This window comes from Pseudomonas sp. RIT623 (assembly GCF_004519305.1).
Taxonomy (GTDB): Bacteria; Pseudomonadota; Gammaproteobacteria; order Pseudomonadales; family Pseudomonadaceae; genus Aquipseudomonas.
This window is the reverse complement of record NZ_SOZA01000031.1, coordinates 1-56,559: the sequence shown is the minus strand read 5'-3', so window position 1 is coordinate 56,559 and position 56,559 is coordinate 1. Positions and strand designations below refer to the sequence as shown.

The window sequence follows — 56,559 nt, the reverse complement described above, 5'->3', positions numbered from 1 at the left end:
GTACTCGGGGTCATCGAGCGCAGTGGCAACACCTTGTATTGCACTGTGCTGTTCTTCGAGCCGGAGGCAGGTCTGGTGGCCAAGCACCGCAAGCTGATGCCCACCGGTACCGAGCGGTTGATCTGGGGCAAGGGCGACGGCTCGACGCTGGCGGTGGTGGACAGCCGCGCCGGGCGTCTCGGCGCCGCGGTGTGCTGGGAGAACTACATGCCGCTGCTGCGTACCGCGATGTACGCCAAGGGCGTGCAGCTGTGGTGTGCGCCGACCGTCGACGAGCGGGACCTGTGGCAGGTGAGCATGCGCCACATCGCCGCTGAAGGGCGCTGTTTCGTCATCAGCGCCTGCCAGGTGCAGGACTCGCCGGTGGCCCTGGGCCTGGACGTGCCCAATTGGCCCGCCGAGCGGCCGCTGATCAATGGCGGCAGCGTGATCGTCGGCCCGCTGGGCGAGGTATTGGCAGGGCCCCTGGTGGCCACGCGCGGGCTATTGACCGCCGAGGTCGATACCGCGCAACTGGTGCAGGCCCGCTACGATTTCGACGTGGTCGGCCACTATGCGCGGCCAGATGTGTTCGAGCTGTGCGTGGACGAGCGCGCCCGCCCGGGCGTGCGTTTCGTCGCCGACTGACCGCTACCAACCGGCCTGTGTCGGGCCGGGCAGGTCGAGCTTGCCCTTGTCGGTGAAGCGCACCGTGCCCAGCGGGCCACCGGCAAGCTTGCCGCGCAGCACATAAGGCAGGCCTTGTAGCGACTCGACCCGGCTCAGGCCATAGGCCTGGCGCAGGAAGGCGAAGGCGGTGATGCTCACCGGCACCACGAGCATCGCCTCGTCGTAACGGCCGATGTGCCCGCGCTGGTCGCTCACGCCGGCGGCCAGGGGTTGATCGTTGACCTCCAGGTTCAAGGCGATGCCGTTGAAATCCACGGGCGCCTCGTTGGGGTTCTGCACGCGGATCTTCACCGCCATGCGCAGCTCCAGGTCCTGGCCGGGCAGGGGATCGATGCCGATCACGCTGATCGTCAGCGGATCGCGGTTGTGGAACAGCGCGCAGGCGTTCAAGCCCAGGCACAGCAGCAGGATCAGGCAGCAGCGGACGAACATGGCGATGACGGTCTCGGCTCACGGGCGAGCTGGTAGTGTGGCAAATACCCAGCGGCGTTGAAAGTATGGCCCGATATGAAAGATACTGTTTCTCATTAACGACCGATAACTCTTCCCGATCTCTACCCATGGCGATCTCTCCCGTGTCCGGGCTGCTGGCCAGTTTCCAGGAGCACTACGACGACCTGTTGCAGTTCCTGACCCGGCGCATGAGCGACCGCCAGCGCGCCGCCGATGTCGCCCAGGAAACCTACCTCAAGCTGGTCAAGGTCGACGGCCAGGCGGTGCAGGTGCTGCATGCGCGCAGCTTCATCTTCCGCGTGGCCGGCAACCTGGCCATCGATGCCCTGCGCCGCGAGCAGCGCCTGGCGGCCAGCCACGAGGACAGCGATGGCGCTACCGCGTTGGCCTGCCCGGCGCCACCGCCAGAGGCCGCGTTGCTGGCCCATGAGCGCCTGCAGATCCTCGACGAGGCGTTGTTGCAACTGCCCCGCAATGCCCGCCAGGCGCTGTTGCTCAACCGTGTCGAAGGCCTGACCCAGGCGCAGATCGCGCAACGGCTGGGCGTTTCCGAGAGCATGGTGGCAAAATACATCGGCCAGGCCCTGCGCCATTGCCGTGACTGGCTCAAGCACAACCATGACTGAAGCCCACGCCATGCCCAACTGCCAACCCCTCAGTGCGCTGTCCGACGATGCCCTCGACTGGCAGGTGTTGCTGCACGCGGGCAATGCCACGGCCGCCGATCGCGCGCGCTACCAGCGCTGGTGCCAGTTGAGCCGGGCGCATGCAGAGGCGGCGGCTGAGGCCGAGGCGCTGTGGCGAGACCTGGGCCACACCTCGACCGCCAAGGCTCGCCCGGCACCAGCGCGGCCGTGGCGGCGGCTATCGGCGATTGCCGCGTCGCTGGTGCTGTGCATGGCCGGCTATGTAGCCTGGCAGCAGGTGCCAGCCTGGCGGGCGGATTACCACACGGCTGTCGGCCAGCGTTACAGCCTGACCCTGGCCGACGGTTCGCGGGTCACGCTCAACAGCGCCAGCGCCTTGTCGGTGGTTTACAGCGAACATGAGCGCAAGGTCGTGCTGGAGGCGGGCGAGGCGCTGTTCGAGACGGTCGCCGACCCACGCCCGTTCGTGGTGCAGGCCGCAGGCGCGCCGGTGACCGGCAACGCTGCAGTGTTCAGCGTGCGCCGGCAACCCGGCGGTGACCAGGTACTGTTGGCCGAAGGCCAGGCGCAAGTGGCCGGCCAAGCCCTGCAACCTGCGCCGGATGCCGGTACCCGCACGGCCTGGCAGCGCGGCAAGCTGATCTTCAACGGCAAGCCGCTGGGCCAGGTGCTGGCGGAGCTTGAGCGCTACCAGCATGGCCGTATCGTGATTCCCGACCATCAGCTCGCGGCCCTGGAAGTCAGCGGCGTGTTCGATCTCGACGACCCCCATGCGCTGTTGCGCACCCTCGAACAACGCTACGGGTTGAAAGTCACCTACCTGCCGTTCCTGGCGGTGGTGTACTGAGCCCTGCGAGTCGGCAATCGAAATTTTTTTCATTTACCACTGCAAGTTCATCTCAGCCAGATCGTCGTAGGGGCACTGATCACCCAACCCTCTTTCCTCCGACTGTCTGGAAGCTCTTTCGTGAAGGCTACGCTCCCGCACCGCTTCAAACATGCCTTGCTGTCCTGCACTGCCCTGGCCTCCCTGGCCGGGCCGCCGCTGGTCGAGGCCGCCACCGACGCCCCCGCTGGCAGCGCCCAGGCTCGCCAGGTCAGGCTCGAGCTGCCGGCTCAGCCGCTGGACCAGGCCCTCACCACATTCGCCGACCAGGCCGGGCTGCACCTGCTCTACACCACCTCGGACGTGGCCGACCTGCAGGCGCCGGCGCTCAGCGGCAGCTACAGCCTGGAGCAGGCGTTGCAATCCTTGCTGGCTGGCAGCGGCGTCAGCTACCAGTTCAACGACGCGCGCACGGTCACCCTGCGCCGCGCCGCGCCGCCGCAGAGTGTCAACCTCAAGCCTATCGAGGTCAGCGTGGCATCGCGCACCAGCACCGCGATCAGCGAGATCCCCGGTACGGTCTGGGTGGTCGACCAGCAGCAGTTGCGCGAGCAGATCGACAGCGGCGTCAGCCTCAAGGAGGCTATCGGCAAGCTGGTGCCAGGCCTGGACCTGGCGCCGGAAGGGCGTACCAACTACGGCCAGAACATGCGAGGTCGTGAAGTGCTGGTGATGATCGACGGTGTGAGCCAGAACAGCTCCCGCGGCCTGTCGCGGCAGTTCGACAGCATTTCCCCGTTCAACGTCGAGCGGGTCGAGGTGCTGTCCGGGGCCAGCGCCATCTACGGTGGTGGCGCCACCGGCGGGATCATCAACATCGTCACCAAGAAGGGCGAGGCGGGCCCGCTACGTTTCGAAACCCAGTTGGGCGCCAGCAGTGGTTTCAACAACAGCGATGACCTGTCGACCCGTATCGCCCAGTCGATCAGCGGCGGCAACGAGCGGATCAATGCCCGCCTGGGGATTTCCGGCGAGCAGAACGAGGCGTTCTACGACGGTGCCGGCGAGCAGATTTTCATCGACAACACCCAGACCGACCTGCAGTACAACCGCAGCCTCGACCTGCTCGGTACCCTGGGCCTGACCCTGAGCGATGAACAGAGCCTGGACCTGCTGGCCCAGTACTACGACTCCGGCAACCATGGAAGCACCGGTATCTACTTCCCCAACCTGCGTCACAACGCGCCCTCGGACCTTGAAAACGCCGAGCTGCGCGGCGGTTATTCATCCGACCTGCAGCCGCGTACCCGACGCTTGCTGCTCAACGCCAATTACCACCACCGCGACCTGCTCGGCCAGGACTTCTACCTGCAGGCCTCGTACCGCAAGGAAAACGACAACTTCTACCCGTTCCCCTACTACAACACCGGCAAGCCTACCGGTTCGCGCGGCGTGTACTTCGCCGCGTCGCAGCAGAACTTCGAGGTTTCCAGCCTCAAGGCACTGTTCGCCAAGCAGTGGGATACCCTCAAGCTGACCTACGGTGTCGACTTCGACCGCGAGCGCTTCAACGCCGAGCAGACCACCTTCGATGCACGAGTCTCGTCTGCAAGCGGCGGCCTGGACCTGGACAAGGCCAGCAAGGCGCCGCGCTACCCCAGCTACCGGGTCGATGGCGTGTCGTTCTACAGCCAGCTCGACTGGCACGCCACCGACAACCTGACCCTGTCCGGTGGCGCCCGCCGCCAGCAGATGGATGTCCAGGTCAGCGACTTCAAGAGCGTGCCAGGCGGCAGCAACGACTACCAGGTGAACCTGTACAACCTCGGCGCCATCTACGACTTCAAGAACGGTCACCAGGTATGGAGCAACTACGGCGAAGGCTTCGAATTGCCCGACCCGGCCAAGTACTACGGCAAGCCGGGCCTATCGGTGGGCGACAACCCGCTGGCCGGGATCAAGAGCCGCCAGGTGGAGCTGGGCTGGCGCTATGCCGACCTGGACTGGAACGCCCAGGCGGCGCTGTACTACATCTGGTCGGACAAGGTCATCAATGTCGATTCCGCCACCCTGACCATCGATGTCGAGGAGCAGAAACGTCGTGATTTCGGCTTCGAAGGGGCATTGACTCGCTATTTGCACAACGGTTGGGAGGCCGGAGGCACCATGCACCTGGTGCGCTCGCAAGAGGAGGACGCCGACGGCGACTGGATCAAGCGCGACGCCCGCTATGCCTCGCTGTCCAAGGCCACCGCCTTCGTCGGCTGGAAGGGCGATGGCCGCACGGCGCGGTTGCAGGCCAATCATGCCTTCACCCTGCGCGACGATGCCCATCACCAGATCGACGGCTACACCACCTTTGATCTGCTGGGCAGTCAGGAGACCGGCTTCGGCACCTTCAGCGCCGGTGTGCAAAACCTGTTCGACAAGCAGTACAGCACGGTGTGGGGCCAACGGGCGACGCTGTTCTACGCGCCGACTTACGGGCCGGCTTACCTGTACGACTACCAGGGCCGTGGGCGGACCTACACCTTGACCTGGAACCTCGTCTATTGAGCATGGGCGCGGGTTGATCGGCGGGCTTGCCCCAAGCTAACGCCCACGCTCGGCAAATGCTGCGCCCAGGTCCTCGATGAACGCCAGCATGGCTTCCCCGGGCGCCTGGCCGCGGTGTCGGGCCAGGGTGAAGGGCACGCTGAAATCCAGCGCGGGGTCCAACGCCCGCAACCAGCCCTGGGCCTCCCATGGCGCGGCGCAGTGGCAGGGCAGGTAACCGATGTGCCGGCCAGAGAGGATGAAGGTCAAGGCGCTGTCGATCTGCTCGGCCAAGGCCATGCTGCGCCGGCTCTGGAAGGGTTCACCCTGTTTCAGAAAGCGGTAGGGATGGCGCACTTGGTCGGCATCGAGCAATTGCGCGCGGCTCACCTCGGCGGCCTGGAACAGCGCGTGGCCCTTGCCGCAGTACAGGCGTTGGCGCTCCTCGAACAACGGCCGGTAGTCGAACGCCGCCTGGTTACCGGAAAAATAGCTGATGGCGCAATCCAGGCGCTGCTCCAACAACAGGCGTTCCAACTCGGCGGGCGGGGCGCAGGTCAGCTCCAGCTGTACCGACTCCTCGCGCTGGCGAAACCGTGCTATGGCCTGGGCGATACACAGGGTCACAGGCCCATCCTGGTTCTCCGCCAGGCCGATGCGCAACGTGCCCAGCAGGCGCCCGGCCACGCCGTTGGCCTGCTGGCGGAACTGCTCGATCTGCAGCAACAGGCCACGGGTCGCCTGCAATAATTGCGCGCCCTTTTCCGTCAGGCGAAAGCCACCTTTACCGCGGCTGCACAGGCGATAGCCCAGGCGTGTCTCCAGCTTGGCCATCTGCTGGCTGATGCTCGGCTGGCTGAGCCCCAGCACGCCCTGGGCGGCGCTGAAGCCGCCGGCCTCGACTACAGTGACGAACAGCCGCAGCAGGTGTAGGTCGAGGTCGTGCAGTTGTCCCAGCATCACATTGCTCCCGATGAATGTCAGCTTTGCAAAGTTGCCATTTTTGCAATGTAACCCGGCCGGCATGCTGGCGGCACCCACCCCCAAGCCGAGGTGCCCGCCATGCGTCGAACGTTGTGCCTGCTGCCACTGCTGATCGCCCTGCCGCTGCAGGCCGAGGAGAAAGTCGTCAACCTGTACAGCTGGGCCGACTATGTCGCCCCACAGACCCTCGAGCGCTTCGAGCAGGAAACCGGCTACAAGGTCCGCTACGACACCTTTGACACCACCGAGGTGCTGGAAACCAAGCTGCTGACCGGCGGCAGCGGCTATGACGTGGTGGTACCCTCGGCCACGGTGCTGGCCCGCGCGCTCAAGGCCGGCGCCTTGCAGCCGCTGCAGGCACAGGCGATGGCAGGCTATGCCAACCTCGACCCTGACCTGCTGGCCAAGCTGGCCGAGGCCGACCCGGGCAATCGCCATGCCGTGCCCTACACCTGGGGCACCCTGGGCCTGGGGGTTAACGTCGAGGCGGTTCGCCAGCGCCTGGGCGAAGTGCCACTGGACAGCCTCGACCTGTTGTTCAAGCCTGAATATGCCAGCCGTCTGAAAGATTGCGGCATCGCCATGCCCGACTCGCCCCAGGAGGTGATTGGGGTGGCCCTGAACTACCTGGGCAAGGACCCGTACAGCCAGAGCAAGGCTGACCTGGATGCGGCGCAGCAACTGCTGATGCAACTGCAGCCGTCGATCAGCTACGTGGCCAACGGCCGGCAGATCAACGACCTGGCCAATGGCAGCGTGTGCCTGGCGTTGACCTACAACGGCGACGCCGCCATGGCCGCCGACCAGGCGCGCCGCGCCGGCAAGCCGTTCGCGCTGATCTACCGCATTCCCCGCGAAGGCACCCTGGTCTGGCAGGACAACCTGGTGATCCCCAAGGACGCCCCGCATCCCGAGGCTGCCCGGGCCTTCATCGCCTTCATGCTGCGCCCCGAATCGGTGGCGGCACTGACCAACACGCTGTTCTTCGCCAATGCCAACCAGGCGGCCACGCCGCTGGTGGACGAGGCCATCCGCGACGACCCGGACATCTACCCCCCGGCCACGGTGCGCCAGCGCCTGTTCGCCGACCGCAGCATGGCGCTGGCCGACCTGCGCCAGCGCAATCGCCTGTGGACCACTTTCCGCAGCCGCCAATGACCACCACAGGAGCGCAACCGTGGACCTCGCCCAAAACAACGACCAGGCCATCACCCGTGACAGCCTCTACGGCACCGCCGCCGAGAGCACCTACGCTGGCATCACCAGTTTTTCCCGGCGCCGTTATAGCCGCGATCTGCGCGGTGTCGACGTGGTGGTCAGCGGCGTGCCGTTCGACACCGCCACCAGCAACCGCCCGGGCGCGCGCTTTGGGCCGCGGGCGATTCGCGCCGCCTCGGTGCAACAGGCCTGGGCCCGCCATTGGCCGTGGACATTCGACCCGTTCGACCAACTGGCGGTGATTGATTACGGCGACTGCGCCTTCGACAGCGGTACCCCGGCCTCGGTCCCAGCCAGCATCGAGGCCCATGCCGAGCGCATCCTCGAGGCCGGCTGCGCCATGCTCACCCTCGGTGGCGATCACTTCATCAGCTACCCGCTGCTCAAGGCCCACGCCCGGCGCCACGGCCCGCTGGCGCTGATCCACTTCGACGCCCACAGCGATACCTGGCCGGACGAGGAGGGCCAGCGCATCGACCACGGCACCATGTTCTGGCATGCCGCGCGCGAAGGTTTGGTGGACCCGGCGCGCTCGGTGCAGATCGGCCTGCGCACCACCAACGACGACAGCCAGGGCTTCGCCGTCCTCGATGCGCGCCAGGTGCACCGCCAGGGCACCGAGGCGATCATCGCGGCGATCCGCGCGCGGGTGGGGGACATGCCGGTGTACCTGACCTTCGATATCGACTGTCTCGACCCAGCCTTCGCCCCAGGTACCGGCACGCCGGTGTGCGGCGGGCTGAGCACGGTGCAGGCGCTGGAGATCCTCGGCGGCCTGCGCGGGATCAACCTGGTGGGCATGGACCTGGTGGAGGTGGCGCCGGCCTACGACCATGCCGATATCACCGCGCTGGCCGGGGCGACCTTGGCAATGGAGATGCTGTGCCTGTATGCCGCCCGGCACAAGGTCGACAAGCACCTAGCGCAAGGGTGAGAGGTGACTTGCCCCGCGACAAGGCCCGATTGGGCCTGGGTCATCGCGGGGAACGCCCGCTCCAAGCACTACGAGGAGCCATACTGAAACATCAGGAATCATCTCCACGCGGATTGCCACCTTTGCGTCGAACCCTGCGCGCCTTAGGCTATCCAACCCTGGAGCGCGCCTTTTCGTACCGGAGGTGAAGCATGAACGCCACACTGCCAACCCTGGCCCTCGGCCTGTTGCTGGCCCTGCCGCTCCAGGCTGCGCCGTTGCCACCATTGGCCGCCAACGACAGCAACAACCCCTACAACAGCCCGATCATGCGGGCCAACCCCAACAGCCGTCAGGGCAGCGTGCCGGCTGCGCCGCCCGTGCGCGGCCCGTCCACCCAGCCCAACCCGCGCCCACCTACCCTGGACAACCGCGGCATCGGCAACGGCGAAAACCTGCGCCGCGAGCAACAGACCCCGAACCTGCAACCCACCCGGCCACCGCGCGACTCGCAACGCGTGCCGTGAGCCCCTGCGAAGGATCCGAGCATGACGCCACGCACCTGGTTGATCACCCTGGCTGCCGCCGGCCTGTTGCCACTGCTGACCCAGGCCGCCCCCGAGCAGACCTTGCCCAGCGAGGAGGGCCAGCTGAGCGTCAGCACCCTCGCCAATGGCCTGCGCAACCCTTGGGCCCTGGCGTTCCTGCCGGATGGCAAGTCCATCCTGGTGACCGAGCGCCCAGGCAACCTGCGCATCGTCAGCGCCGAGGGCAAGGTCGGCCCGCCACTGTCTGGCGTGCCCAAAGTATGGGCCGAAGGGCAGGGCGGCTTGCTCGATGTGGTGCTGTCGCCAGAGTTCGCCCAGGACCGCACGGTGTACCTGTCGTTCGCCGAGGCGGGCGAGGATGGCAAGGCCGGAACTGCCGTGGGCCGTGGGCAGCTGTCCCAGGACCAGGCACGGCTGGAGAACTTCACGGTGATCTTCCGCCAGTTGCCCAAGCTTTCCGAGGGTAACCATTTCGGCTCGCGCCTGGTGTTCGACCGTGAGGGTTACCTGTTCATCGCCCTGGGCGAGAACAATCAGCGCGCCACCGCCCAGGACCTGGACAAGCTGCAGGGCAAGATCGTGCGGATCCTGCCCGATGGCGAAGTGCCCAAGGACAATCCCTTCGTCGGCCGCGACCAGGTGCGCCCCGAGATCTGGTCGCTCGGTCATCGCAACCAGCAGGGCGCGGCGCTCAACCCCTGGACCGGCAAGCTGTGGACCCATGAGCACGGCCCGCGTGGCGGCGACGAGATCAACATCCCGGCACCGGGCAAGAACTACGGTTGGCCGATCGCCACCCATGGCATCAACTACTCGTTGCTGCCGATCCCCGAGGCCAAGGGCAAGCATGTCCAGGGCATGGTCGACCCGCACCATGTATGGGAGAAGTCGCCGGGCATCAGTGGCATGGCGTTCTACGACAGCCCGACGTTCAAGGCGTGGGACCATAACCTGTTCATCGGCGCCCTGGCCACCCAGGAGCTGATTCGCCTGCAGCTCGAGGGTGACAAGGTGGTGCATGAAGAGCGCCTGCTGGGTGAGCTGAAAGCGCGCATCCGCGATGTGCGGGTGGGGCCGGACGGGTATCTGTATGTGCTGACCGATGACAAGGATGGGGTGTTGTTGAAGGTGGGATTGAAACAGGGCTGATGGGGTCGTAACTCCAGGCGCTGGTGTTGCCTGGTTCGCCAGCGAGGCTGGCTCCTGCGGTGCGTGGGGGCGCGGCTTGATGCCGGAATGGCGTACCATGCACGGCATGACTCCCGAATCTCTCTACCATCAGGCCCTTGGCGAGCGCGGCTTCGTCACCGACCCCGCCCAGGCGGTGGCCGTCGCTGCGTTGCAAGCCTGTTTCGATGCCCTGTGCCAGGGTAAGCCAACCCAGGGCCTGTACCTTTGGGGCCCGGTGGGGCGTGGCAAGACCTGGCTGATGGACCTGTTCCACCGTTGCCTGACAGTGCCGTCCCGGCGCCAGCACTTCCACCATTTCATGGCCTGGGTTCACCGTCGTCTGTTCCAGCTGGGTGGCACCGCCGACCCGCTCCAGGCCTTGGCCCGAGCGCTGGCCAGCGAGATCCGCGTGCTGTGTTTCGACGAGCTGTTCGTCAGCGATATTGGCGATGCGGTCATCCTCGGGCGCCTGTTCCAGGTGCTGTTCGACCAGGGGGTGGTGGTGGTCGCCACCTCCAACCAGCCCCCCGGTCAGCTGTATCGCGACGGCTTCAACCGCGAGCGCTTTGTGCCGGCCATCGCTGCCATCGAGCGACACATGGGCGTACTGGCAGTGGCGGGCGAGCAGGATCACCGGCTGCACCCGGGGGCCGCGCAGCAGCGCTATTGGGTCGCGCAGCCCGATGCACTGGACGCGGTGTTCCAGCAGCTGAGCCCGACTGAGCCAGGCAGCGAGCAGCCCCTGCAACTCGGGTCCCGGCAGGTTCGTGTGGTGCGCCACAGCACCCAGGCGCTTTGGTGCCAGTACCGCGACCTGTGCGAACAACCGCTGGCGGCCATGGACTTCATGGCCCTGTGCGACCGCTTCCCGGCGATTTTGCTGGGCGGTATCCCGCAATTGGGCGGCGAGCAACGGGCTGGTCGCATCGCGCGTGGCACCGAGGACGGCGCCGCGCGGGTGCTGGCCGGCGATCGTGAGCTACCGACCCTGGCGCCCAAGGACGACAGCGTGCGCCGCTTCATCGCCCTGGTCGATGAATGCTACGACCGGCGCGTGGCCTTGTACCTGGAAGCCGAGGTGCCCCTGGAAGCGCTCTACACTCAAGGGTATCTGGCGTTCCCGTACCAGCGCACCCTCAGCCGGCTACGGGAGATGCAACTGCAACGCTTCGCCTGAAGGAGCCGACCATGGAGCCGCTGTCGCATCACCTGCTGACCCAGGCCTACAACAATGGCTGGGCCAACCACCGCCTGTACAAGGCTTGCCTGCAACTGACCCAGGACGAGTTCGTCGCCCCGCGTTGCAGCTTCTTCCCGTCGATCAAGGCCACCCTCAACCACCTGCTGACGGTGGACTGGTTCTACCTTGACGCCCTGGAATGCGAGCAGCGCGGCGCGGCTCCCGACCCGGACGGCGAGCGCTTCTTCCAGCCCGAGCAACCGTTTTGCACCTGCACCGACCTGCAGGCCCAGCAGGCCCAGGCCGACCAGCGGCTGATCGCCTATTGCCGGGGCTTGCGCGATGAGCAACTGGGGCGCTACGTGAGCATCGTGCGGCCCGATCGGGTGCAGCGCGAACAGCGCCTGCGCTTGTTGTCGCACCTGTTCGAACACCAGATCCACCACCGTGGCCAGGTGCATGCGATGCTCAGTGACACCCAGGTACAGCCGCCACAACTGGATGAGTTCTTCTGCGGGGAGGAAGCGCATTTGCGCGCGGTGGATTTCGCCGAGCTGGGCTGGACCGAGGCGATGATCTGGAAGTGAGTGCAAGCCGCCGGTTCAGCGGTAGCCCGAGTACCGTCAGCGTTGCAACCAGCCAAGCAATGCCTGGTGGAACTTGCCCGGCTCCTCGATTTGTGGCGCATGCCCCAGGCCCTCGAAGGTGACCAGCTCGCCTCGGGGAATCAGCTTCGCCACCTGCGGTCCGAGCATCTTGTACTGGCCTAGCCGGGCCTTGACCTCGGGCGGGGCGATATCGCTGCCGATCGCCGTGCTGTCCTGATCGCCGATCAGCAGCAGGGTTGGCATTTTCAGGTCCTTGAACTCATGGACCACCGGCTGGGTGAAGATCATGTCGTAGATCAGCGCCGAGTTCCATGCCACCAGCTTGTGCCCAGGGCCCTGGTTCAACCCCGCCAGCATCTGCACCCAGCGCTCGTACTCGGGTTTCCAGCGCCCGGCGTAGTAGGTGTTGCGTTCGTAGTTGCGCACGCCTTCGGCATCGAGCTTGAGTTCCCGGGCGTACCACTGGTCGACGGTGCGATACGGCACGCCCAAGGCTTTCCAGTCCTCCAGGCCGATAGGGTTGACCATGGCCAGGCGCTCCACCTGCCGGGGATACATCAGTGCGTAGCGAGTGGCGAGCATGCCGCCGGTGGAATGGCCAAGGATGATGGCCCGGTCCACGCCCAGTTGCGCCAGCAGGGCGTGGGTGTTGTCGGCCAGTTGCTGGAAGCTGTACTGGTAGTGCGCCGGCTTGCTCGAGGTGCAGAAACCGACCTGGTCAGGCGCGATTACCCGGTAGCCGGCTTGGCTCAAGGCATCGAGGGTGGTTTCCCAGGTGCCGGCGCAGAAGTTCTTACCATGCATCAGCACCACGCTGTGGCCGTTGGCCTTGCCCTTCGCGGGTACGTCCATATAGCCCATTTGCAGCGCCTGGCCCTGGGACTGGAAGTCGAAGTGGCGCAGCGGGTACGGGTAGGTGAAGCCTTCGAGCTGCTCGCCATAGGTGGAGGGGGCGGCAGCGATGGCGCCACCCGAGGCGAGGCAGGTGAGGGCGATGGCGGTGGCGCGCAGCATGGGAGCACTCCCTGTAGGACCAGATAAGGAAAGGCGACTGTAGCAGCCACTGACCCTGGCCGAGCAGCAAAGGTGTTACCCGCTGTGAAACCAGCCCAGGGTGATCAGCGCCACCACGATGTAGCGCCCGCCCTTGGCCAGGGTGACCAGCAGCAAGAAGCGCCAGAAGGGTTCGCGCATGATCCCGGCGATCAGCGTGAGTGGATCACCGATCACCGGCATCCAGCTCAGCAGCAGCGACCATTGCCCCCAGCGCTGGTAACGCTGCTGGGCGCGTTGCAACTGGCTGGCGCTGAACGGGAACCAGCGCTTGTCGCGCAGTTGCTCGATGGCCCGGCCCAGCAGCCAGTTGACCAGCGAACCCAGCACATTGCCCAGGGTGGCCACCAGCAATAGCAGCGCCCAGGCCTGGGGCTCGCGCAGCAGCAGGCCGACCAGCACGGCCTCGGACTGCAAGGGTAGCAGTGTGGCGGCGCCAAAGGCGCTGAGGAACAGCGCCGCGAGGCTGAGCATCAGTAGTTGGCGACCACGGTGTCCCGGCCATCCCGGGTCACGCCGATGACCTGGTAGGCGTCCTTGTGGTCACCCATTTCCATGCCCGGCGAGCCCATGGGCATGCCTGGCACGGCAAGGCCCTTGAGGTCGTCGCGCTTGGCCAGCAGGCGCACTTGCTCGGCCGGCACATGGCCTTCGACGAACTTGCCGTCGATCACCGCGGTGTGGCACGAGGCCAGGCCCGGCGCCACGCCCAGGCGCTGCTTGACCGCGCTCATGTTCGGTTCGACATGGTCGTTGACGGTGAAGCCATTGTCGCTCAGGTGCTTGATCCATTCCTTGCAGCAACCGCAGTTGGGGTCGCGGTAGACGTCGATGGTCTCGGCGGCCTGGGCCAGGCCGGTGATGGCCAGCAGGCCGAGGGTGAGCAGGTGTTTGCGCAGCATGGTGAAGCTCCTGTGACGCAGATTTAAAAGCGCAGGCGGACCCCGGCCACCAGCCGGGTCTGGCCGATGTCCTCGCCATCCTCCCGGGCTTGGTTGGCGCGGTTGCCGTGCAGGCGGTTGAAGCTGACCCCGACATAGGGCGCGAAACCACGGCTGATCTCGTAACGCAGGCGCAGCCCCACTTCGCTTTCAGCCAGCCCCGAGGCCTGTTCGCGGTCGGCGTCGTTGCGAGCGAAGAGGTTCACTTCAACGGTGGGTTCGAGGATCCAGCGGTTGGTCAGCAGCATAGCGTAACCGGCTTCCAGGCGCAGCGCGGTCTGTTGGCGCTCGCCAGCATAGGCGGTGGCCTCCAGTTCCAGGCCGTACAGCGGCGCGCCCTGGATGCCAAAGGCGGCCCAAGTCTGGCCGCTGGCTGGCTTGAAGTCCTGGCGCACACCGCCGACCAGTTCCCACCAGGGGCTGATGGCATGGCCCCACAGCGCCTGCAACTCGGCCTTGTGAGTCTTGCCCTGTTCCCGCTCACCCTCGCTGCGCAGCCACAGCCGGTCGACATCGCCGCCGACCCATGCGGTGGCGTTCCAGCTCACCGCGCCGCTGCTTTCGAAGTTCTGGTATTCCAGCTGGTCGACGATCACCGCCCAGTTGATCGCGCGGTCATGCACCTGGTGCCCTGGCAGCGACGGGAACGCGGCGCGCCGGTCGGCATCGGTGATGTTCGCCAGGGGCGTGCGCGGTTGCGCGGTGGTGGGCGTGGCGTGGTTCATCTGGCTGTGATCCATCGTCGGCATGGCGCCATGGTTCATCTGGCTGTGGTCCATGCCCGGCATGCTGGCGGCCAGGGCACGCTCGCTGGCCAGCAAGGCGACAAGGGCGACGCCGGTGACGATGCGGCGGCTGCTGATCTCATTCATCGACCCGTACCTCGCGGAACATGCCGGTCTCCATGTGGTAGAGCAGGTGGCAGTGATAGGCCCAGCGGCCCAGGGCGTCGGCGGTCACACGGTAGCTGCGTCGGCTGCCGGGGGGCATGTCGAGGGTGTGCTTGCGTACCAGAAAGCGGCCTTGTTCATCTTCCAGGTCGCTCCACATGCCATGCAGATGGATGGGGTGGGTCATCATGGTGTCGTTGACCAGGGTGATGCGTACCCGTTCGCCGTACTTCAGGCGCAGAGGCTCGGCGTCGCTGAACTTGATGCCATCGAACGACCAGGCGAAACGCTCCATGTGGCCGGTCAGGTGCAGCTCGATCTCCCGCGACGGTTCGCGCCCGTCCGGGTCGGGGTAGGGGCTGCGCAGGTCGGCGTAGGTCAGCACCCGGCGGCCATTGCCGCGCAGGCCGATACCGGGATCGGCCAGGTTGGCGCGCGGGGCCATGGTCTGCATGTCTACCAGCGGGTTGTCGGTCTCGCTGCTGGGGTGGCTTTGCATCATGGCCATGGCCGAGTGGTCCATGCCCGCCATGCTGCCGTGGTCCATCGCCGGCATGTTCGAATGGTCCATCTCGCCCATGCCGCCATGCCCCATGTCGTCCATGCTCAGCACCGGGCGTGGATCCGGCTCGGGTACTGGAGCTTGCAATCCAGCGGTGCGGGCCAGGGTGCCACGGGCGAAGCCGGTACGGTCCATGCTCTGGGCGAACAGGGTGTAGGCGGGCAGGTCGCCCACGGTGACCAGCACGTCATAGGTTTCGGCCACGGCGATACGCAGTTCGTCCACGGTCACCGGGGTCACCGGCAGGCCATCGGCGGCGATCACCGTGAGTTTCAGGCCGGGAATGCGGAAGTCGAAATAGGTCATCGCCGAGGCGTTGATCAGGCGCAGGCGCACGGTCTCGCCGGGCTGGAACAGGCAGGTGAAGTTACCGTCCGGTGGCTGGCCATTGAGCAGGTAGGTGTAGCCGGCGGCGCTGATGTCGGCGAGGTCGGTGGGGCTCATGCGCATCTTCGCCCAGGCCCAGCGGTTGTCGAGGGTGTTGCGCCAGCCGCTTTCGGCGACATCGTTTATGAAGTCACCCACCGTGCGCTTGTGGTAGTTGAAGGCGTCGGACTGTTTCTTCAGCGTAGCCATCAGCGCTTCCGGCGCCTGGTCCGACCAGTCACTGAACAGCAGCACATGGTCGCGCTGGTAGTTATGCGGTTCAGGTTCACGGGGTTCGATGACGATGGCCCCGTACACGCCGGCCTGTTCCTGCAGCCCGGAATGACTGTGGTACCAGTAGGTGCCGCTCTGGCGCAGGGTGAACTGGTAGAGGTAGTCGCCGCCCGGTTCGATGCCGGCGAAGCTAAGGCCCGGCACGCCGTCCATGTTGGCCGGCAGGATGATGCCGTGCCAGTGGATCGAGGTGGGCTGGTCCAGGCGGTTGCGCACGCGCAGGGTCACCGTGTCGCCCTCGCGCCAGCGCAGCTGCGGGCCGGGCAGGCTGGCGTTGACGGTCTGCGCGGTGCGCGGGCGACCGGTGATGTTGACCGGGGTCTGGCCGATGAACAGCTCGAACTGCTGGCCACTCAGGTCGTGCAGCGGCAAGCGCCCCTCTGCTGCCTGGGCCAGCGGGCGCCACAGACCAAGGCCGGCCAGGGCGGTGGCGGCGCCCAGGCCCTTGACGAAGGTGCGGCGGGTTGGGGTCGGTGGCATGGCGTGCTCTCGCTACGAAATTGCCACCATCCTTGCCGCCAGCGCCTGTCAGCCACCTGAGGCGCGGATTACAGATTTGTCAGGCAGCGGTCTCGGCGCCTTCCAGGTCGCGCATCAGCAGGCCGAACTCCAGGGACACCTGCTCGGGAATCGGCAGGTAGACCACATGGCCATCGCCCGGCGCCACCTCGATGGCCTGCTGCTGACGGTCGCACAGGCGGTGCAGGTCGAAGTGGTAGTTGCCGCGCGGAGTCATCAGTTCCAGATGGTCGCCCACGGCGAAACGGTTCTTCACCTTCACTTCGGCCAGGCCGTCCACGCGCACCCCGGTCAGCTCGCCGACGAACTGCTGGCGCTCGGACACTGAGTTGCCGCGCTGGTAATTCTGATACTCATCATGCACATGGCGGCGCAGGAAACCTTCGGTGTAGCCGCGCTGGGCGAGGGACTCGAGGTTGTCCATCAGGCCGCGGTCGAATGGCCGACCGGCCACGGCGTCGTCGATGGCCTGGCGGTACGACTGCACGGCGCGGGCGCAGTAGAAGTGCGATTTGGTACGGCCTTCGATCTTCAGCGAATGCACACCCATATGTGCCAGGCGCTCGACGTGCTGGATGGCGCGCAGGTCCTTGGCGTTCATGATGTAGGTGCCGTGCTCGTCCTCGAAGGCGGGCATCTCTTCGCCTGGACGGTTGCTTTCCTGGAGCAGGAACACCTGCGCGGTGGGCGCGCCCAGGCCCAGGGTCGGCTCGACCTCGCGGACGATATCACCGGTGAGATTCTCGGTGGCGGGGGTGCTGTCGTACTTCCAGCGGCAGGCGTTGGTGCAGGTGCCCTGGTTGGCATCGCGCTTGTTCAGGTAGCCGGACAACAGGCAGCGTCCGGAGTAGGCCATGCACAGCGCGCCATGGACGAACACCTCCAGCTCCATGTCCGGCACCTGCTGACGAATCTCTTCGATCTCTTCCAGCGACAGCTCGCGGGACAGGATCACTCGCGACAGGCCCAGGCCCTGCCAGAACCTTGCTGCGGCCCAGTTCACCGTGTTGGCCTGCACCGAGAGGTGGATGGGCACCTGCGGGAAGTGCTCGCGCACCAGCATGATCAAGCCCGGGTCGGACATGATCAGTGCGTCGGGGCCCATTGCGATGACGGGAGCCAGATCCTTGAGAAAGGTCTTGAGCTTGGCGTTGTGCGGGGCGATGTTGACCACCACGTAGAAGCGCTTGCCCAGGGCATGGGCCTCCTGGATGCCGAGCGCCAGGTGGGCGTGGTCGAATTCGTTGTTGCGCACCCGCAGGCTGTAGCGCGGCTGGCCGGCGTAGACCGCATCGGCGCCATAGGCGAAGGCGTAGCGCATGGTCTTGAGGGTGCCGGCGGGGGCGAGCAGTTCGGGCGTGGCGAGTGGGGTCATGGTGCGCACCGGGGCAAAAGGCGCGGATGCTAAGGGCGTGGCGCTGCGCCGGTATTGATCTGGATCAACGGCACTTTTGCCCCGGCGCCGGGCACTAAGCTGTTGAGCCCTCGAGGAATGCCCATGAACGAAACTGTGTTGCAGAACAAGGCCCTGACTGCGCTGCTGGCGCTGGTGACCGTTGCCTTCATCTGGATTCTCTTGCCGTACTTCGGTGCGATCTTCTGGGCAGTGGTGCTGGGCATCCTTTTCGCGCCGTTGCAACGTCGTCTGTTGTTGCGCCTGGGCGGGCGGCGCAACCTGGCGACGTCACTGGCGCTGCTGGCCTGCCTGCTGATCGCGGTGCTGCCGGTGATGATCATCAGCATGCTGCTGGTGCAGGAGGGCGCGGCGCTGTACCAGCGCGTGGAGAGCGGCCAACTGGACATTGCCGGCTATATCGAACGCGGCAAGGATATGCTTCCAGGCTACGCCCAGCATGCCCTGGACCGAATGGGCATGGGCAACCTCGACGGCCTGCGCGACAAGATCACCAAGTGGGCCACCCAGGGCAGCCAGTTCCTTGCAGGCCAGGCGTTCAGCTTTGGGCAGGGCACCTTCGAGTTCCTGGTGAGCTTCGGCATCATGCTCTACCTCTTGTACTTCTTCCTGCGCGAAGGGGCGGAGGTAGCGCGCAAGGTGCGCCAGGCCGTGCCGCTGCCCGAGCAGCAGAAGCGCCGCTTGCAGCTGAAGTTCAAGCGCGTGGTACGGGCCACGGTCAAGGGCAACCTGCTGGTGGCGATTATCCAGGGCGCGTTGGGTGGGTTGATCTTCTGGGTGCTGGACATTCCCAGCGCGCTGATCTGGGCGGTGCTGATGGCGTTCCTGTCGCTGCTGCCAGCGGTGGGGGCGGGGATCGTCTGGGCGCCAGTGGCGGCTTATTTCATCCTGACCGGGGCGACCTGGCAGGGCATCGTGCTGAGCGCCTTTGGGGTACTGGTGATCGGCCTGGTGGACAACCTGTTGCGGCCGATCCTGGTGGGCAAGGACACGCGCATGCCGGACTACCTGGTGCTGGTGTCCACGTTGGGCGGGTTGGCGGTGTTCGGGCTCAACGGGTTTGTGATCGGGCCGTTGATCGCGGCGCTGTTCGTGTCCAGCTGGGCGATCTTTGCCTCGACCAAGCCGCAGGTGCAGTTGCCGTAGGTCATCCGCTTTCTGCCAGGCGCAGGCCGCGCGGGCCGGGTAGTACCAGGTTACCGCTCCAGACCAGATGGAAGCGTTCCAGCCCAGGTACGAGGGCGTTGACCAGGCTGATCCCCTGGGCCCCGCGAAACACTTCGCAGATGCCCACCTGATGGCCGTGCCGCTGCAAGTCTTCCAGCAGCACCTGCAGTTGCTGGGTCACAGTCTGTGCGGGTAGCGGTTCTGGCAAGGTGCAGTAGCGGCTGTTACCCAGCAGGGCGGCAATATCGCGCTGCTGGCAGCGTTGCAGCCTTGGCCAGGCGGCCAGTGTGCCCGCCGCCTGCTGCAACTGCTGCCGGGCTTGCGGCAAGCGACTGTTGAGTTGCAGCTGTACCAGCTCGCTCAAGGCGCGCTGCACACCGTGCCAAGGGTCGAGTGAGGCGCCGCAGCCGACCACGTTGGCCTGCAAGGGCGAGGCCGGGCACAGGCACAGGGCCAGGAAACTGCGGCTGGCGAACTCGTTGCTGATGTCCAGCACGGCAATAGGGCTGTCCAGGCAGCGTTCGGCCTCGCCCCACAGGCGTGACAGGGCCGAGGTCGCCGGTGGGCGCAGCACCTGCAGCACGGGTTCGGGGCGCTGGTAGTAGACGTGGCGCAACATGAACAGCGACAGTGCATCGCGCTCGATGATCTGGTTCAGCGCGTGCAGCAAAGCCTCGTCGCGGCTGGCGCCGATTGCCGCGCCATCGTTGCTGCTGTAGCGCCTGAGCCCACGGTGGTCGAAGTTGTCGCCTGGCAGGGGCTGGTCGGCGTAATCAGGGTGGGTGACGCCAATCGGGTAGTCGAACAGCGGCTTGGCGTGGATGTCGGTATAGCGCTGGCAAGCCAGGTATCGGTCGGGCTGGGCCTCTAGCCAGGGCAGCAGGAAGTCGCCCTGCACGTGCGCCTCGCGGGCCAGGCTGGCGGTGCTGCGCAGGTGCAACGGGCGTGGCTGGTGCTCGTCGAGGTAGTGCTCGAGCGCCTCGAAGCGTGCGCCTACGCGGGCTTCCTCGAGCCCGCCCTTGCCGCTGCCGTGCGCCATCCTGCCGGTTGCCTCGTCAGTCAGGTGCATCAATACCGAGCAGAGGCCGTTGCCCAGGACTGTTTCCTCAAGGCGTAAGCCAAGCAATGCCAGTTGTTCCTCGACTCGCGTCTTGGCAACGGCCAGGCTGTATTCGCGTTCGGCAGGTCTGTTCATGAGGGTATCTGTTCCGGAAGGGGCTTGGGGCAGATCAATTGGTAGAACTGGAACAACTGCAAGGAGCCGGGGACCCCGGCCAGGCTGCTGGCGACTTGCAGGCCAAGCCGGCGGGCCTGCTGCCCGACGTCGAGCAACACACTCGATTGGCCGAACACCAGGGCCATGCCGCCGGGGCGGATCAAGCCGGTGAGCTGCTCGAACAACGCGAGGGCGCAAGCGCGGGTCATCATCTCGGCGTTCAGAAAGCGCAGGATCAGCACGTCGCAACTGCCCTTTGGCATGACCGGCACCTGGGCGTCGGCGATCTCGAAACTCAGGTTCGGCAAATGATGGCAGGCTGTCGCATGGTCGATCATCGCCGCCGAACGATCCGCCCCCATGCACTGGCTGTTTGGCAGTGCGCGTGCCAGCGTGGCGATGAAGGTGCCGGTGGAGCACGCCGGATCATGGATGATTGCGCCGGGGCGCAGGCGGCCCGAAAGCAGGGCGATGGTGGTGTCGCGAAAGTGCTGCTCCTGGCGGTCCAGGCGTTTGGCCAGGTCTTGCGGGGCATCCCAGAAGCAGGGTGGCGCGATCTGCTCTCGGCATTGGCTGTCCAGTTCCGGAAAGGGAAAATGGATTCTGTGGCTTGAAGACGTGAGTGCTTGCTGGAACAGCGCCGAGCATTGGCTGTCGGTCAACGGTTGGTATTGGCAGTGCCAGCCCTGTTCGTCCCAGCGCGCCTCCAGCAGCGTGCCCAGCAGCATGTCCGGGGTCAGGCGGCTATCCAGCTCGCCATTGGCGCCCGGTACCCTGCACCCCAGGTGCTCGATACCGTCGACCCGCAGCAGGAACAGGTTGTTGAGCCCGGGGCCGACTGGCTCGGTTATCCGGGCACTCGATGTGATGCCGACTTGCTCCATGGCGGGCAAGGCAAGTACGCAGGCCAGGTGCCTGGCCTGCGCCTCGAACGATTCGTGTTGGAAGGGGCTTTCGGCTAGTGATGGCATGGGCGCTCCTGAGCGCAAGGTGTGCCATCAGGCACACCTTGCGCAAACACGTTACTCGTCGTTCAGTTGCTGCTTCTCGTGCTCAGCCAGGTGCTGCGCATCGATCTGCTGAGGCTGCACCTGGGAGGGTGCCTGGGTGATAGCCTCGGACAGTTCTTCGTCTTGGGTGTTGGCGCGGAAACCCATGTAGATACCCATCTTTGATTCTCCTTGCAGTTAGTGGTGCAACGACACTTTCGTTGCCGTTGGAATTCTTGCGAATCACCACCGCCTGTTTAAATGGGAGTCGTTTCCCTCTGCCTTGGTGCCAGGCAGGAGTACGGATGGAGTAGGGAAATGCATGAAGGCGTAAAACCGCAGGCGCGCGGTGGGATAAGGCCCCGGCCTGCGAGGGCTTTGTAACGGCCGAGGCTGCGATTACAGATGAAATAATTCCTGGAATCAGGGTTTGCTTACGCAGGCGTGTAAGTTTTATTCAGTACCGAAGCGGGAATAGCCGCAAATGGGCTGGCGCCATTTATCCAGGCCTGTAAGTCACACCTGGCTCGAGAGACGTTGCGCCGCGCCTTGCTGAAATATAGCTATCAAGGCGCGTATTCAGTGCATACCGTGGGCCTAACGGAAGCTGTAAGAAACACCCAGATAAGCGCCGAAGCCTTCTCCCGGCGTCGAACGGGCGACATCCTTGCCGCCATCGTCATACCCTGGCGTCACCGTCGCTGCATAGCGCTGGTTGGTCAGGTTGCGCAGGTCCAGCCATGTCTGCCAGTCACGTTTCGGCGAATCCCAGCCCAGCCGCGCGCCGAGCAGGGCGTAGGCGTCAGCGTGGCTGCTGTTGGCGTAGTCCACTTGCACCTTGGAGGCCATCTGCGTATTCACGCCGGCGTAGAACCCCGTCGGCCAGTCGTAACGCAACTCGGCCTGGTAGTAATGCATGGGGATGCCGGGCAGGCGGTTGTCGCCAAACTTGTCGTCATCGCGGTAGTGGAAGTCGCTGAAGGTGTAGGCCTGGCGCAGGCTTAGCTTGCCGGTGCCGGGTTGTTCCCAGAGGAGGCTGTCCAGGCCGGCTTCGATGCCCTGGTGCACGGTGGGGCTGGCGTTGAACTCCTTGAACGGCAAGCCTTGCACGACTTCCACGTTCAGCAGTTCATGACGTACCTGGGCGTAGTACCAGGCAAGGTCCCAACGGCCCAGCGCAGAATCGCCGCGTGCGCCCAGTTCAAGGGTGGTGGCGGTCTGGTTCTGCATCTTCATTGGCTGGTTGTTTACCGGCGCGCTCCAGACCAGTGACCACGGGTGCGGCGGCTCCACCGAGCGGCTGAGGTTGCCGTAGACCTGCAGGTCCGGGCGGATGTCGTAGCGCAGGCCCAACCGTGGCGCAAAATCCCAGTCATGCTGGCTGACCTTGCCGCCACTGCTTGGATAGGTGACGTCGCTTTCACGGCGGGTGTAGATCATCGCCAGGCCCGTGGTCAGCCACAGGTTCGGAATCAGCTCCAGATCGTTGCCTGCATGCAACACAGTGTCCGAGCCCTGGTAGCTGAAGTCGCGGGTGCGAGCCCCGAAGTTGTCGCCGTCGGGGCGGGCGAACTGCGAGGCGCCGCTGTTGGGCAGGTGCTTGGTGGTGCGCCAGCCCAGGGTGGTCTTGCTCTCATGGCCGAACAGGGTGTCACGCCGCAAGTAGTTCAGCGTGCCGCTGACATCGGTGTAGGCGACCTTCAGGCGCATCGGGCCTTCGCGCAGGTCCATTGGGTAGTCGTGATAGACCAGCCCCGCCTCCAGGCGCGATTCGTCATCCAGGAAGAAGGTGGTCTTGTTGCCGACCCAGGTGCTGCCCGGTTGCGGGCGGCTGTCATCGCGGGCCAGGTAGGCCGGGTTTGCCGCACGCGGATCGTGCTTGATCTGGTCCTTGGTCAGGCGTCCGGCCAGGTCGTTCTCGGTCTCGCGATAGCGTAGGTAGAAGCGCGTTTCCAGATTCGGGTTGAAACGATAGCCGACGTTGGCGGCGATGCCCTTGGCGCTGCCGCTGCTGTGCCGCTGGAAGCCGTCGTACTCGGCGTCGGTAAGCGCTACGTAATAGTCGAGGTTGCCCAGCACCTGTCCGGAGCTGATGTGCCGGCGCTGGTAGCCACGGCTGCCGACTTCGTAGCGCACCTGCAAGGGTGCGGCATCGTAGCCGGTGTGGGTCACGTAGTTGATCGCGCCGCCCAGGGCAAGTGAGCCCTGGTCGAAACCGTTGGCACCGCGCAGCACTTCGGCGCGGCTCAGCCACAGCGGTTCGAACAGCTCATAGGGCGTGCCGCCGGGACCTGTCAGCGGCAGGCCGTCGAACATCGTGTAGACGCCCGAGCCGTGGGCACCCGGCGCGCGGTTGATGCCCGAACCACGGATCGACAGCTTGATGCCATCGTTGCCCGCCGACTGGGCGAACACTCCCGGCTGGTAGGCCAGCACATCCTGGTTGCTGGCCACCCGGCCCTGGCCTACCTTGTCCATGTCCACCAGGTTGCTGGCGCCGGGGATTTCACGCAGGTGATCGGCGGCGGCTTCCAGCTCGGACTGTTGATGGTCCTGGATCAGCATCTGGTCGAGTTCGACGCGGTTGGCGGCCTGGGCGGTGCCGGCGACGAACAGGGCCAGCAGGGAGTAGGGCAGGGTGGGGCGCATGGGGACGAGGTTCCAGATCGGGTGCGGGAGTCTGACGCTGCAAAGGGCAGACGAAGCACAGGGGACGATCTGTAGGACCCGAAAAAAAACACCCCGCCGAGGCGGGGTGTCTAGTGACGCTGGCAGCCGATCAGCCGATCAGTTGCAATCCAGCCTGCTGCACCATCTCCAGCAGCGGCTGCGGGTAAACACCGAGAACGAAAGCGAGGATCGCGATGGCCAGCAGCATCACGCCACCAGTGCGCTGTTCCCACTTCAGCGGGGCGTCGTGGCGACGCAGGTTCGGTTCGACCAGGTACAGGGTGACCATGACCCGCAGGTAGTAGTACACGCCGATGGCGCTGCCGATCACCAGGGCGCCGACCAGCCACCACAGGTGCGACTCGACGCCGGTGGCGATGATGTAGAACTTGCCGATGAAGCCTGCGGTCAGCGGGATACCGGCCAGCGACAGCATCATCACGGTCAGTACCGCGGTCAGGTACGGACGGCGCCAGAACAGGCCGCGGTACTCGTACAGGGCATCAGCGTCACGGCCGGCGTATGGCGAGGACATCAGGGTGATCACGCCGAAGGCGCCGAGGCTGGTGATCACGTAGGTGACCAGGTACACGCCCATGGCTTCCAGGGCCAGGCCCTTGCTGGCGACCAGGGCGATGACCAGGTAGCCGAAGTGGGCGATGGACGAGTAACCCAGCAGGCGCTTGAGGTTGCTCTGGGTCAGCGCCAGCAGGTTGCCGATGATGATCGACGCCACGGCGATGACTGCCAGCACGGTGCTCAGCACGCCGCTGCTGGCGGCGGGGGAGAGCATGAACAGGCGCACGACCACGGCGAACACCGCGACCTTGCTGGCGGTGGCCAGGAACGCGGCGACCGGCGCCGGGGCGCCTTCGTACACGTCCGGGGTCCACAGGTGGAACGGTACCAGCGACAGCTTGAAGGCCAGGCCCACCAGCATCATGCCCAGGCCCAGTTGGGCCAGCAGGCTTGGCATGCTGGTAGCGGCCAGGGCTTTGCCCAGTTGGTCGAAGGTCAGGGCGCCGGCGTCGGCATACAGCAGCGCCATGCCGAACAGCAGGAAGGCGGAACCGGCGGCCGACAGCACCATGTACTTGATGCCGGCTTCCAGCGAGCGCTTGTTGAAGAACGCATACGCCACCAGGCCGTAGACCGGCACTGACAGCAGCTCCAGGCCGATGAACAGGCCGGCCAGGTGGTTGGCGCTGACCAGCACCAGGCCACCCAGTGCCGACATCAGCAGCAGCAGGTACAGTTCTTCACGGTTGCCCGGGAAGCCTTTGGAGCCTTCGCCGAGGTAGGCGTGGGCGAGGGTGACGCAGGCCAGGGTGGCCACCAGGATGATCGCCATGTACAGGCAGGCGAACTTGTCGATGGTCACCAGCGAGGTGACCGCCAGCGGCGCGACCTTCAGCGCCGGCAGGATCGACAGCAAGGCCAGGTTCAGGCCCACGGTGGACAGCAGGAAGGTCTGCGAGTGGTTGCGCTTCCAGGCGATCGCCAGCATCACCACCACCGTGGTGATGGTGGTGATCAGCATCGGCGCCAATGCGATGAAGTGTTGAGTGGTGAATTCCATAGCGCTCTTACCGGGCCGAAGCGAGTTGAGTGAAAGCGGAACCGAGCCACTGCTGCACACCGCTCATGGTGGCGGCAGAGGTGTCGAGGAACGGCTGCGGATACACGCCCAGCAGGATCAAGAGGCCAGCCAGGCCCAGCACCATGATCAGCTCGCGACTGTCCATGCCGGCCAGCACGGTGTCGGCCTTGGCCGGGCCGAAGTAGGCGCGGTGGATCATGATCAGCGAGTACACCGAACCGAACACAAGGCCTGTGGTGGCGATCACGGTGATCCATGGCACGTGGGCGAAGCTGCCGATCAGGATCAGGAACTCGCCGACGAAGTTGCCGGTGCCTGGCAGGCCCAGCGAGGCGGCGGCGAAGAACAGGCTGATGGCTGGCAGATACGCGATGCGGTGCCACAGGCCACCCATCTGGCGCATGTCACGGGTGTGCAGGCGCTCGTACAGCTGGCCGGACAGAATGAACAGCGCGGCAGCCGACAGGCCGTGGGCCAGCATCTGGATCACCGCGCCCTGCAGGGCTTGCTGGCTACCGGAGTAGATACCGATCAGCACGAAGCCCATGTGCGAGACGCTGGAGAAGGCGATCAGGCGCTTGATGTCGGTTTGCGCGAAGGCCAGGAAGGCACCGTAGAAGATACCGATCAGGCCCAGGGTCATGGCGATCGGCGCGAACTCGGCCGAGGCGTTCGGGAACAGCGGCAGGGCGAAGCGCAGCAGGCCGTAGGCCGCGGTCTTCAGCAGGATACCGGCCAGGTCCACGGAACCGGCGGTCGGCGCCTGGGCGTGGGCATCAGGCAGCCAGGAGTGGAACGGTACCACCGGCAGCTTCACCGCGAAGGCGATGAAGAAGCCCAGCATCAGGATGTACTCGACGCCGGCCGGCAGCTCGGCCTTGAGCAGGTCGCTGTAGTTGAAGGTGATCACCCCGGTGCTGTTGTAGTTGACCAGCACCAGGCCAAGGATCGCCACCAGCATGATCAGGCCGCTGGCCTGGGTGAAGATGAAGAACTTGGTCGCCGCGTAGATCCGCGTCTTCTTGCCATCGGCCGAGCTGTGACCCCAGAGCGCGATGAGGAAGTACATCGGCACCAGCATCATTTCCCAGAAGAAGAAGAACAGGAACAGGTCCAGGGCCAGGAACACACCGACCACGCCGCCGAGGATCCACATCAGGTTGAGGTGGAAGAAGCCGACGTGGCGCTGGATCTCTTTCCACGAGCACAGCACCGACAGCACGCCGAGCAGGCCGGTGAGCAGGATCATCAGCAGCGACAGGCCGTCGAGGGCCAGGTGGATGCTGATGCCGAAGCGCTTGATCCACTCGACCTTGTATTCGAGGGCCCAGGCCGGTTCGGCGCCCGGCGCCGGGGCCAGGGTGTAGTTGCCGTTCGCCCACAGCCACAGGCCGATGCCGAGCAGCAGGGACATGGTCAGCAGCGCGATCCAGCGCGGCAGGGTGGCGCCGAAGCGCTCACCCAGCCAGCACAGGAAGCCGCCGATGAAGGGGATCAGGATCAGCCAAGGCAAAATCATGACGGGTTGGTTTCCTTTGGCAAAGTCGCAAGATTCATGGTCATACCGCGGCCACTACCACGGCACCGAGTACCAGTACGGCACCGACGGCGATCGAAGCGGTGTACCAGCGCAGCTGGCCGGTCTCGGTCTTGCTCATGGCGACGTGACCGCCGCGAGCCAGGCGAGGGATAAGGCCGATGCTGCGGTCAACCGGATCCTTGCGCAGGATGTGGCTGATCAGCAGGTAAGGTTTGACGAAGAGCTTGTCGTAGATCCAGTCGAAGCCCCAGGCGGCGAACCACCAGGCCGACAGGACGCGACCGATACCACTGTTGGCGACTGCGCTGACCAGGCGACGCTTGCCCAGGAACAGCAGGGCCGACAGCAGGATACCGGCGATGGCGATGGCGCCCGAGGCGATTTCCAGCGAGTGCTTGGCTTCGCCACCGGCGTGGCCGGCGCTTTCAGGCAGCACACCGGCCAGTGGCGGGTGGATCCAGGCGCCAACGAAGGTCGACAGCACGATCAGCACGCCCAGCGGCAGCCAGTGGCTGATGCCGTGGCCCGCATGGGCTTCGGTCTTGGCTTCGCCGTGGAAGGCGATGAAGATCAGGCGGAAGGTGTACAGCGAGGTCATGAACGCGCCGACCAGGCCGGCGTACAGCAGGCCGCTGTTGCCGCTGGCGAAGGCTTCCCAGAGGATCTCGTCCTTGGAGTAGAAGCCCACGGTCAGGATAGGTAGGGCGGCCAGGGCGGCGCCACCGACCACGAAGCTGGCATAGGCCAGCGGCAGCTTCTTCCACAGGCCGCCCATCTTGAAGATGTTCTGCTCATGGTGGCAGGCAACGATCACCGCACCCGAGGCAAGGAACAGCAGGGCCTTGAAGAAGGCATGGGTCATCAGGTGGAAGATCGCCGCGTCCCAGGCACCGACGCCCAGGGCCAGGAACATGTAGCCGATCTGGCTCATGGTCGAGTAGGCGAGGATACGCTTGATGTCGGTCTGCACCAGGGCGGCGAAGCCGGCCAGGACCAGGGTCACGCCACCGACAACACCTACCAGGTGCAGCACGTCCGGCGCCAGCAGGAACAGGCCGTTGGTACGGGCGATCAGGTACACGCCCGCGGTCACCATGGTGGCGGCGTGGATCAGCGCCGAAACCGGGGTCGGGCCGGCCATCGCGTCGGCCAGCCAGGTCTGCAGCGGCAGCTGGGCCGATTTACCGACCGCGCCACCCAGCAGCATCAGGGTCGCCAGGACCATCCAGGTGTCGCCGGCCTGGAACTTCTGCGGTGCCAGCACCAGCAGTTCCTGCACGTTCAGCGTGCCCAGCTGGACGAACAGGATGAACAGGCCGATGGCCATGAACACGTCGCCGATACGGGTGACGATGAACGCCTTGAGTGCCGCGTTACCGTTGTTGCGGTTGCTGTAGTAGAAACCGATCAACAGGTACGAGCACAGGCCCACGCCTTCCCAGCCGAAGTAGATGAACAGCAGGTTGTCGCCCAGCACCAGGAACAGCATGCTGGCGATGAACAGGTTGGTGTACGAGAAAAAGCGCGAGTAACCGGCTTCGCCACGCATGTACCAGGAGGCGAACAGGTGAATCAGGAAGCCGACGCCGGTGACCACGCCCAGCATGGTGACCGACAGGCCATCCACGTACAGGGTGAAGTTCGGCGCGAAGCCGTCCACCGACATCCACTGCCACAGCAGCTGGCTGTACGCGCCGCCTTCAGGCGGGGCGACGTTGAACTGCCAGATCACGTAGGCGGCGGTGGCCGCCGACAGACCGACCGAGCCGACGCCGATCAGCGCGGACAGGTTCTCCGAGAACCGCCCACGCGAGAACGACAGCAGCAGGAAGCCGATCAGGGGGAATACGAACGTCAGGAAGATAAGGTTCATCCGCGCATCTCACTGGCAGCATCGATATCGAGAGTGTGGAAGCGGCGATACAGCTGCAGCAGGATCGCCAGGCCAATGCTGGCCTCGGCGGCTGCCAGGCTGATCACCAGAATGAACATCACCTGGCCGTCGGGCTGGACCCAACGGGCACCGGCGACGATGAACGCCAGGGCAGCGGCGTTCATCATGACTTCCAGGCTCATGAGCACGAAGAGAATGTTGCGGCGGACCATCAGGCCAACCAGACCTAAGCAGAACAGGATGCCGGCGACCGCCAGACCATGCTCGAGAGGGATAGCACCCATGATTTACTCCTTCGCCTCGTTGCGGCCCAGGTGGAAGGCGGTGACGGCTGCCGCGAGCAGCAGCATCGAGGCCAGTTCGACCACCAGCAGGTAAGGGCCGAACAGGCTGATGCCGACCTCTTTGGCGCTGACGGTGGTACCGCTGATGGCAGCGCCCGACGGGGTGACGAACAGCACGTAGAGCAGTTCCAGCAGCAGCAGGGCGGCGAGGATCACCGGCCCCGCCCAGATGCCCGGCTTGAGCCAGCCACGCTCCTGGGCGACCGAGGCCGGCCCGAGATTGAGCATCATCACCACGAAAACGAACAGCACCATGATGGCACCGGCGTAGGCGATCACTTCCAGGGCACCGGCGAAGGGCGCACCGAGGGAGAAGAAGATCATCGCCACGGAAATCAGCGAGATGATCAGGTAGAGCAGGGCGTGCACCGGGTTGGTGCCGGTCACCACGCGCAGCGTGGAGACAACGGCGACACCGGATGCGAAGTAGAAAGCGAATTCCATCTTTCTGTCCTTATGGGAGCAAGCTCTTCACGTTGATCGGCTCGGCTTCGTTCTGCGCAGCGCCTTTCGGCTTGCCAGCGATCGCCATGCCCGCAACACGGTAGAAGTTGTAGTCAGGGTTCTTGCCGGGGCCGGAGATCAGCAGATCTTCTTTCTCGTACACCAGGTCCTGACGCTTGAACTCGGCCATTTCGAAATCCGGAGTCAGCTGGATCGCGGTGGTCGGGCACGCCTCTTCGCACAGGCCGCAGAAGATGCAGCGCGAGAAGTTGATGCGGAAGAACTCGGGGTACCAACGGCCGTCCTCGGTCTCGGCCTTCTGCAACGAGATGCAGCCGACCGGGCAGGCCACCGCGCAGAGGTTGCACGCCACGCAGCGCTCCTCGCCGTCGGGGTCGCGGGTGAGGACGATGCGGCCACGGTAGCGCGGCGGCAGGTACACGGGTTCTTCGGGGTACTGCAGGGTGTCGCGCTTGCGGAACCCGTGGGAGAACACCATGGCCAGGCTGCGCAGCTGTGTGCCGGTGCCCTTAACGATGTCGCCGATATACTTGAACATGGGTCAAATCCTCACTGGGCCGCGACGGCTGGCGTGTTGTAGAGCACGATCGCAGCGGTCACCAGCAAATTGATCAGGGTCAGCGGCAGGCAGAACTTCCAGCTGAAGTCCATCACCTGGTCATAGCGTGGGCGCGGGATCGAGGCGCGCAGCAGGATGAACAGCATGATGAAGAACGCGGTCTTCAGGGCGAACCACAGGAACGGCACCTGCGGCAGGATGCCGAACGGGCCGTGCCAGCCGCCGAAGAACAAGGTGACCAGCAGCGCCGAGATGAGGACGATACCGATGTACTCGCCAACGAAGAACATGCCCCATTTCATGCCGGCATATTCGATGTGGTAGCCGTCGGCCAGTTCCTGTTCCGCTTCTGGTTGGTCGAACGGGTGACGGTGGGTCACGGCGACGCCAGCGATGAAGAAGGTGCAGAAACCGAAGAACTGCGGAATGATGAACCACAGGTTGTTGGCCTGGTATTCAACGATGTCGCGCATGTTGAACGAGCCCACCTGCACCACCACGCCCATCAGCGCCAGGCCCAGGAACACTTCGTACGACACGGTCTGCGCCGAAGCCCGCAGGCTGCCGAGCAGGGCGTACTTGTTGTTCGACGACCAGCCGGCGAACAGCACGGCGTACACCGAAAGACCGGCCATGGCGAAGAAGAACAGCAGGCCGATGTTCAGGTCGGCGACGCCCCAGCCTGGGGTGATCGGGATGATCGAGAAGGCGATCAGCAGGGCGCTCATGGCCACCACCGGCGCCAGGGTGAAGATCACCTTGTCGACGAAGGGCGGGTTCCAGTCTTCCTTGAAGAACATCTTCAGCATGTCGGCGGCGATCTGGAACATGCCGTACGGGCCGACGCGGTTCGGGCCGTAGCGGTCCTGCCACCAGCCCAGCAGGCGACGTTCGACGAAGCTGAGCAGCGCGCCGCAGACCACCACGGCCAGCAGCACCACGATGGCCTTGACGACCTGAATGATCACGTCGATCACTTCGGGGGTGAACCAGCTCATTGTGCTGCCTCCTGCAGGCCTTCGACGGCTGCACCGAAGATGGCGGGCGGAATGCCGGCCAGGCCTTTGGGCAACGCAACCAGGCCAGCGCCCAGTTCTTCATTGATACGCAGCGGCAGACGCAGGGCCACGCCAGCCACGTTCAGGCTCAGCAGCGCGCCGTCGTTGACGCCCAGGCGGTCGGCCTCGGACTTGGCCAGGGCCACGTAGGCGGCCGGGATGCGCTCCTGCACCGGGGTGGCGCGCGAGGAGGACTCTTCGCTGCCGAACAGGTGGAAGAACGGTACCGCGGTCCAGGTGCCACGGGCCGGGTTGAACGCGCCCGGAATGGCGCTGAACCAGCTCAGGCGGTCGCCTTGCGATTCGATCAGGCGCACGCCCGGGTCACCGGCGCGCAGGTGGCCACCGACCTCGTCCTGGAACTTGTTCCAGGCCTGTGGCGAGTTCCAGCCTGGCGACCAGGCGAACGGCACTTGCTGGCGCGGTTCGGCCGAGCCCGAGTAACCTTCCATGGAGAAGGCGAACGCGGTGTCCTTGTCCTGCGGGGTACGCGGCTCGTGCACGCTGATGTTGGCGCGCATGGCGGTACGGCCGGAGTAGCGCAGCGGCTCACGGGCCAGCTTCATGCCCTTGATGCGGAACGCGGCGCTTGGCGCTGCGTTGACGATGCCGGCCAGTTGCGGGGCGGCTTCGGCGCAGGCGCTGGTGACGTGGTCGAGCTGGGTCCAGTCCACCGGCTTGTTCAGCAGGGTGGCACGCAGGGCGTGCATCCAGCGCCAGCCTTCGTGGATCTGGATGCTGCTGTCCAGGTATTGCGGGTCGAACACCTGGAAGAAGCGCTGGGCACGGCCTTCCTGGCTGACCAGGGTGCCGTCGCCTTCGGCGAACGAGGCGGCCGGCAGTACCAGGTGGGCGCGGTCGACAGTCGGGGTTTTCGAGTGGTCGGCAACGATCACCACCTTGGCCGCGGCCAGGGCTGCCTCGACCTTGGCGGTCGGTACGCGGGCGTACAGGTCGTTTTCCAGCACGACGATGGCGTCGGCCTTGCCGCTGATCACGGCGTCCAGCGCCGCATCGACGGACTCACCGCCCATCATCGCCAGACCGAGGCTGTTGGCTTCAGGCACGACCAGGCTCAGCGAACCGTTCTTCTCGCGCAGCTTGAGAGCCTTGGCGATGTTGGCGGCGGCTTCGATCAGCGCAGGATCGGCCAGTGAGGTACCGGCGACGACTAGTGGGCGCTGGGCCGCGACCAGGGCGTCGGCGATGCGCTGGGCCAAGGCCTTGGCTTCGGCGTCCAGGCCTTCGACGGCTGGGGCGCTTGGGTCGATGGCGTGGGCCACGGCGAAACCGATGCGGGCGAGGTCGGCGGGAGCGGCGTGCACACACTCTTCGGCCACGTCATCGAGCTTGGTTTCAGCCAGCGAAGCGATGAACAGCGGGTACAGCGCGTGCTGGCCGATGTTCTTCACCGCGGCGTCCAGCCAAGGCTGCACGCGCATGGCGTCGGCCATGGCCTCGGCCTTGCCCTTGGTGGCCTGGCGCACGGCCAGGGCGACACGGGCGGCGGTCTGGGTCAGGTCTTCACCGAGCACGAACACGGCGTCGTGGTCTTCGATGTCGCGCAGGGTCGGCACTGGTAGCGGGCTGCTGTTCAGCACGTTCAGCGCCAGGCGCACGCGGGCCAGCTCACCGGCTTCCATGCCCGAGTAGAAGTATTCGGCACCGACCAGCTCGCGCAGGCCGTAGTTGCTCTCGAGGCTGGCGCGTGGCGAGCCGATGCCGACGATGGTGCGGCCACGCAGCAGGTCGGCGGCCTTGTCCAGGGCGGCGTCGAGGGACAGCTTGGTGCCATCGGCCAGGTGTGGCTGGCGTGGACGATCCTTGCGGTTGACGTAGCCATAGCCGAAACGGCCACGGTCGCACAGGAAGTACTGGTTCACCGAGCCGTTGAAGCGGTTCTCGATGCGGCGCAGTTCGCCATAGCGCTCGCCGGGGCTGATGTTGCAGCCGCTGGAGCAGCCATGGCAGATGCTCGGGGCGAACTGCATGTCCCACTTGCGGTTGTAGCGCTCGGAGTGGGTCTTGTCGGTGAACACACCGGTCGGGCAGACCTCGGTGAGGTTGCCGGAGAACTCGCTTTCCAGCACGCCGTCTTCGACGCGACCGAAGTATACGTTGTCGTGGGCGCCATACACGCCCAGGTCGGTGCCGCCGGCGTAGTCCTTGTAGTAGCGCACGCAGCGGTAGCAGGCGATGCAGCGGTTCATCTCATGGGCGATGAACGGGCCAAGGTCCTGGTTCTGGTGGGTACGCTTGGTGAAACGGTAGCGGCGCTCGTTGTGGCCGGTCATTACCGTCATGTCCTGCAGGTGGCAGTGACCGCCTTCCTCGCACACCGGGCAGTCGTGCGGGTGGTTGGTCATCAGCCATTCGACGACGCTGGCGCGGAACGCCTTGGACTCTTCATCGTCGATGGAGATCCAGGTGCCGTCGGAGGCAGGGGTCATGCAGGACATGACGATACGACCACGGGTGTCGTTCTCGTCGGTGTACTGCTTGACCGCGCACTGCCGGCAGGCGCCGACGCTACCGAGCGCCGGGTGCCAGCAGAAATAGGGGATGTCGAGGCCGAGCGACAGACACGCCTGTAACAGGTTGTCCGCACCGTTGACTTCGAGCGCTTTGCCGTCTACGTGGATAGTGGCCATTGTTCAAAGTTCTTCGTTGGCCCGCGTGAGCGGGCGTGGCTAATGGAAATCGGTGAGCCTGTGGCACGCCACGCTTCATGCGGGCCGGCCGGCAGGCTGGCGGGTGGCACGGACCACCCGCGGTCTATCTTGTTATGCGCCTACCACAATCGGTTTCGCCAGGTCCGGGCGCAGGGCGCCGGCGCTTTGCGGCGCGACACCGGCCTCGAACTCCGAGCGGAAGTACTTGATGGCACTGCCCAATGGCTCGACGGCACCTGGTGCGTGAGCACAGAAGGTACGGCCTGGGCCGAGGAAGTTGACCAGCCCCAGCAGCGTCTCGATGTCTTCGGCGCGGCCCTGGCCTTTCTCCAGGGCGCGGAGCATCTTCACGCTCCACGGCAGGCCGTCACGGCAGGGGGTGCACCAGCCGCACGACTCGCGGGCGAAGAACTCTTCCATGTTGCGCAGCAGCGAGACCATGTTGATGCTGTCGTCGACCGCCATGGCAAGGCCCGTACCCATACGGGTGCCGACCTTGGCGATGCCACCGGCGTACATCTGCGCGTCGAGGTGCTCGGGCAGCAGGAAGCCGGTACCGGCGCCGCCTGGCTGCCAGCACTTGAGCTTGAAGCCGTCGCGCATGCCACCAGCGTAGTCTTCGAACAGCTCGCGGGCGGTGACGCCGAACGGCAGCTCCCACAGGCCCGGGTTCTTCACCTTGCCGGAGAAACCCATCAGCTTGGTGCCGTGGTCTTCGCTGCCTTCGCGGGCCAGCGACTTGTACCAGTCGTTGCCGTTGGCGACGATGGCCGGCACGTTGCACAGGGTCTCGACGTTGTTCACGCAAGTCGGCTTGCCCCACACGCCGACGGCGGCAGGGAAGGGCGGCTTGGAGCGCGGGTTGGCGCGACGGCCTTCGAGCGAGTTGATCAGTGCGGTTTCTTCACCGCAGATGTAGCGCCCGGCTCCGGTGTGCACGAACAGCTCGAAGTCGAAGCCCGAACCGAGGATGTTCTTGCCCAAGAGGCCCGCAGCCTTGGCTTCATCGATGGCGCGGTTGAGGTTCTTCGCTGCGGTGGTGTATTCGCCACGCAGGAAGATGTAGCCACGGTAGGCCTTCAGCGCGCGGGCGCTGATCAGCATGCCCTCGACCAGCAGATGGGGCTGTTGCTCCATCAGCATGCGGTCCTTCCAGGTGTTGGGCTCCATTTCATCCGCGTTGCACAGCAGGTAGCGGATGTTCATGGATTCGTCTTTGGGCATCAGGCCCCACTTCACGCCAGTGGGGAAGCCCGCGCCGCCACGGCCCTTGAGGCCGGAGTCCTTGACGCTCTGCACGATGTCGTCGGCGGACATCTCGGCCAGTGCCTTGCGCGCGGCGGCATAGCCGTTCTTGGACTCGTACTCGGCCAGCCAGACCGGCTCGCCGTCGTCACGCAGGCGCCAGGTCAGCGGGTGGGTTTCGGCGGTGCGCGCAATGCGGTTGGCCGGGCCGAAGGAAGTGATGGTCATACGTAACCCTCCAGCAGCTTGGAGACGCCGGCAGGTTGCACGTCGCCAAAGGTGTCGTCGTCGATCATCAGCGCCGGGGCCTTGTCGCAGTTACCCAGGCAGCATACTGGCAGCAGGGTGAAGCGCCCGTCCGCGGTGGTCTGGCCGAGGCCGATGCCCAGCTCGCTCTGGATCTGGCTGACCACCGACTCATGGCCGCCGATGTAGCAGACCATGCTGTCGCACACGCGGATGATGTGGCGGCCAACGGGTTGGCGGAAGATCTGGCTGTAGAAGGTGGCCACGCCCTCGACGTCGCTGGCCGGAATGCCCAGCACTTCGCCGATGGCGTAGATGGCGCCGTCAGGCACCCAGCCGCGCTCTTTCTGGACGATCTTCAGGGCTTCGATGGACGCCGCGCGCGGGTCCTCGTAGTGGTGCATCTCGTGCTCGATGGCCGAGCGCTCGGTTTCGCTCAGGGCGAAACGGTCGGTTTGGATAAGCGTGCTGTTCATGCTTAGCGGTCCACGTCAGCCATAACGAAGTCGATACTGCCCAGGTACGCGATCAAGTCCGCGACCATGCTGCCTTTGATCACCGAAGGGATCTGCTGCAGGTGCGGGTAGCTCGGGGTACGGATCCGGGTGCGGTAGCTCATGGTGCCGCCATCGCTCGTCAGGTAGTAACTGTTGATGCCCTTGGTCGCCTCGATCATCTGGAACGACTCGTTGGCCGGCATGACCGGGCCCCACGAGACTTGCAGGAAGTGCGTGATCAGGGTTTCGATGTGCTGCAAGGTGCGCTCTTTCGGTGGCGGCGTGGTCAGCGGATGATCCGCCTTGTACGGGCCTTCCGGCATGTTGCGCAGGCACTGGTCGATGATGCGGATACTCTGGCGCATCTCTTCGACACGGACCATGCAGCGATCGTAGGCATCGCCGTTGTGGGCCAGCGGTACTTCGAACTCGAAGTTCTCGTAGCCGGAGTACGGGCGGGCTTTACGCAGGTCGAAGTCGCAACCGGTGGAACGCAGCCCGGCACCGGTGGTGCCCCAGGCCAGGGCTTCCTTGGTGTTGTACGCGGCAACGCCGATGGTACGGCCCTTGAGGATGCTGTTCTGCAGGGCGGCCTTGGTGTATTCGTCGAGGCGCTTGGGCAGCCATTCGACGAAGTCCTTGACCAACTTGTCCCAGCCGCGCGGCAGGTCGTGGGCGACGCCACCGATGCGGTACCAGGCCGGGTGCAGGCGGAAACCGGTGATCGCCTCGATCACGGTGTAGGCGCGCTGGCGGTCGGTGAAGGTGAAGAACACCGGGGTCATGGCGCCGACGTCCTGGATATAGGTACCCAGGAACAACAGGTGGCTGGTGATGCGGAAGAATTCGGCGAGCATGATGCGAATCACGTCGACCTTCTGCGGCACCTGGATGCCGGCCAGCTTCTCCACCGCGAGCACGTACGGCAGGTTGTTCATCACCCCGCCGAGGTAGTCGATACGGTCGGTGTAGGGGATGAAGCTGTGCCACGACTGGCGCTCGGCCATCTTCTCGGCGCCACGGTGGTGGTAGCCGATGTCCGGGACGCAGTCGACGATCTCTTCGCCGTCCAACTGCAGGACGATACGGAAGGCACCGTGGGCCGAAGGGTGGTTGGGGCCGAGGTTGAGGAACATGTAGTCCTCGTTGGCGCCCGAACGCTTCATGCCCCAGGCTTCCGGGTTGAAACGTGCCGATTCCTCTTCAAGCTGTTGCTTGGCCAGGGTCAGGCTGTAGGGGTCGAATTCGGTGGCGCGGGCCGGGTAGTCCTTGCGCAGCGGGTGACCTTCCCAGGTCGGCGGCATCATGATACGGCTCAGGTGCGGGTGGCCGGCGAAGTCGATGCCGAACATGTCCCAGACTTCACGCTCGTACCAGTTGGCGTTGGGCCAGATGCCGGTGACGGTTGGCAGGTTGAGGTCGCCTTCGCTCAGCGACACCTTGATCATCACGTCGCTGTTACGCTCGACCGACAGCAGGTGGTAGAACACGCTGAAGTCGGCGGCCGGCAGGCCGCGGCGCTGGGTGCGCAGGCGCTCGTCGACGCCATGCAGGTCGTACAGCATGCTGTACGGCTTGGCGACGTTGCGCAGGAAGGTGAGGATTTCCTTGAGCTGGGCACGCTTTACCCACAGTACCGGCATGCCGGTGCGGGTTTCCTGGGCGACGAAAGCGTCGGCGCCGAATCGGTTGTGCAGTTCGACGACCACATCCTGGTCGTCAGCCTTGTAAGGCGGAATATAAATAGCGTTGTCCGCTGTCATGGTCTCGGTCGCTTTGGGTCAACGTTAAGAATGAAGCCAGGCCGCCTGCTCCTTCGGGAGCGGGCGGCAGGTCGCTGGATCAGACTTCGTCGGGGCTGCGCAGGTTGGTAACCGCAATGCGCTGTTCGCGACGCAGGTCTTTCTGGGCGGGCATCTCGGCACGGTAGATGCCTTGATCGCCAACCACCCAGGAAAGCGGGCGTCGTTCTTGGCCGATCGACTCCTGCAGCAGCATCAAGCCTTGCAGGAATGCCTCGGGGCGCGGCGGGCAGCCAGGCACGTAGACGTCCACGGGGAGGAACTTGTCGACCCCCTGAACGACCGAGTAGATGTCGTACATGCCACCGGAGTTGGCGCACGAACCCATGGAGATGACCCACTTCGGCTCGAGCATCTGCTCGTACAGGCGCTGGATGATCGGCGCCATTTTGACGAAGCAGGTACCGGCGATGACCATGAAGTCGGCCTGACGCGGCGAGGCCCGGATGACTTCGGCGCCGAAGCGGGCGATGTCGTGGGGTGCCGTGAAGGCCGTGGTCATTTCCACGTAGCAGCAGGACAGGCCGAAGTTGTACGGCCAGAGGGAGTTCTTGCGACCCCAGTTGACCGCGCCACGCAGCACATCCTCGAGTTTCCCCATGTAGATGTTCTTGTGGACCTGGTCCTCTAGCAGTTGATCGGTGACGGTTTCCCGTTCACCGACCGGGTACTGCTCGTTGGGTGCATCCGGATCGATTCTGGTGAGATTGTATTGCATGCCAAAGCCTCATTGTTTCAGCTTCGCTTGCCGCTTGCGGCGACCTTCGGGAGCCCAATCGAGCGCCCCGACGCGCCATAGGTAGACAAGACCAGCCAACAGAATTGCAATGAAAACGAGTGCTTCGACGAATCCGGTCCAGCCGCTTTCGCGGACGGACACAGACCATGCATACAGGAAGAGGGCTTCGATATCGAAGATCACGAACAGCATCGCGACCAGATAGAATTTGGCGGAGAGGCGCAGGCGGGCGCTGCCGACGGGCAGCATGCCGGATTCGAAGGGTTCGTTCTTGGCGCGACCCCAGGCCTTGCTACCGAGCAGGCTGGACAGGCCGAGCATGAAGGCACACAGGCCGACGACACCCAGGAGGAAGATGGCAAAGCCCCAGTTGTGGGCGATGAGACCTACCGAATCTGACATGCTTGAAATCCTTATACAGAGACCCAGCTCTGCAGTCTGTAAAAAGTAGAGCGGCGACGTGGTGTCGCAGACGCAGTGACCAAATGTCGCAGCTGAATCAATCGCGCTGATTTTATGGGTAAACCCTGAGCAAGTAAAATTTCCGTTGCAAATTTATTCGTAGGTTTAAAAACAAAAATCGTTCGTAACTGGCTGAAAGCCTTGATTTTCGGGCATTGCATGCGGTTTTGTTAATTATGTTTCTTGCATGGCGTAACGGCTGGCTAATTGTGTAATGATAATTAATATCATTTAACTTGAGCTGTATTGTTTTAGCCTTTCTGAGCCTTGCAAAGTTCGTCGGCCAATCGCGCCCCCTTGCCAATGGGAAAAACCCTCGTTCTAGCATTTTGCGCTGCCAGGTGCACCGCCCTGGATCAATACTTTATCGTTTGCGCTGCGGGTCACGGACGTGGCAATCAGCCACTGCCCAAGCCAGTAGGCGAGGATGATCAGGTACTCGGCGGCGGCGAACGGGCTGACGAAGCGGTCGATGCCGATCAGGCTGTCGGAGAACACAAAGGCGCAAGCGCCCAGCGCCGCGAGTCCGCCACAGGCCAAGGCGCGCCAGAGCATGCAGCCGATCGCCAGGGCATACAGCGCCACCGGGATCAGCAGTGGGCCCAGGCCGTGGCTGGCGAGCAGGCCGAGCAGCGAGGCGCCTACCAGCAGTGCGAGGGCCAGTGAGGGATAGGCCGGGCGTTGGGTCAGGCTGTAGTAACCGCGAAGGTACGCCAGGTGGGCGCAAAGGAACGCGGTCAGGCCGAACACGAACAGGTCGCGGGGGATGGCCAGGAGGATGTCGCCGAGCACCGAGAAGGCCAGGCCGATCATGATCCAGCGACGGTAGGGTGTGGCGGGGAAGGTGCTCAGCCAGGCAATCAGGGCGAGCACCGGAATGGGTTTGACCAGCAGGCCAAGCAGGGCGTTGTCGCTGGCCAGCGCATATAGATAGAAGGCGGCGGCTGCGATGGCGACGATGAGCAGGTGGCCAGGGCGGGGCATGGGCAGTCCTTGCTGTGGGGTAGCCACAAGCTTAGACCTGATCCTGGGTTTTGCTGGTAATGCGACCCCTGTAGGAGCGGCCTTGTGCCGCGAAAGGGTTGCGCAGCAGACCTAGGATCTCAGCCTTCATGCAAAGATCGCCGGGGCCGCTTTGCGGCCCTTTCGCGACACGAGGCCGCTCCTACAGGAGGCAGCGTTTGGCCTGGAAATGAAAAAGGCCCGGAATTCTCGCGAATTCCGGGCCTTGTTCAACAGTTCACAGCTATCAGTGGAACTGCTCTTCCTCGGTCGAACCAGTCAGTGCGGTAACCGACGAAGCACCACCCTGGATCACGGTGGTCATGTCGTCGAAGTAGCCGGTGCCGACTTCCTGCTGGTGCGCCACGAAGGTGTAGCCTTTGCTGGCGTCGGCGAACTCCTGCTCCTGCAGCTTGACGTAGGCGGTCATGTCGTTGCGGGCGTAGTCGTGCGCCAGGTTGAACATGCCGTGCCACATGTTGTGGATGCCGGCCAGGGTGATGAACTGGTGCTTGTAGCCCATGGCCGACAGCTCGCGCTGGAACTTGGCGATGGTGGCGTCGTCGAGGTTCTTCTTCCAGTTGAAGGACGGCGAGCAGTTGTACGACAGCAGTTGGTCCGGGTATTCCTTCTTGATCGCTTCGGCGAAGCGACGGGCTTCGTCCAGGTCCGGCTTGGCGGTTTCGCACCAGATCAGGTCGGCGTACGGAGCGTAGGCCAGGCCGCGGGAGATGGCCTGGTCGAGGCCGGCGCGTACCTTGTAGAAACCTTCACGGGTACGCTCGCCGATCACGAACGGCTGGTCGTACGGGTCGCAGTCGCTGGTCAGCAGGTCGGCGGCGTTGGCGTCGGTACGGGCCAGGATGATGGTCGGTACACCAGCAACGTCGGCGGCCAGGCGTGCGGCTACCAGCTTCTGCACGGCTTCCTGGGTCGGTACCAGGACCTTGCCGCCCATGTGGCCACATTTTTTCACCGAGGCCAGTTGGTCTTCGAAGTGCACGCCGGCGGCGCCTGCTTCGATCATGTTCTTCATCAGCTCGTAGGCGTTCAGTACGCCGCCGAAACCGGCTTCGGCGTCAGCCACGATCGGCGCGAAGTAGTCGATGTAGCCGTCGTCGCCTGGGTTCTTGCCGGCTTTCCACTGGATCTGGTCGGCGCGACGGAACGAGTTGTTGATGCGCTTGACCACGGTCGGCACCGAGTCAACCGGGTACAGCGACTGGTCGGGGTACATCGACTCGGCCGAGTTGTTGTCGGCGGCAACCTGCCAGCCGGACAGGTAGATGGCCTGGATGCCGGCCTTGACCTGCTGCACTGCCTGGCCGCCGGTCAGGGCGCCCATGCAGTTGACGAAATCTTTTTCTGGGCGGAAGGACGGGTGGGCACCTTGGGTGACCAGCTTCCACAGTTTCTCTGCGCCCTGGCGAGCCAGGGTATGCTCCGGTTGCAGCGAGCCACGCAGGCGAACGACATCGGCGGCGGTGTAGGTACGGGTCACGCCTTTCCAGCGCGGGTTTTCGGCCCAGTCTTTCTCGAGGGCTGCAATTTGCTGTTCGCGTGTCAGTGCCATGGAAATAAACCTCGTCGCATCGATCTTGAGTGTAATTGTGCTGATGCTCGGATACGCGGCTCAGAGGGCCAGGCTGTGCTGTCCGGGGGAGTGCGGCGGCGAACGGGGAAGTGCGAAGGGGAAGGGTGGGCAGGCCAGGCGAAGGTGTGCCCTGCAGGTTGGCTCGTGGATGCCTTGCTGCGGTGCGACGCGATTGCCAGAACTGCGGTGATGCGCTTCCGTCCCTCGGGACAACTTCTTCGTTGCAGTCGCAATCCCGTCGAACCGCCTTGTGGGCCGTATGGACACGAGGTGCCTCCACGGTGGGAGGAGCGCACCTCGAAGACCCTTGCCAGGGCCTCTGATTAGCGGGAGCGAGGCCATCATGCCCTTGCCAAAAAGAGCCTGTCAAATGTTTTGTAGTGCTTTTTTTGTGTTACTACATCTTTGGTCTAACGCGACTTGGCGGTCAGTTTCAAGGCCCTTGGTCGAGGCCTTGATTTGCCTGGGATCAGTCGACCAGGTCGACCTTGACCCGCAAAGTCATGTTTTCACCGCGCTGGGTGCTGTAACTGAGGCTTGACGCGCTGCGTTCGGATTGACTCTGCTGATTGAACCCGGCCAGGGTGATCCACTCGCCGAGCTTGCCGGTGACGGTCGTGTCGGTGCTCTGCACTTTCACTACATCGGCACGTTCCTGGCTCATTCGATCATTATTAGTGCTGATTTGCAGACGAACCGTGTCGCCGCTCAGGCGTGGCGTGACGTAGAAACCCTGGGTGACATTGCGGTATTCGGTGTTGCTCTGGATGCGCCCGTAACCGTCGGTGGCGGTGCTGGTGACGGGGATGCTCTGGCCCACCTGGATCAGTGCCGGCTGACCGTCGCTAGCCTGCACCTGCTGCATGCCGCCTTCGCGGTTGGCGGTGCCGTAGCGGATGACCCGCGCGTTGCCGCGGTTGTCCTGGAAGTTGCTGTCGTTGTTGTCGACGCTGATCAGTAGGCGCTTGGGCGCGGTGTCGAGTTGTTGCAGCAGGGCGCGCAGGTCGTCGATGCGCTGCTGCGCTGCGTTGACGATCAGCTTGTCCTCGAAGGTGCTGACCGTGCCATCCTTGCCGAGAAACGACTGGGCGGCAGGCAGCAGTTCGGCGCTGCTGCGGTGCTGTAGCGGGATAACCTCGGTGGCGGCCTGGGCGGTCAGGCTGGCGGCCAGCAGCAGCGAGGCGAGGAGGGGGCGTAGCGGCATGTCCATGATCTCCGCGGGTGGAGTGAACATGATGGCAAATTTGTCGGCATCTTGCCGGGTGTGGATCACAGCGGGATGAATTAATGCGCGGTGGCTGCTGTCAGACAAATTCCGTAACATCCCGGTCCTCGATTTCAAGCTCACCCCTCGCGGCCCTATTGCGCGGGGTTGTTTACAGGATCTCCATGAAACCCGCACGCCTACGCGCCGACCTGCTCGCCGGCCTCACCACTTCGTTCGCCTTGGTGCCGGAGTGCATCGCCTTCGCCCTGGTGGCTCACCTCAACCCGCTGATGGGCCTGTATGGCGCCTTTATCATCTGCACGCTCACCGCGCTGTTCGGCGGCCGCCCGGGCATGATTTCCGGCGCTGCCGGCTCCATGGCGGTGGTGATCGTCGCCCTGGTGGTGCAGCACGGTGCCCAGTACCTGCTGGCCACGGTGCTGCTGGGCGGGGTGGTGATGATCCTGTTCGGCGCGCTGCGCCTGGGCAAGCTGGTGCGCCTGGTGCCGTACCCGGTGATGCTTGGCTTCGTCAATGGCCTGGCCATCGTCATCGCCCTGGCTCAGCTGGAGCATTTCAAGGACGGTGAACACTGGCTCAGCGGTGCGCCGCTGTACCTGATGATCGGCCTGGTGGCGCTGACCATGGCGGTGGTCTACGTACTGCCCAAACTGACCCGCGCGGTGCCGCCGGCGTTGGTGGCGATCCTCGGTGTTGGCCTGCTGGTGTACCTGCTGGGGCTGCCAACGCGCACCCTCGGCGACATGGCGCACATCGCCGGCGGCTTGCCGTCGCTGGCCCTGCCGGATATCCCGTGGAACCTCGAGACCCTGAAGATCATCGCCCCCTATGCGGTGTTGATGGCCATGGTCGGCCTGCTGGAAACCCTGCTGACTCTCAACCTCACCGACGAGGTCACCGAAAGCCGCGGTTACCCGGACCGCGAGTGCGTGGCCCTGGGCGCGGCCAACATGGTCTCGGGTCTGTGTGGCGGCATGGGCGGCTGCGCGATGATCGGCCAGACGGTGATCAACCTCAGTTCCAATGGCCGGGGTCGGTTGTCGGGCGTGGTGGCAGGGGTGATGATCCTGCTATTCGTGCTGTTCCTGTCACCGCTGATCGAACGCATTCCTCTGGCGGCGCTGGTCGGGGTGATGTTCGTGGTCGCCCAGCAGACCTTCGCCTGGGCCTCCTTGCGGGTGCTGCACAAGGTGCCGGTGAGCGATGTGCTGGCGATCGTCGCGGTGACGGTGGTGACGGTGTTCACCGACTTGGCCACGGCGGTGCTGTTCGGCATCGTCATCGCCGCGATCAACTTCGCCTGGCAGCATGCCCGCGAGCTGTACGCCGACAGTCATGTCGATGCGGCAGGCGACAAGCATTACCAGGTGCATGGCACGCTGTTCTTCGCCTCGACCACGCCGTTTCTGAACCAGTTCGACCCGGCCAATGATCCGGCCAGGGTGACCTTGGATTGTCAGCATTTGAGCTTTGTCGATTATTCGGCGATAGCTGCGTTGCAGACCTTGCGCGAGCGGTATGCCAAGGCCGGGAAGCAGTTGCGGGTGGTGCATCTGTCGGAACGCTGCAAGAAGCTGCTCAAGCGGGCGGGTGATCAGCACTGAATTTGTGCTTACGGGTACGATCGTTATAGGAGCGGCCTTGCGTCGCGAAAGGGCCGCGTAGCGGCCCCAGGATTTCAGTGTTGGGCAAAGAGCGCCGGGGCTGCTTCGCGACCCTTTCGCGACGCAAGGCCGCTCCTACAAGGATCGTGTGTCTTATGACTCGCCGCGATTCTTCTTCACGATGCCATCGGCAATGCTCGCCGGTGCCTCGGCATAGCGGGTGAACTCCATCGTGTAGCTGGCCCGACCCTGGGTCATCGAGCGCATCGAGGTGGCGTAGCCGAACATCTCGCCCAATGGCACCTCGGCGCGGATCACCTTGCCGGCCGGCGTTTCGTCGCCATCCTGGATCATCCCCCGGCGCCGGCTCAGGTCGCCCATGATGTCGCCCTGGTACTCCTCGGGCGTCACCACCTCGACCTTCATCACCGGCTCCAGCAGCACCGCGCCGCCTTTTTGTGACAACTGCTTGGTGGCCATCGAGGCGGCAATCTTGTAGGCCATCTCGTTGGAGTCGACGTCGTGGTACGAGCCGTCGAACACCGCCGCCTTGAGGTTGATCAGCGGGTAGCCGGCGAGCACGCCGTTCTTCATTTGCTCCTCGATGCCTTTCTGGATCGCCGGGATGTACTCGCGCGGCACCACGCCGCCGACGATCTCGTTGACGAACTCCAGGCCTTCCTTGCCTTCGTCGCCCGGGGCGAAGCGGATCCAGCAGTGGCCATACTGGCCACGCCCGCCTGATTGGCGCACGAAACGCCCTTCGATCTCGCAGGTGTTGCGGATCTTCTCGCGGTACGCCACCTGCGGCTTGCCGATATTGGCTTCGACGTTGAACTCGCGGCGCATGCGGTCGACGATGATGTCCAGGTGCAGCTCGCCCATGCCGGAGATGATGGTCTGGCCGGTTTCCTCGTCGGTCTTGACCCGGAACGACGGGTCCTCCTGGGCCAGCTTGCTCAGGGCGATGCCCATTTTCTCCTGGTCGCCCTTGGTCTTCGGCTCCACCGCCACGGAGATCACTGGGTCGGGGAAATCCATGCGCTCAAGGATGATCGGCTTGTCCATGTCGCACAGGGTGTCGCCGGTGGTGACGTCCTTCATGCCGATCAACGCGGCGATATCGCCGGCGCACACGTCCTTGATCTCGGCACGCTGGTTGGCGTGCATCTGCACCATGCGGCCGATACGCTCCTTCTTGCCCTTGACCGAATTGAGCACCGCATTGCCGGAGCTGAGCACACCAGAGTAGACGCGAGCGAAGGTCAGGGTGCCGACGAACGGGTCGGTGGCGATCTTGAAGGCCAGGGCCGAGAACGGTTCCTTGTCGTCGGCGTGGCGTTCCAGGTGCTTGTCTTCATCGTCCGGGTCGGTGCCCTTGATCGCCGGGATTTCGGAGGGGGCGGGGAGGTAGTCGATCACCGCGTCGAGCATCAGCGGCACACCCTTGTTCTTGAACGATGAGCCGAGGATAGTCGGCACGATCTCATTGGCGATGGTGCGCTGGCGCAGGGCGGCCTTGATTTCGTCGATGGTCAGTTCCTCGCCGTCGAGGAATTTCATGGTCAGCTCGTCGCTGGCTTCGGCCGCCGCTTCGATCATGTGCGCGCGCCATTCATCGGCCAGTGCCTTGAGCTCGGCCGGAATCTCTTCTTCGCGATAGCTGGTGCCCTGGTCGGCGTCGTTCCAGTAGATGGCCTTCATCTTCACCAGGTCGATCTGGCCGATGAAGTTTTCCTCGGCACCGATGGCCAGCTGGATTGGCACGGGGTGATGCCCCAGGCGCTTGTCGATCTGCTTGACCACGCGCAGGAAATCCGCGCCCTGGCGGTCCATCTTGTTGATATAGGCCAGGCGCGGGACATGGTACTTGTTGGCCTGGCGCCACACCGTCTCGGACTGCGGCTCGACGCCGTCGGCGCCGCTGAACACCACCACCGCGCCATCGAGCACGCGCAGCGAGCGCTCCACCTCGATGGTGAAGTCGACGTGGCCGGGGGTGTCGATGATATTGAAGCGGTACTTGTGCTCGAACTGCTTGGTCGAGCCCTGCCAGAAGGCCGTGGTGGCCGCCGAGGTGATGGTGATGCCGCGCTCCTGCTCCTGAGCCATCCAGTCCATGGTCGCGGCGCCGTCGTGCACCTCGCCCATCTTGTGGTTGACCCCGGTGTAGAACAGGATCCGTTCGGTGGTGGTGGTCTTGCCGGCATCCACGTGAGCGACAATGCCGATATTGCGGTACAGCTCGATGGGAGTCGTGCGGGCCATGGCGGGTCACCTGCGGGTGAGGATTCTCCCAAGGTAGCAGAGCGGGAGAATCCTGCCGGGGTGACCGTCAGTCGGCGAGTACCTGCAGTTGCCACTGGCCCTCGGCTTCACGTGCCAGGCCGCTGGCCGGCAACAGGGCCAGCAGGCGTTCGTGCAGGGCCACGTCGGTGAAGGCCTTGAGGGTAGTCATGTCCAACGCGCCGACGGTGATCAGTTCGGCCTTGGTGTAGGACAGCCACGCCTTCTTCAGTACCATCAACACGTCGCTGCCGGCAGTACTGGCAAAGCGTCGGTGCAGGGTGCGGCCTTCCAGTTCGAAGCTGTGGCGGTGGCTGTAGGTGCTCTCGTCGGCATTGCCCTCGACGCAGCGGTGGCAGCGGCAGGGGCCGTCGCCGAAGGCGTTGCGCAGGTAGGCGTTGAAGTCCACGACGGGTTTGAGGGTCAGGCGTTTGTCGACCTCGAACAGGTCGGCGATCAGGGGAAGTTCTGCGCTCACTCGGTATCCTCGCGTGGTGTGGCGTGCATCGGCGGGCACCCTAACAGATCGGGGCGGGGGAGGCCATGCCGTACCTTCCACGAGGCCGCTAGAGACAACAACCACCGTCTGCCGTACCCTAGCGCCAATTTTCGCACCCTACCCCGAGGTAACCCCGCTTGAGCAGCAAGTACCCCTACATCGCCACCGTGACCGTCAGCGCCGAAGACCGTGGGGGCGACACCGAGGCTTCGGAAAACAGCAACATGCGCGTGGGCCTCGAGGCGGTAACCGAAGTGCTGAAGAAGGTGCATTTCGTCGGAACGCTCGCGGCACCAGAAAAAGGCGCCACGCACATCTGCGTCACGTTGGAAAATGGCCTTACTTACTACGGCCTGATCGTCAACGGCCATGCCGAACTCGAAGGCGGCTGGATCGCCTTCGAATGCGACATGCCCACCCCCGAAGAGCTGGGCCTGTAAGCCTTACCCCAGTTCAGCCAGGCACTGCTCGAGGATATCCAGCCCTTCCTCGAACACCTCGGCCTCGATGGTCAGCGGCGCCAGCAGGCGGATGATATGCCGCGCCTTGCCACTGGGCATCAACAACAACCCCTTGGCACGCGCTGCCTCCAGCACCTTGGCCAACTGTGCCGGTGCTGGGCTGCCATCGCCGTTGACGAGCTCCAGACCGCGCATGGCGCCGACGCCGGTCAGACGGCCGAGCGAGCTGGACAATCCTGCAGCTTTCCAGCGTGCATGGCGTGCGACGATGGCCTGCTCCTGGCGTTCGCCCCAGGTGGCGAGGTTGTCGTCGGTCATCTGCGCAAGGCTCGCCAAGGCCGCCGCACAGGCGATCGGATTGCCCGAATAAGTGCCGCCCAGGCCGCCCTTGGGCAGCGAGTCCATGATCTCCCGGCGGCCGACCACCGCGCCCAGGGGCATGCCGCCGGCAATGCTCTTGGCCAGCAGCAGCAGGTCCGGCTCGATCCCCAGGCGGGTGAAGGCGAAGCGCTGGCCGGTGCGGCCGAAGCCGGACTGGATCTCGTCGATGATGATCAGGATTGCGTGCTCGTCACAGAAGCGGCGCAGGGCCTGGGCGAAGGCTGGGTCGAGGGCGAGGAAGCCGCCTTCGCCCTGCACCGGCTCGAAGATGAACGCGGCCACGTCTTCCACCGCCAGCTCGACGCTGAACAGCCGCTCCATGGCCTTGAGTGCCTGTTCGCAGGTCACCCCGGTGTCGGCGCTGGGGTAGGGCAGGTGGTACACCGGGCCGGGCAGTTCGCCAACCCGCTGCTTGTACGGGGCGACCTTGCCGTTGAGGTTGAGGGTGGCCAGGGTGCGGCCATGGAAAGCGCCGTCGAAGGCGACGATGGCCCGCTTGCCGGTGGCGCCGCGGGCAACTTTCAAGGCATTCTCGGCCGCTTCCGCGCCGCTGTTGGTGAGCATGCCGGCCAGCGGGTAGCTGAGCGGCACGAACGTGCTCAGGCGTGCCATCAGTTCCAGGTAGGGACCATGGGGGGCGGCGTTGAAGGCGTAATGGGTCAGGCGCGTGGCTTGCTGCTGGATGGCCGCGACCACCGCAGGGTTGCAATGGCCCAGGTTGAGTACGCCGATACCGCCGACGAAGTCGATATAACGCTTGCCTTCGGTATCCCAGACTTCGGCATTACGGCCATGGGAAAGTGTGATCGGATGAACGATGGCAATGGACTGGCTGATACTTTCCTGGTGCATGCGCGAGTGGCCTGTTGTTCGAGTTGATTAATATCCAAGCGTGCCGCGGATATATTGTGCAAACGAATTATTGGATTGCGGTCATTCCTTAAATTCATGATATTTCGTGTCCCGCGACGGCTTTCAATCGGCCTGCGCCACTCGCTCGCGAATCCATTCGACGAACGCCCGCACCTTGGGCACCTCGGCGGCATGCTCGGCATGGGCCATGAAATGCCGGCCGTTGCTCGCCAGCGGGTGGTCCCAGGCCACCACCAACTTGCCCTCGGCCAGCTCCTCGGCCACCAGGTAGCGCGGGATCAGGGCGACGCCGCAACCGGCGATGGCGGCGCGAATGCACAGGTAGAACGTGTCGAAGCGTGGTCCGTGGTAGCTGTTCTGGCTGTGCAGCCCCAGGCCGAGGAACCATTCATGCCAGGCCTCCGGGCGCGATGCGCATTGCAGCAGGCGGTGTTCGGCCAGCTCGCCAGCGCTGGCAAAGCGCCGCTGCGCCAGCAGCGTTGGGGCACATACCGGTATCACCGCCTCGCTGAACAGCTCGATGCAGGTCGCCCCCGGCCAGGTGCCCTGGCCGAAGAAGAACGCGACATCGGCCTTGGCCTGCACCAGGTCGAAAGGTTCCAGCTCGTTGCGGATGTCCAGGTGGATGCGCGGGTGGCGGTCGCCGAAACCCTTGAGCCTGGGCACCAGCCAGCGCGCACCGAAGGTCGGCTGGGTGGCGATGCGCAGCACCTCGGTCTCGTCGCCGTAGCTGAGGATGTAGCGGCTGGAGATGTCGATCTGGGTGAGGATCTTGTGCACCTCGGTGAGGTACAGCGCGCCCGCGGGGGTCAGTTGCAGGCGCCGGCGAATACGCTGGAACAATGGGTGGGCAAGCATGTCCTCGAGCTGCGCCACCTGCTTGCTGACGGCGCTCTGGGTCAGGTGCAGTTCCTGCGCCGCGCGGGTGAAGCTCAGATGGCGGGCGGCCGCCTCGAAGCATTGCAGGGCGGTGGTCGAAGGCATCAGGCGTTTGGACATGACGAGGCGTTACCCTGCAAAAACGGAAGGAATTCATTCTTTAAGGGAATGATGTGCTTCGAAAAGGTCGTTTGTTGGCGCGTGCCTATAGATTAATACTGACCTGCATCAACGCTGACAACTGGTTATTTGCAAAGGCGGCTTGGCCCATTGCCGGCGTTTGACAAGAACAACAACGTGCAACTCAAACAGTCTTGAATGTTGCTCCAACTTCAGTCGCCCCCGCGGCGGCCGACCCACTCGAGGGTTCCCCATGGCATCGCCAGACAACAAGAAACAGCGCGCCCTGCAACACGGCCTGACCTCGCGCCAGGTGTCGATGATCTCGATTGCCGGCATCATCGGCGCGGGGCTGTTCATCGGCTCCTCCAACGCCATTGCCACCGCAGGCCCTGCCATCCTCATTTCCTACGCCATGACTGGCCTTTTGGTGCTGCTGGTGATGCGCATGCTAGGTGAAATGGCCATCGCCAACCCCAACAGCGGCTCATTCTCGACCTACGCCTCGCAGGCCATCGGGCCATGGGCGGGCTTCACCATCGGCTGGCTGTACTGGTGGTTCTGGGTGCTGATCATCCCGGTCGAGGCGATTGCCGGCGCGGATATCCTGCATGCCTACTTCCCTGGCGTGCCGTCCTGGCTGTTCGCCTTCCTGATCATGCTGTTGCTGTCGGCTACCAACCTGGTCAGCGTGAAGAACTTCGGCGCCTTCGAATACTGGTTCGCCCTGGTCAAGGTGGTGGCGATCATCGCCTTCATCGTGGTCTGCAGCCTGGCGGTGTTCGGTGCCTGGCCGTTGGCCGAGGTGTCCGGGGTCAGCCGCCTGTGGGACAACGGCGGCTTCATGCCCAACGGCTTTGGCACTGTGCTGGGCGGTGTGCTGATCACCATCTTCTCGTTCTTCGGCGCGGAGATCGTCACCATCGCTGCCGACGAGACCGCCAACCCCAAGGACAAGATCCGCCGCGCCACCAACCTGGTGGTGTACCGCATCGCCATCTTCTACCTGGCGTCGATCTTCCTGGTGGTGTCGCTGGTGGCGTGGAACGACCCGGGGCTCAAGGCGGTGGGGTCGTTCCAGCGGGTGCTGGAAGTGCTCAACGTGCCTGGCGCCAAGCTGCTGGTAGACCTGGTGGTGCTGGTGGCGGTCACCAGTTGCATGAACTCCGGCTTGTACACGGCTTCGCGGATGCTCTATTCGCTGGGCGCTCGTGGCCAGGCGCTGCAAATGACCAAGCGCATTTCCGGCGCCGGCGTACCGACCGTGGCGGTGATCCTCTCGACCCTCGCCGGTTTTGCCGGATGCCTGGTCAACTATGTGTTTCCCGGCAAGGTCTTCGGCTTTTTGCTGTCCACCACCGGCGCCATCGCCTTGCTGGTATACCTGGTGATCGCCGTGTCGCAGTTGCGCATGCGCGCCCGCGCCGAGCGTGAAGGGCGCGCGCTGGAGTTGAAAATGTGGCTGTTCCCCTGGCTGACCTGGTTGGTGATCGGCACCATCCTGATGGTGCTGGGCTACATGCTGTTCAGCGACGCCTATCGCTACGAAACCTTGATGACGGCCGGGGTTACCTTGTTCATCTTGCTGGTGTCGCTGACCCAGCGGCGCAACCGGGTCGGCGTGTTGCTCAACGCCTGAAAGCTGCCGTGCACCGCGTTGCCTGGTTCGCCAGCAAGCTGGCTCCTACATTGCTCATTGGCGCAGGTGGGGCGGGGCGCTACCATCGGTCTGCGCTACCTGCCCCAACACCAACAAGCAAAGGACGCCCATGACCGACTCCCTGCAACACCGCGCCGCTCCCGACGGTATCTGCTATGGCTGCGGCTGTGCCCACCCCAGCGGCCTGCATGTGCAGAGCCACTGGGACGCCGACGGTATCCACCTGCTGTGCCGGCACACCCCGGACGCGACCTTCACCGGCTGGCCCGGGCTGGTCTACGGCGGTCTGCTGGCGATGCTGGTCGACTGCCACTCCAACTGGGCCGCCATGGCCTACCACTACCGCGCCGAAGGCCGCGAGCCGGGCAGCCTGCCGCGCATCGACTGCGTTACCGGTCAACTCGGGTTGAGCTACCTAAAGCCCACGCCGATGGGCGTCGAGCTGCTGCTCAAGGCGCGTGTCGAGGGCGAGCTCGGGCGCAAGAGCCGGGTGATCTGCGAGGTCTGGGCCGGCGATGTGCTGACCGTGCGCGCCGACTCGGTGTTCGTGCGGGTCGATACCGAACAACTCAAGCTTCAGGCCCATGGCCAGCGCTGAGCGTCAGGTCATCGAGCGGTGCTCCAGCGCCGCTCCCCTTGTTGAAAATCCTTATAGCCCACTGTTGAAAAGTCCTATTCGGCTGGCTGTTCGCTGGGAATAGTCTTACCCAGCTTTTGCAGCAGTCTGTCATGAGCGCTCTCGATTTCCTTAGTGCGAACGCATTCGACATACGAGTGCGGTCGCTTTCTTGATGAGCCGCTCAGACATTTCCCGCGCTTTGCCGTGATCAGCGATGTTCGCCGATCACCCTGAGCGCGAGCGCAGCCAAGGAGCTTTTCCATGCGTGTCCGTTTCAATCGCAAGACGTTGCCGCTGGTCGGTGTGCTCATGATCATGGGCGGCTGTGCCAGCGTGGTGGTACCCACCGAACAGGTCGAACTCACCCGCAGCGCCGTCCACCGCGCCGTCACCGCCGATGCAACCCAATACGCGCCGCTAGAGATGCGCGCTGCCCAGGACAAGCTCGGTGCGATGGACCGCGCCCTGGGCGAAAAACACTACGAACAGGTGCGGACCTTGGCCCAGCAGGCCGAGGCCGATGCCCGCCTGGCGGAAACCAAGGCCCGGGCGTCGCGTGCCGAAGAGCAGTTGAACACGGCGGAAAAAGGCATCGATGTGCTCAAGCATGAATTGCTGAGCGAGCCGAATGCCGTGCCGACCCAGCCTGGCCAATAAGGAGCCGAACATGTCGAAACGTTATCTGTTGCCGGCCATGACCGTGCTTGCCCTGGTGGTCGGCGGTTGCGCCGCCACTCCGGAAAGTCCAGACCTGGTACAGGCCCGTGAAGCCTTCACGGCGTTGCAGGGCAAACCGCAGGCGCACCGCATGGCTGCCCTCGAGACCCAGCAGGCGCAAGCCGCGCTGGGCAAGGCCGAGGCGGTTTCGCTGAGCGATCGCAAGGCGCCCGAGGTAGAGCAATTGGCCTACCTGGCCAAACGCCAGATCGAGACGGCTGAAGCCACCATCCGCCTGCGCCAGGCCGAGGCCGGCATGCGCGGGATCGAGGCCCGTCGCGCCGAAGCACGCCTGCAGGTGCGTACCGCCCAGCTCAATGCGCTCAAGGCCCTCAAGGGCCAGCAGAGCGAGCGTGGCACGGTGGTGACCTTCGGCGATGTGCTGTTCGACACCGGGCGTGCCGAGCTGCGTGGCCGCAGCCATGACGATATCCAGCGGTTGGCGCAGTTCCTGCGCGACAACCCCGAGCGCCAGGTGCGCATCGAAGGCTTCACCGATTCCACTGGCGGTGACGCGCTGAACCTGCGCTTGTCGGAGAACCGTGCACAGGCCGTGGCCCGTGCGTTGCAGCGCCAGGGGGTGGAGCCTGCGCGTATCGCCACCAGCGGCTATGGCAAGGCGCACCCGGTGGCGAGCAACAGCGATGCCCATTCGCGCCAGCTCAACCGGCGGGTGGAAGTGATCATCTCGCAAGGGGCGGAGGCAGTGCGGGCCCGTTGAGGTCCGCCGCAGGCGACCCGGCGCGTGCCGGGTCGCCTTTTCATTTGCAGCGCCCGGGCTGGGCTGGCATTGTCGCAGGCAATCCGGCTGCTCGACAGGATGTTGCCATGCCCTACCAGATTCGCCCGGCCCGCAGTGACGACTGTGTGGCCCTGAGCCAGGTTGGCCAGGCCACCTTTGCCCTGGCCAGCCCGCCCGACAGCGCGCCTGCGGCGCTGCGACACTACATCGCGCACAACCTGCAGCCCGAGCATTTCCAGGCCCATCTGCGCGACCCGCACAAGCGCCTGCTGGTGGTGGAGCAGGTGGACCAGGTGCTGGGCTACAGCATGCTCGATCTGGCCCCCGGTACGCTGGGTATCGCCGACGCCGACCCACTGGTCGAGATATCCCGCTGCTATGTAGTGCCCTGTGCCCACGGCCTGGGCGCGGCGCAGCAACTGCTCGAGGTCACCCTGGCCCAGGCGCCCGGCGCGGTGCGCCTGACCGTCAACGAAGGCAATGCGCGGGCGATCCGCTTTTACCAGCGCAACGGTTTTCGCAAGGTGGGGGAGGCGATCTTTCCCTGCGGCGATGAGCGCCACCGAGACTGGGTGATGGTCAGGATGCCTGCGGACGATTAGATTGGCCCTTTCCCACTGCCAAGGCGCGAGCATGTCTGACCTCAACGCATTCCCCATCACCCGCAAATGGCCGGCCCGCCACCCGCAGCGCCTGCAACTGTATTCGCTGGCCACGCCCAACGGCGTCAAGGTGTCGATCATGCTCGAGGAGATCGGCCTGCCTTACGAGGTGCACAAGATCAGCTTCGACAGCGAGGAGCAACTGAGCCCGGAGTTCATCTCGCTCAGCGCCAACAACAAGATTCCGGCGATCCTCGACCCTGCGGGGCCAGGTGGACAGCCGCTGGCGTTGTTCGAGTCGGGCGCGATCCTGCAATACCTGGCGGAAAAGAGCGGCCAGTTGCTTAGCCACGACCCGGCCCAGCGTTACCTGACCCTGCAGTGGCTGATGTTCCAGATGGGCGGCATCGGGCCGATGTTCGGCCAGGTGGGGTTCTTCCATTTCTTCGCTGGCAAGGCCTATGAGGACAAGCGCCCGCGCGACCGCTACGTCAACGAGTCCAAGCGCTTGCTGGGCGTGCTCGACCGTCATCTGCAAGGCCGCCAGTGGATGGTCGATGACTACAGCATCGCCGATATCGCCATCCTCCCCTGGGTGCGTAACCTGGTGGAGCGCTACAACGCCCGGGACCTGGTGGAGTTCGAGCGTTTCAAGGAAGTGCAGCGGGTGCTGGCGGCCTTCCTCGAGCGTCCGGCCGTGCAGCGGGGCCTGCAGATTCCGGCCTAAGGTGTTGAGTATTGGCGCTCGACTTGGGCTTGTAGGGGGCGCCTTGCGCCCCCAGCGGCAAGATCCTCAAAGGATCTGGTTCAACAACCAGTACAAGCATCCTGCCAGCAACATCGCCGCCGGCAGCGTCAGTACCCAGGCCATCAGCAGGTTCACCAGCGTGCGCCGCTGGATCCCCGAACCATTGGCGACCATGCTCCCGGCCACGCCCGAACTCAGCACATGGGTGGTCGACACCGGCAGGCCGAACAGGTCCGCCGCGCCGATGGTGCACATCGCCACCACCTCCGCCGAAGCCCCTTGGGCATAGCTCAGGTGGGTCTTGCCGATCTTCTCGCCCACCGTCACCACAATGCGCCGCCAGCCGACCATGGTGCCCAGGCCCAGGGCGATGGCCACCGCCACCTTGACCCACAGCGGGATATAACGGGTGGCGTCGTCCAGCTGGCGCTTGAACAACTGCACATGGCGCTGGGTGTCGGCGTCGAAGGCCAGCAACTGCTGTTTTTCGAGCTGGCGGATCGCTTCGCTGGTCAGGTACATGTCGTTGCGCACGTTGGCCATGGCCTCGGCCGGGACGCGGTTCAACGAGCCATAGCCCTTGACCTCCTCGCCGATCATGCCGGTCAGCGCGGCCAAGGCCGGGACCAGCTCGGCGCTGGCCCGGGGCTCGCCGATGAACGCGGTCAGGACCTGGCGCGGATCGACCGGGGCCGGCTCCGGCGCCGCGCGCACCAGCGCCTGGCGGGTCACTTCGGCGACTGCCGAAAACTGCAGGGCCTGCTCGCTGGGCATGGTCTTGTTCAGGGCGTAGGCCATCGGCAAGGTGCCCACCAGGATCAGCATGATCAGCCCCATGCCCTTTTGCCCGTCGTTGGAGCCATGGGCGAACGACACGCCGGTACAGGTGAGGATCAGCACGCCGCGGATCCACCACGGCGGCGGGGTCTGCCCCTGCGGTGCCTGGTACAGCTCGCGGCGCTTGACCAGCGCGCGCAGGGCCAGCAACAGCAGGGCGGCGCAGGCGAAACCGATCAAGGGCGAGAACAGCAGGGCATAGCCGACCTTGCTGGCCTGGGTCCAGTCCACGCCACTGCTGCCGTCGCGTCCGTGCATCAGCGCGTTGGCCACGCCCACGCCGATTATCGAGCCGATCAGGGTATGCGAGGACGATGCCGGCAGGCCCAGCCACCAGGTGCCGAGGTTCCAGATGATCGCTGCCAGCAGCAGGGCGAAGACCATGGCGAAGCCGGCCGAGGAGCCGACTTGCAGGATCAGCTCCACCGGTAACAGGGCAATGATGCCGAAGGCAACCGCGCCGCTGGAAAGCAGCACGCCGAGGAAATTGCACAAGCCCGACCAGACCACCGCCACCGGCGCCGGCAGCGAGTGGGTGTAGATCACCGTGGCCACGGCGTTGGCGGTGTCGTGGAAACCGTTGACGAACTCGAAGCCCAGGGCGATCAGCAGCGCCAGGCCAAGCAGCAGGAAGGGCGTAAGGGTGGTGACGGTGGCGCCGCTGGCACTGACGTCCTGCTTGAGGCTCCAGAAGGTGTAGGCCAGGCCGGCCAGCAGCAGGCCGAAGAACAGCACCAGGGTGGCGCGGCCAG

At 64.7% G+C, this 56,559-nt stretch carries 51 protein-coding genes and 1 pseudogene (1 of these 52 only partly in view); 19 read left to right on the top strand and 33 right to left on the bottom strand.

The genetic code is table 11. The features are described 5' to 3' along the window. On the top strand, positions 1–627 hold the 3' portion of the coding sequence (locus tag E3U47_RS19070) for a carbon-nitrogen hydrolase family protein (protein ID WP_134693213.1). Its footprint begins 300 nt before the window's first position; the window shows 627 of its 927 coding nt (coding positions 301–927); its start codon lies off the left edge, out of view; it ends in the stop codon at positions 625–627. A 3-nt stretch (positions 628–630) separates the two neighbouring features. On the opposite strand, the gene E3U47_RS19065 is transcribed toward E3U47_RS19070, so the two are convergent. Beyond that, on the bottom strand, positions 631–1,101 hold the full coding sequence (locus tag E3U47_RS19065; protein WP_134693212.1) for an LEA type 2 family protein: 471 nt from the start codon (positions 1,099–1,101) through the stop codon (positions 631–633). Between the two features lie 128 nt (positions 1,102–1,229). Here E3U47_RS19065 and E3U47_RS19060 point away from each other — a divergent pair. The 3 genes and pseudogenes from E3U47_RS19060 to E3U47_RS19050 all read left to right on the top strand — a co-directional run. Continuing rightward, positions 1,230–1,736 (top strand): annotated as a pseudogene (locus E3U47_RS19060) (RNA polymerase sigma factor); the annotation flags it as partial. A 4-nt stretch (positions 1,737–1,740) separates the two neighbouring features. Then, on the top strand, positions 1,741–2,616 hold the full coding sequence (locus E3U47_RS19055) for a FecR domain-containing protein (RefSeq protein WP_256660308.1): 876 nt from the start codon (positions 1,741–1,743) through the stop codon (positions 2,614–2,616). 120 nt (positions 2,617–2,736) lie between these two features. Further along, positions 2,737–5,151 (top strand): TonB-dependent receptor, encoded by a 2,415-nt coding sequence (locus E3U47_RS19050; protein WP_256660307.1) that lies wholly within the window; start codon positions 2,737–2,739, stop codon positions 5,149–5,151. Positions 5,152–5,187: 36 nt separating this feature from the next. On the opposite strand, the gene E3U47_RS19045 is transcribed toward E3U47_RS19050, so the two are convergent. After that, positions 5,188–6,090, bottom strand: coding sequence for a LysR family transcriptional regulator (locus E3U47_RS19045; protein WP_134693209.1), 903 nt, complete (start codon positions 6,088–6,090; stop codon positions 5,188–5,190). Positions 6,091–6,192: 102 nt separating this feature from the next. Between E3U47_RS19045 and E3U47_RS19040 the strand changes: the two genes are divergently transcribed. From E3U47_RS19040 to E3U47_RS19015, 6 genes are all read left to right on the top strand, one after another. Then, a complete protein-coding gene (locus E3U47_RS19040) occupies positions 6,193–7,272 on the top strand; it encodes an extracellular solute-binding protein (protein WP_134693208.1) in 1,080 nt (359 codons plus the stop codon). A gap of 19 nt (positions 7,273–7,291) precedes the next feature. Next, positions 7,292–8,266 carry an agmatinase gene (speB, locus tag E3U47_RS19035; protein WP_134693207.1) on the top strand — a complete coding sequence of 325 codons (975 nt, stop codon included), beginning with the start codon at positions 7,292–7,294 and terminating at the stop codon, positions 8,264–8,266. Between the two features lie 191 nt (positions 8,267–8,457). Further along, on the top strand, positions 8,458–8,772 hold the full coding sequence (locus E3U47_RS19030) for a hypothetical protein (protein ID WP_134693206.1): 315 nt from the start codon (positions 8,458–8,460) through the stop codon (positions 8,770–8,772). A 21-nt stretch (positions 8,773–8,793) separates the two neighbouring features. Beyond that, positions 8,794–9,942, top strand: coding sequence for a PQQ-dependent sugar dehydrogenase (locus tag E3U47_RS19025; protein WP_134693205.1), 1,149 nt, complete (start codon positions 8,794–8,796; stop codon positions 9,940–9,942). A 79-nt stretch (positions 9,943–10,021) separates the two neighbouring features. Then, on the top strand, positions 10,022–11,140 hold the full coding sequence (zapE, locus tag E3U47_RS19020; protein ID WP_372239529.1) for a cell division protein ZapE: 1,119 nt from the start codon (positions 10,022–10,024) through the stop codon (positions 11,138–11,140). A gap of 11 nt (positions 11,141–11,151) precedes the next feature. After that, positions 11,152–11,730: a DinB family protein gene (locus tag E3U47_RS19015; RefSeq protein WP_134693204.1), complete on the top strand. Its 579-nt coding sequence runs from the start codon at positions 11,152–11,154 to the stop codon at positions 11,728–11,730. A gap of 36 nt (positions 11,731–11,766) precedes the next feature. On the opposite strand, the gene E3U47_RS19010 is transcribed toward E3U47_RS19015, so the two are convergent. The 6 genes from E3U47_RS19010 to yegQ form a co-directional block, all read right to left on the bottom strand. Beyond that, entirely contained in the window at positions 11,767–12,765 is a 999-nt protein-coding gene (locus tag E3U47_RS19010; RefSeq protein WP_134693203.1) for an alpha/beta fold hydrolase, read from the bottom strand. 75 nt (positions 12,766–12,840) lie between these two features. Further along, positions 12,841–13,278, bottom strand: coding sequence for a YqaA family protein (locus E3U47_RS19005; RefSeq protein WP_134693202.1), 438 nt, complete (start codon positions 13,276–13,278; stop codon positions 12,841–12,843). Then, the gene (locus E3U47_RS19000; protein WP_134693201.1) at positions 13,278–13,706 is read right to left on the bottom strand and encodes a DUF411 domain-containing protein; all 429 of its coding nucleotides are present in this window, start codon (positions 13,704–13,706) and stop codon (positions 13,278–13,280) included. Before E3U47_RS19000 ends, E3U47_RS19005 begins: the two co-directional genes overlap by 1 nt. A gap of 23 nt (positions 13,707–13,729) precedes the next feature. Next, on the bottom strand, positions 13,730–14,617 hold the full coding sequence (locus E3U47_RS18995; RefSeq protein ID WP_134693200.1) for a copper resistance protein B: 888 nt from the start codon (positions 14,615–14,617) through the stop codon (positions 13,730–13,732). Then, positions 14,610–16,337, bottom strand: coding sequence for a copper resistance system multicopper oxidase (locus tag E3U47_RS18990; protein ID WP_134693199.1), 1,728 nt, complete (start codon positions 16,335–16,337; stop codon positions 14,610–14,612). Before E3U47_RS18990 ends, E3U47_RS18995 begins: the two co-directional genes overlap by 8 nt. A gap of 79 nt (positions 16,338–16,416) precedes the next feature. Continuing rightward, positions 16,417–17,751, bottom strand: a complete 1,335-nt coding sequence (yegQ, locus tag E3U47_RS18985) for a tRNA 5-hydroxyuridine modification protein YegQ (protein WP_134693198.1) — start codon at positions 17,749–17,751, stop codon at positions 16,417–16,419. Positions 17,752–17,874: 123 nt separating this feature from the next. Between yegQ and E3U47_RS18980 the strand changes: the two genes are divergently transcribed. Further along, positions 17,875–18,936, top strand: a complete 1,062-nt coding sequence (locus E3U47_RS18980; protein ID WP_134693197.1) for an AI-2E family transporter — start codon at positions 17,875–17,877, stop codon at positions 18,934–18,936. A 1-nt stretch (position 18,937) separates the two neighbouring features. On the opposite strand, the gene E3U47_RS18975 is transcribed toward E3U47_RS18980, so the two are convergent. From E3U47_RS18975 to E3U47_RS18885, 20 genes are all read right to left on the bottom strand, one after another. Next, entirely contained in the window at positions 18,938–20,152 is a 1,215-nt protein-coding gene (locus tag E3U47_RS18975) for a YcaO-like family protein (RefSeq protein WP_134693196.1), read from the bottom strand. Beyond that, positions 20,149–21,144, bottom strand: a complete 996-nt coding sequence (locus E3U47_RS18970) for a trans-aconitate 2-methyltransferase (protein WP_134693195.1) — start codon at positions 21,142–21,144, stop codon at positions 20,149–20,151. Before E3U47_RS18970 ends, E3U47_RS18975 begins: the two co-directional genes overlap by 4 nt. Positions 21,145–21,195: 51 nt before the next feature. Further along, positions 21,196–21,342: a hypothetical protein gene (locus E3U47_RS25025; protein WP_167659509.1), complete on the bottom strand. Its 147-nt coding sequence runs from the start codon at positions 21,340–21,342 to the stop codon at positions 21,196–21,198. A gap of 417 nt (positions 21,343–21,759) precedes the next feature. Continuing rightward, a complete protein-coding gene (locus E3U47_RS18965) occupies positions 21,760–23,811 on the bottom strand; it encodes a TonB-dependent receptor domain-containing protein (protein ID WP_134693194.1) in 2,052 nt (683 codons plus the stop codon). Positions 23,812–23,941: 130 nt separating this feature from the next. Then, a complete protein-coding gene (gene nuoN, locus E3U47_RS18960) occupies positions 23,942–25,411 on the bottom strand; it encodes an NADH-quinone oxidoreductase subunit NuoN (RefSeq protein ID WP_102685131.1) in 1,470 nt (489 codons plus the stop codon). A 7-nt stretch (positions 25,412–25,418) separates the two neighbouring features. Then, positions 25,419–26,951 (bottom strand): NADH-quinone oxidoreductase subunit M, encoded by a 1,533-nt coding sequence (gene nuoM, locus E3U47_RS18955; protein WP_134693193.1) that lies wholly within the window; start codon positions 26,949–26,951, stop codon positions 25,419–25,421. A 40-nt stretch (positions 26,952–26,991) separates the two neighbouring features. Continuing rightward, positions 26,992–28,845 carry an NADH-quinone oxidoreductase subunit L gene (gene nuoL, locus E3U47_RS18950; protein WP_134693192.1) on the bottom strand — a complete coding sequence of 618 codons (1,854 nt, stop codon included), beginning with the start codon at positions 28,843–28,845 and terminating at the stop codon, positions 26,992–26,994. After that, entirely contained in the window at positions 28,842–29,150 is a 309-nt protein-coding gene (gene nuoK / locus E3U47_RS18945) for an NADH-quinone oxidoreductase subunit NuoK (protein WP_023631349.1), read from the bottom strand. The genes nuoL and nuoK overlap by 4 nt, the downstream gene beginning before the upstream one ends. Positions 29,151–29,153: 3 nt before the next feature. Then, the gene (gene nuoJ / locus E3U47_RS18940; RefSeq protein ID WP_023631348.1) at positions 29,154–29,654 is read right to left on the bottom strand and encodes an NADH-quinone oxidoreductase subunit J; all 501 of its coding nucleotides are present in this window, start codon (positions 29,652–29,654) and stop codon (positions 29,154–29,156) included. Between the two features lie 10 nt (positions 29,655–29,664). Continuing rightward, positions 29,665–30,213 carry an NADH-quinone oxidoreductase subunit NuoI gene (gene nuoI / locus E3U47_RS18935; protein ID WP_016488223.1) on the bottom strand — a complete coding sequence of 183 codons (549 nt, stop codon included), beginning with the start codon at positions 30,211–30,213 and terminating at the stop codon, positions 29,665–29,667. A gap of 11 nt (positions 30,214–30,224) precedes the next feature. Then, the gene (gene nuoH / locus E3U47_RS18930; RefSeq protein ID WP_134693191.1) at positions 30,225–31,232 is read right to left on the bottom strand and encodes an NADH-quinone oxidoreductase subunit NuoH; all 1,008 of its coding nucleotides are present in this window, start codon (positions 31,230–31,232) and stop codon (positions 30,225–30,227) included. After that, a complete protein-coding gene (gene nuoG / locus E3U47_RS18925; RefSeq protein WP_134693190.1) occupies positions 31,229–33,943 on the bottom strand; it encodes an NADH-quinone oxidoreductase subunit NuoG in 2,715 nt (904 codons plus the stop codon). The genes nuoH and nuoG overlap by 4 nt, the downstream gene beginning before the upstream one ends. Before the next feature lie 132 nt (positions 33,944–34,075). Next, positions 34,076–35,437, bottom strand: coding sequence for an NADH-quinone oxidoreductase subunit NuoF (gene nuoF, locus E3U47_RS18920; RefSeq protein ID WP_134693189.1), 1,362 nt, complete (start codon positions 35,435–35,437; stop codon positions 34,076–34,078). Continuing rightward, on the bottom strand, positions 35,434–35,931 hold the full coding sequence (gene nuoE / locus E3U47_RS18915) for an NADH-quinone oxidoreductase subunit NuoE (protein WP_012313767.1): 498 nt from the start codon (positions 35,929–35,931) through the stop codon (positions 35,434–35,436). The genes nuoF and nuoE overlap by 4 nt, the downstream gene beginning before the upstream one ends. Positions 35,932–35,933: 2 nt before the next feature. Continuing rightward, a complete protein-coding gene (gene nuoC, locus E3U47_RS18910; protein WP_023630474.1) occupies positions 35,934–37,715 on the bottom strand; it encodes an NADH-quinone oxidoreductase subunit C/D in 1,782 nt (593 codons plus the stop codon). Positions 37,716–37,794: 79 nt separating this feature from the next. Next, positions 37,795–38,472 (bottom strand): NADH-quinone oxidoreductase subunit B family protein, encoded by a 678-nt coding sequence (locus E3U47_RS18905; RefSeq protein WP_008096180.1) that lies wholly within the window; start codon positions 38,470–38,472, stop codon positions 37,795–37,797. 9 nt (positions 38,473–38,481) lie between these two features. Beyond that, the gene (locus E3U47_RS18900) at positions 38,482–38,895 is read right to left on the bottom strand and encodes an NADH-quinone oxidoreductase subunit A (protein WP_043209159.1); all 414 of its coding nucleotides are present in this window, start codon (positions 38,893–38,895) and stop codon (positions 38,482–38,484) included. A 381-nt stretch (positions 38,896–39,276) separates the two neighbouring features. Then, positions 39,277–39,939 (bottom strand): lysoplasmalogenase, encoded by a 663-nt coding sequence (locus E3U47_RS18895; RefSeq protein WP_134693188.1) that lies wholly within the window; start codon positions 39,937–39,939, stop codon positions 39,277–39,279. A gap of 265 nt (positions 39,940–40,204) precedes the next feature. Then, positions 40,205–41,530 carry an isocitrate lyase gene (aceA, locus tag E3U47_RS18890; RefSeq protein ID WP_134693187.1) on the bottom strand — a complete coding sequence of 442 codons (1,326 nt, stop codon included), beginning with the start codon at positions 41,528–41,530 and terminating at the stop codon, positions 40,205–40,207. Between the two features lie 490 nt (positions 41,531–42,020). Then, complete coding sequence (locus tag E3U47_RS18885; RefSeq protein WP_256660306.1) at positions 42,021–42,785, bottom strand: secretin N-terminal domain-containing protein; 765 nt, start codon at positions 42,783–42,785, stop codon at positions 42,021–42,023. A gap of 155 nt (positions 42,786–42,940) precedes the next feature. Here E3U47_RS18885 and E3U47_RS18880 point away from each other — a divergent pair, with 155 nt between their 5' ends. Beyond that, complete coding sequence (locus tag E3U47_RS18880; RefSeq protein ID WP_134693186.1) at positions 42,941–44,383, top strand: SulP family inorganic anion transporter; 1,443 nt, start codon at positions 42,941–42,943, stop codon at positions 44,381–44,383. 153 nt (positions 44,384–44,536) lie between these two features. Here E3U47_RS18880 and fusA read toward each other — a convergent pair whose 3' ends face one another. Then, positions 44,537–46,651: an elongation factor G gene (gene fusA, locus E3U47_RS18875; protein WP_134693185.1), complete on the bottom strand. Its 2,115-nt coding sequence runs from the start codon at positions 46,649–46,651 to the stop codon at positions 44,537–44,539. A gap of 67 nt (positions 46,652–46,718) precedes the next feature. Next, positions 46,719–47,147: a hypothetical protein gene (locus tag E3U47_RS18870; RefSeq protein ID WP_134693184.1), complete on the bottom strand. Its 429-nt coding sequence runs from the start codon at positions 47,145–47,147 to the stop codon at positions 46,719–46,721. A 158-nt stretch (positions 47,148–47,305) separates the two neighbouring features. Here E3U47_RS18870 and E3U47_RS18865 point away from each other — a divergent pair, with 158 nt between their 5' ends. Next, complete coding sequence (locus E3U47_RS18865; protein ID WP_046855047.1) at positions 47,306–47,608, top strand: hypothetical protein; 303 nt, start codon at positions 47,306–47,308, stop codon at positions 47,606–47,608. Positions 47,609–47,611: 3 nt separating this feature from the next. Here E3U47_RS18865 and E3U47_RS18860 read toward each other — a convergent pair whose 3' ends face one another. Next, complete coding sequence (locus E3U47_RS18860; protein WP_134693183.1) at positions 47,612–48,862, bottom strand: aspartate aminotransferase family protein; 1,251 nt, start codon at positions 48,860–48,862, stop codon at positions 47,612–47,614. A gap of 123 nt (positions 48,863–48,985) precedes the next feature. Next, complete coding sequence (gcvA, locus tag E3U47_RS18855) at positions 48,986–49,882, bottom strand: transcriptional regulator GcvA (RefSeq protein WP_134693182.1); 897 nt, start codon at positions 49,880–49,882, stop codon at positions 48,986–48,988. 253 nt (positions 49,883–50,135) lie between these two features. Here gcvA and E3U47_RS18850 point away from each other — a divergent pair, with 253 nt between their 5' ends. The 6 genes from E3U47_RS18850 (at position 50,136) to E3U47_RS18825 (ending at position 54,949) form a co-directional block, all read left to right on the top strand. Next, positions 50,136–51,521 (top strand): amino acid permease, encoded by a 1,386-nt coding sequence (locus E3U47_RS18850; RefSeq protein ID WP_134693181.1) that lies wholly within the window; start codon positions 50,136–50,138, stop codon positions 51,519–51,521. Between the two features lie 130 nt (positions 51,522–51,651). After that, positions 51,652–52,140 carry a PaaI family thioesterase gene (locus E3U47_RS18845; RefSeq protein WP_134693180.1) on the top strand — a complete coding sequence of 163 codons (489 nt, stop codon included), beginning with the start codon at positions 51,652–51,654 and terminating at the stop codon, positions 52,138–52,140. 282 nt (positions 52,141–52,422) lie between these two features. Next, on the top strand, positions 52,423–52,818 hold the full coding sequence (locus E3U47_RS18840) for a DUF4398 domain-containing protein (protein WP_134693179.1): 396 nt from the start codon (positions 52,423–52,425) through the stop codon (positions 52,816–52,818). Positions 52,819–52,828: 10 nt separating this feature from the next. Beyond that, the gene (locus E3U47_RS18835) at positions 52,829–53,599 is read left to right on the top strand and encodes an OmpA family protein (protein WP_134693178.1); all 771 of its coding nucleotides are present in this window, start codon (positions 52,829–52,831) and stop codon (positions 53,597–53,599) included. 107 nt (positions 53,600–53,706) lie between these two features. Further along, complete coding sequence (locus E3U47_RS18830) at positions 53,707–54,222, top strand: GNAT family N-acetyltransferase (protein ID WP_134693177.1); 516 nt, start codon at positions 53,707–53,709, stop codon at positions 54,220–54,222. A gap of 31 nt (positions 54,223–54,253) precedes the next feature. Beyond that, on the top strand, positions 54,254–54,949 hold the full coding sequence (locus tag E3U47_RS18825; RefSeq protein ID WP_134693176.1) for a glutathione S-transferase N-terminal domain-containing protein: 696 nt from the start codon (positions 54,254–54,256) through the stop codon (positions 54,947–54,949). 66 nt (positions 54,950–55,015) lie between these two features. Here the strand turns inward: E3U47_RS18825 and E3U47_RS18820 are convergent. Further along, positions 55,016–56,559, bottom strand: a 1,544-nt coding sequence (locus tag E3U47_RS18820) for an inorganic phosphate transporter (protein ID WP_256660305.1), incomplete at its 5' end; no start/stop codon positions are given.

Excerpts from the sequence above, each read along its gene's own strand:
- E3U47_RS19065 (WP_134693212.1), bottom strand. The coding sequence starts at position 1,101 with ATGTTCGTCCGCTGCTGCCTGATCCTGCTGCTGTGCCTGGGCTTGAAC.
- E3U47_RS19055 (WP_256660308.1), top strand. The coding sequence starts at position 1,741 with ATGACTGAAGCCCACGCCATGCCCAACTGCCAACCCCTCAGTGCGCTG.
- E3U47_RS19045 (WP_134693209.1), bottom strand. The coding sequence starts at position 6,090 with ATGCTGGGACAACTGCACGACCTCGACCTACACCTGCTGCGGCTGTTC.
- E3U47_RS19040 (WP_134693208.1), top strand. The coding sequence starts at position 6,193 with ATGCGTCGAACGTTGTGCCTGCTGCCACTGCTGATCGCCCTGCCGCTG.
- E3U47_RS19030 (WP_134693206.1), top strand. The coding sequence starts at position 8,458 with ATGAACGCCACACTGCCAACCCTGGCCCTCGGCCTGTTGCTGGCCCTG.
- E3U47_RS19025 (WP_134693205.1), top strand. The coding sequence starts at position 8,794 with ATGACGCCACGCACCTGGTTGATCACCCTGGCTGCCGCCGGCCTGTTG.
- zapE (WP_372239529.1), top strand. The coding sequence starts at position 10,022 with ATGCCGGAATGGCGTACCATGCACGGCATGACTCCCGAATCTCTCTAC.
- E3U47_RS19015 (WP_134693204.1), top strand. The coding sequence starts at position 11,152 with ATGGAGCCGCTGTCGCATCACCTGCTGACCCAGGCCTACAACAATGGC.
- E3U47_RS19010 (WP_134693203.1), bottom strand. The coding sequence starts at position 12,765 with ATGCTGCGCGCCACCGCCATCGCCCTCACCTGCCTCGCCTCGGGTGGC.
- E3U47_RS19005 (WP_134693202.1), bottom strand. The coding sequence starts at position 13,278 with ATGCTCAGCCTCGCGGCGCTGTTCCTCAGCGCCTTTGGCGCCGCCACA.
- E3U47_RS19000 (WP_134693201.1), bottom strand. The coding sequence starts at position 13,706 with ATGCTGCGCAAACACCTGCTCACCCTCGGCCTGCTGGCCATCACCGGC.
- E3U47_RS18995 (WP_134693200.1), bottom strand. The coding sequence starts at position 14,617 with ATGAATGAGATCAGCAGCCGCCGCATCGTCACCGGCGTCGCCCTTGTC.
- E3U47_RS18990 (WP_134693199.1), bottom strand. The coding sequence starts at position 16,337 with ATGCCACCGACCCCAACCCGCCGCACCTTCGTCAAGGGCCTGGGCGCC.
- yegQ (WP_134693198.1), bottom strand. The coding sequence starts at position 17,751 with ATGACCCCACTCGCCACGCCCGAACTGCTCGCCCCCGCCGGCACCCTC.
- E3U47_RS18980 (WP_134693197.1), top strand. The coding sequence starts at position 17,875 with ATGAACGAAACTGTGTTGCAGAACAAGGCCCTGACTGCGCTGCTGGCG.
- E3U47_RS18975 (WP_134693196.1), bottom strand. The coding sequence starts at position 20,152 with ATGAACAGACCTGCCGAACGCGAATACAGCCTGGCCGTTGCCAAGACG.
- E3U47_RS18970 (WP_134693195.1), bottom strand. The coding sequence starts at position 21,144 with ATGCCATCACTAGCCGAAAGCCCCTTCCAACACGAATCGTTCGAGGCG.
- E3U47_RS25025 (WP_167659509.1), bottom strand. The coding sequence starts at position 21,342 with ATGGGTATCTACATGGGTTTCCGCGCCAACACCCAAGACGAAGAACTG.
- E3U47_RS18965 (WP_134693194.1), bottom strand. The coding sequence starts at position 23,811 with ATGCGCCCCACCCTGCCCTACTCCCTGCTGGCCCTGTTCGTCGCCGGC.
- nuoN (WP_102685131.1), bottom strand. The coding sequence starts at position 25,411 with ATGGAATTCACCACTCAACACTTCATCGCATTGGCGCCGATGCTGATC.
- nuoM (WP_134693193.1), bottom strand. The coding sequence starts at position 26,951 with ATGATTTTGCCTTGGCTGATCCTGATCCCCTTCATCGGCGGCTTCCTG.
- nuoL (WP_134693192.1), bottom strand. The coding sequence starts at position 28,845 with ATGAACCTTATCTTCCTGACGTTCGTATTCCCCCTGATCGGCTTCCTG.
- nuoK (WP_023631349.1), bottom strand. The coding sequence starts at position 29,150 with ATGGGTGCTATCCCTCTCGAGCATGGTCTGGCGGTCGCCGGCATCCTG.
- nuoJ (WP_023631348.1), bottom strand. The coding sequence starts at position 29,654 with ATGGAATTCGCTTTCTACTTCGCATCCGGTGTCGCCGTTGTCTCCACG.
- nuoI (WP_016488223.1), bottom strand. The coding sequence starts at position 30,213 with ATGTTCAAGTATATCGGCGACATCGTTAAGGGCACCGGCACACAGCTG.
- nuoH (WP_134693191.1), bottom strand. The coding sequence starts at position 31,232 with ATGAGCTGGTTCACCCCCGAAGTGATCGACGTGATCATTCAGGTCGTC.
- nuoG (WP_134693190.1), bottom strand. The coding sequence starts at position 33,943 with ATGGCCACTATCCACGTAGACGGCAAAGCGCTCGAAGTCAACGGTGCG.
- nuoF (WP_134693189.1), bottom strand. The coding sequence starts at position 35,437 with ATGACCATCACTTCCTTCGGCCCGGCCAACCGCATTGCGCGCACCGCC.
- nuoE (WP_012313767.1), bottom strand. The coding sequence starts at position 35,931 with ATGAACAGCACGCTTATCCAAACCGACCGTTTCGCCCTGAGCGAAACC.
- nuoC (WP_023630474.1), bottom strand. The coding sequence starts at position 37,715 with ATGACAGCGGACAACGCTATTTATATTCCGCCTTACAAGGCTGACGAC.
- E3U47_RS18905 (WP_008096180.1), bottom strand. The coding sequence starts at position 38,472 with ATGCAATACAATCTCACCAGAATCGATCCGGATGCACCCAACGAGCAG.
- E3U47_RS18900 (WP_043209159.1), bottom strand. The coding sequence starts at position 38,895 with ATGTCAGATTCGGTAGGTCTCATCGCCCACAACTGGGGCTTTGCCATC.
- E3U47_RS18895 (WP_134693188.1), bottom strand. The coding sequence starts at position 39,939 with ATGCCCCGCCCTGGCCACCTGCTCATCGTCGCCATCGCAGCCGCCGCC.
- aceA (WP_134693187.1), bottom strand. The coding sequence starts at position 41,530 with ATGGCACTGACACGCGAACAGCAAATTGCAGCCCTCGAGAAAGACTGG.
- E3U47_RS18885 (WP_256660306.1), bottom strand. The coding sequence starts at position 42,785 with ATGTTCACTCCACCCGCGGAGATCATGGACATGCCGCTACGCCCCCTC.
- E3U47_RS18880 (WP_134693186.1), top strand. The coding sequence starts at position 42,941 with ATGAAACCCGCACGCCTACGCGCCGACCTGCTCGCCGGCCTCACCACT.
- fusA (WP_134693185.1), bottom strand. The coding sequence starts at position 46,651 with ATGGCCCGCACGACTCCCATCGAGCTGTACCGCAATATCGGCATTGTC.
- E3U47_RS18860 (WP_134693183.1), bottom strand. The coding sequence starts at position 48,862 with ATGCACCAGGAAAGTATCAGCCAGTCCATTGCCATCGTTCATCCGATC.
- gcvA (WP_134693182.1), bottom strand. The coding sequence starts at position 49,882 with ATGTCCAAACGCCTGATGCCTTCGACCACCGCCCTGCAATGCTTCGAG.
- E3U47_RS18850 (WP_134693181.1), top strand. The coding sequence starts at position 50,136 with ATGGCATCGCCAGACAACAAGAAACAGCGCGCCCTGCAACACGGCCTG.
- E3U47_RS18845 (WP_134693180.1), top strand. The coding sequence starts at position 51,652 with ATGACCGACTCCCTGCAACACCGCGCCGCTCCCGACGGTATCTGCTAT.
- E3U47_RS18840 (WP_134693179.1), top strand. The coding sequence starts at position 52,423 with ATGCGTGTCCGTTTCAATCGCAAGACGTTGCCGCTGGTCGGTGTGCTC.
- E3U47_RS18835 (WP_134693178.1), top strand. The coding sequence starts at position 52,829 with ATGTCGAAACGTTATCTGTTGCCGGCCATGACCGTGCTTGCCCTGGTG.
- E3U47_RS18830 (WP_134693177.1), top strand. The coding sequence starts at position 53,707 with ATGCCCTACCAGATTCGCCCGGCCCGCAGTGACGACTGTGTGGCCCTG.
- E3U47_RS18825 (WP_134693176.1), top strand. The coding sequence starts at position 54,254 with ATGTCTGACCTCAACGCATTCCCCATCACCCGCAAATGGCCGGCCCGC.